The organism is Anabaena sp. FACHB-1237 (genome assembly GCF_014696225.1).
Classification (GTDB): Bacteria; Cyanobacteriota; Cyanobacteriia; order Cyanobacteriales; family Nostocaceae; genus FACHB-1237.
On sequence record NZ_JACJPV010000033.1, the window covers coordinates 1 to 43,083 of the forward strand.

25 protein-coding genes are annotated in these 43,083 nt (G+C 34.1%); 15 read left to right on the forward strand and 10 right to left on the reverse strand.

Going from position 1 to position 43,083, the window contains the following annotated elements; genetic code table 11:
* Positions 1–371: 371 nt before the first annotated feature.
* The gene (locus tag H6F32_RS15100; protein ID WP_190370137.1) at positions 372–2,417 is read right to left on the reverse strand and encodes a cation:proton antiporter; all 2,046 of its coding nucleotides are present in this window, start codon (positions 2,415–2,417) and stop codon (positions 372–374) included.
* A 234-nt stretch (positions 2,418–2,651) separates the two neighbouring features.
* On the opposite strand from H6F32_RS15100, the gene H6F32_RS15105 reads away from it, so the two are divergent.
* The 4 genes from H6F32_RS15105 (at position 2,652) to H6F32_RS15120 (ending at position 9,454) form a co-directional block, all read left to right on the forward strand.
* Positions 2,652–3,296, forward strand: coding sequence for a hypothetical protein (locus tag H6F32_RS15105; RefSeq protein WP_190370138.1), 645 nt, complete (start codon positions 2,652–2,654; stop codon positions 3,294–3,296).
* Between the two features lie 106 nt (positions 3,297–3,402).
* Positions 3,403–4,143, forward strand: a complete 741-nt coding sequence (locus H6F32_RS15110) for a pentapeptide repeat-containing protein (protein WP_190370139.1) — start codon at positions 3,403–3,405, stop codon at positions 4,141–4,143.
* 283 nt (positions 4,144–4,426) lie between these two features.
* A complete protein-coding gene (locus tag H6F32_RS15115; protein WP_190370140.1) occupies positions 4,427–8,011 on the forward strand; it encodes a serine/threonine-protein kinase in 3,585 nt (1,194 codons plus the stop codon).
* Positions 8,012–8,023: 12 nt separating this feature from the next.
* Positions 8,024–9,454: a phospholipase D-like domain-containing protein gene (locus H6F32_RS15120; RefSeq protein WP_190370141.1), complete on the forward strand. Its 1,431-nt coding sequence runs from the start codon at positions 8,024–8,026 to the stop codon at positions 9,452–9,454.
* A 136-nt stretch (positions 9,455–9,590) separates the two neighbouring features.
* Here H6F32_RS15120 and chlP read toward each other — a convergent pair whose 3' ends face one another.
* Positions 9,591–10,811: a geranylgeranyl reductase gene (chlP, locus tag H6F32_RS15125; RefSeq protein ID WP_190370142.1), complete on the reverse strand. Its 1,221-nt coding sequence runs from the start codon at positions 10,809–10,811 to the stop codon at positions 9,591–9,593.
* Positions 10,812–11,199: 388 nt separating this feature from the next.
* Here chlP and yidD point away from each other — a divergent pair, with 388 nt between their 5' ends.
* Together yidD and H6F32_RS15135 are read left to right on the forward strand one after the other, a co-directional pair.
* Complete coding sequence (gene yidD / locus H6F32_RS15130; protein WP_395939620.1) at positions 11,200–11,634, forward strand: membrane protein insertion efficiency factor YidD; 435 nt, start codon at positions 11,200–11,202, stop codon at positions 11,632–11,634.
* A 188-nt stretch (positions 11,635–11,822) separates the two neighbouring features.
* The gene (locus H6F32_RS15135; protein WP_190370143.1) at positions 11,823–13,265 is read left to right on the forward strand and encodes an ATP-binding protein; all 1,443 of its coding nucleotides are present in this window, start codon (positions 11,823–11,825) and stop codon (positions 13,263–13,265) included.
* Positions 13,266–13,466: 201 nt separating this feature from the next.
* On the opposite strand, the gene H6F32_RS15140 is transcribed toward H6F32_RS15135, so the two are convergent.
* The 7 genes from H6F32_RS15140 to H6F32_RS15170 all read right to left on the reverse strand — a co-directional run bounded on the left by H6F32_RS15140 (position 13,467) and on the right by H6F32_RS15170 (position 30,142).
* Positions 13,467–14,258, reverse strand: a complete 792-nt coding sequence (locus H6F32_RS15140) for an SDR family oxidoreductase (protein ID WP_190370144.1) — start codon at positions 14,256–14,258, stop codon at positions 13,467–13,469.
* Between the two features lie 117 nt (positions 14,259–14,375).
* Positions 14,376–15,890, reverse strand: a complete 1,515-nt coding sequence (locus H6F32_RS15145; protein ID WP_190370145.1) for a thioester reductase domain-containing protein — start codon at positions 15,888–15,890, stop codon at positions 14,376–14,378.
* A gap of 126 nt (positions 15,891–16,016) precedes the next feature.
* The gene (locus H6F32_RS15150) at positions 16,017–17,657 is read right to left on the reverse strand and encodes a PfaD family polyunsaturated fatty acid/polyketide biosynthesis protein (RefSeq protein WP_199294593.1); all 1,641 of its coding nucleotides are present in this window, start codon (positions 17,655–17,657) and stop codon (positions 16,017–16,019) included.
* Positions 17,658–17,860: 203 nt separating this feature from the next.
* Positions 17,861–21,214 carry a type I polyketide synthase gene (locus tag H6F32_RS15155; protein WP_190370147.1) on the reverse strand — a complete coding sequence of 1,118 codons (3,354 nt, stop codon included), beginning with the start codon at positions 21,212–21,214 and terminating at the stop codon, positions 17,861–17,863.
* A gap of 4 nt (positions 21,215–21,218) precedes the next feature.
* The gene (locus H6F32_RS15160; RefSeq protein WP_190370148.1) at positions 21,219–22,568 is read right to left on the reverse strand and encodes a polyketide synthase; all 1,350 of its coding nucleotides are present in this window, start codon (positions 22,566–22,568) and stop codon (positions 21,219–21,221) included.
* 329 nt (positions 22,569–22,897) lie between these two features.
* Positions 22,898–24,625: an SDR family NAD(P)-dependent oxidoreductase gene (locus H6F32_RS15165; RefSeq protein WP_190370149.1), complete on the reverse strand. Its 1,728-nt coding sequence runs from the start codon at positions 24,623–24,625 to the stop codon at positions 22,898–22,900.
* A gap of 252 nt (positions 24,626–24,877) precedes the next feature.
* Positions 24,878–30,142: a type I polyketide synthase gene (locus H6F32_RS15170; RefSeq protein ID WP_190370159.1), complete on the reverse strand. Its 5,265-nt coding sequence runs from the start codon at positions 30,140–30,142 to the stop codon at positions 24,878–24,880.
* Between the two features lie 1,627 nt (positions 30,143–31,769).
* Between H6F32_RS15170 and H6F32_RS15175 the strand changes: the two genes are divergently transcribed.
* From H6F32_RS15175 to H6F32_RS15205, 7 genes are all read left to right on the forward strand, one after another.
* On the forward strand, positions 31,770–32,984 hold the full coding sequence (locus tag H6F32_RS15175) for an ABC exporter membrane fusion protein (protein WP_190370150.1): 1,215 nt from the start codon (positions 31,770–31,772) through the stop codon (positions 32,982–32,984).
* Between the two features lie 159 nt (positions 32,985–33,143).
* Complete coding sequence (gene devC, locus H6F32_RS15180) at positions 33,144–34,322, forward strand: ABC transporter permease DevC (RefSeq protein ID WP_190370151.1); 1,179 nt, start codon at positions 33,144–33,146, stop codon at positions 34,320–34,322.
* A 147-nt stretch (positions 34,323–34,469) separates the two neighbouring features.
* Positions 34,470–35,687, forward strand: coding sequence for an MGDG synthase family glycosyltransferase (locus H6F32_RS15185; protein ID WP_190370152.1), 1,218 nt, complete (start codon positions 34,470–34,472; stop codon positions 35,685–35,687).
* A 167-nt stretch (positions 35,688–35,854) separates the two neighbouring features.
* Positions 35,855–36,856 carry an NAD(P)-dependent oxidoreductase gene (locus H6F32_RS15190; protein WP_190370153.1) on the forward strand — a complete coding sequence of 334 codons (1,002 nt, stop codon included), beginning with the start codon at positions 35,855–35,857 and terminating at the stop codon, positions 36,854–36,856.
* A 15-nt stretch (positions 36,857–36,871) separates the two neighbouring features.
* The gene (locus H6F32_RS15195) at positions 36,872–37,339 is read left to right on the forward strand and encodes a DUF2141 domain-containing protein (RefSeq protein ID WP_190370154.1); all 468 of its coding nucleotides are present in this window, start codon (positions 36,872–36,874) and stop codon (positions 37,337–37,339) included.
* Between the two features lie 131 nt (positions 37,340–37,470).
* Complete coding sequence (locus H6F32_RS15200) at positions 37,471–38,730, forward strand: glycosyltransferase family 2 protein (protein ID WP_190370160.1); 1,260 nt, start codon at positions 37,471–37,473, stop codon at positions 38,728–38,730.
* A 24-nt stretch (positions 38,731–38,754) separates the two neighbouring features.
* Positions 38,755–39,996: a glycosyltransferase gene (locus tag H6F32_RS15205; protein ID WP_190370155.1), complete on the forward strand. Its 1,242-nt coding sequence runs from the start codon at positions 38,755–38,757 to the stop codon at positions 39,994–39,996.
* 556 nt (positions 39,997–40,552) lie between these two features.
* On the opposite strand, the gene H6F32_RS15210 is transcribed toward H6F32_RS15205, so the two are convergent.
* A complete protein-coding gene (locus tag H6F32_RS15210) occupies positions 40,553–40,867 on the reverse strand; it encodes a TRADD-N-associated membrane domain-containing protein (protein ID WP_190370156.1) in 315 nt (104 codons plus the stop codon).
* A 213-nt stretch (positions 40,868–41,080) separates the two neighbouring features.
* Between H6F32_RS15210 and H6F32_RS15215 the strand changes: the two genes are divergently transcribed.
* Entirely contained in the window at positions 41,081–42,481 is a 1,401-nt protein-coding gene (locus tag H6F32_RS15215) for a hypothetical protein (protein WP_199294591.1), read from the forward strand.
* On the forward strand, positions 42,478–43,083 hold a 606-nt coding region (locus H6F32_RS15220), incomplete at its 3' end, for a WD40 repeat domain-containing protein (RefSeq protein ID WP_395939619.1). The genes H6F32_RS15215 and H6F32_RS15220, both read left to right, overlap by 4 nt.

A 43,083-nucleotide genomic window follows, 5' to 3' on the forward strand; every position in this document is an offset into this window, starting at 1 on the left:
CATATTGGGGGATGCCAGCAAGATGCTTGTGCTACATATTGGGGGATGCCAGCAAGATGCTTGTGCTACATATTGGGGGATGCCAGCAAGATGCTTGTGCTACATATTGGGGGATGCAAGCAAGATGCTTGTGCTACATATTGGGGGATGCAAGCAAGATGCTTGTGCTACATATTGGGGATGCCAGCAAGATGCTTGTGCTACATATTGGGGGATGCCAGCAAGATGCTTGTGCTACATATTGGGGATGCAAGCAAGATGCTTGTGCTACATATTGGGGGATGCAAGCAAGATGCTTGTGCTACATATTGGGGATGCAAGCAAGATGCTTGTGCTACATATTGGGGGATGCAAGCAAGATGCTTGCGCTACTATTGGGAAGAAGATGATTCTTGTTCTATTTCTGAAGTAAGATGAATTTTACCTTCGGCAAATTCTACTAATGCGTTGAGTTCATCTATTGATCCTACTACTAATAAGCGATCGCCTGTTAATAATTTAGTTTGACTATCAGGATAATTAATTTCTCCCCCATCAGCACGACGAATGGCCATTAAACTCACTCCGGTAAAATAACGCATATCAATTTCTGCTAAAGTCATACCAATTAAAGGAGAATTAACTGGTAAATCATACCACCGATGATTAAGATCCTGGGTCACTTTTGCCAAATATTCGGCAATTTCTGCCTCAGTTCTTTCTGGACGTAAATCTAAATAATGATCTTGTCTAATTTTCTGCATTTTCTGTTGGACAATTTCCGGTAATAACCCCACACTAGTTAATAAATGATTGGCCATTTCTAAACTAGCTTCAAATTCCGGTTGTACCACTTCTCGCGCTCCTAATTGATATAATAATTCAATGTTTTTATCTTTAGTAGCACGTACCACTAAATCCAATTCTGGACATAATTCTAAGGAGCGTTTCACACATAATCTAATACTAGCAGGATCAGGTAAAGCGATCGCCATTACTTGAGCATTATTTACTCCCGCCGTTTCTAAAACATGAAGACTTACACCATTACCATATACGTAAGGGATACCTTTGTCTCGTAATTGTTGAATTTTACTTTCTGACTGATCAATTACTACTACGGGTAAATCATATTCCTGCAATAATTTCACTACATTTTGCCCAATTTTCCCATAACCACAAACTACAATATGATTTTGTACAGGTAATTCATCAGCCACATCCCGCACTCGATCTTCTTCTAAATACGGTTTTAACCAAGGCATAGATTCGGCTAAACTAAATAAAAATGGCACTAATCTTAACACAAAAGGAGTTAAAATTAATGTTACTGCTGTAGTTCCCAAAATTAATAAATATATCCTGCGGGAAACTAACCCTAAACTTTGTCCTTCACTGGCTAATACAAAGGAAAATTCCCCAATTTGTGCTAAACCTAAACCCGTAATTATTGCTGTTTTCCAAGAGTAATTAAATAACTTTACTAAGGGAGTAATAATCAAAAATTTACCCACAAATACTAAAGCTACTAATCCCAATATCAAATCTAAATTCTGCCACAAAAATACAGGATCAATCAACATTCCAATGGACGCAAAAAACAAACTAGCAAATATATCTCTTAATGGTTCAACAATTGTTAAAGTTTCATCCGCATATTCCACTTCTGAAATCATTAAACCTGCTACAAATGCCCCCATTTCAATGGATAATCCTAAATATTCTGTAAATAGGGCAATTCCTAAGCAAATAGTCACTACTCCTAATAAAAATAACTCTTTGCTTTCTGTTTTTGCTAATAATCTCAATAAAGGCGGAATTAACCAAATACCAGCAACTACCGCACCCGCAGCAAATAAACTAATTCTCAATAAAGCTGTAAAAACAGCTACACCAATTACTTCTGGTGGCTGATGTAAAGCTGGTAATATAGCTAACATTAATCCTAATGCCAAATCTTGAACGACTAAGATACCTAACATGACTTGGCCTTGAGGAGTTTCGGTTTCATTCCTTTCCATCAAGGATTTCAGAACTACTGCGGTGGAAGATAAAGATAATATAGAACCTAAGAAAACTCCCTTAGCTGGTAAGGTGTCCCAAGCACCAATCAACCCACAGAGGATCACGGTAATGACAATGGTAAGGATAATTTGTAAACTACCACCTCCAAGAGCGATCGCTTTCACTTTTTTTAATTCCGCTAGGGAAAACTCTACACCCAAAGCAAATAATAGGAAAGCTACCCCAAACTGGGCAAGGGTTTCCACTTGTATTATTTCTTTGATTAGTTTCAGTCCTCCAGGACCTACTACCATTCCTCCAAGTAAATATCCCAGTAATACAGGTTGTTTTAATAGTGCTGCTAAGAGTCCTCCACCAGCAGCTACAGCAAAAACCAAGACTAAATCAATTATTAGGCGAAAATCTTCTTGCACGGATTTTTAGTTAAGAAATGTAAACAACTCATTTATTTAGATGATATAGGAATTTTATATATTTATCTGATCACCTTTATTCTATATTAGTAGGGTGCGTCAGACATCAGAAATGTACTTATTAGCAGGATGTATTCAATCTGACGCACCCTACAACTATCTAGCTGTTAATGTTGTCAACTTATAATGTAAAATACTCAAACATTACCACAATAGTAACGGGAGACTACCATCTTGGGTATAGAACTACGCAGTTTCGTATTTCTGGACAACCTACAACCTCAACACGCTGCATATATGGGAACAGTCGCCCAAGGCTTCTTACCCCTACCAGGAGACACCTCCCTCTGGATTGAAATATCACCAGGTATAGAAATTAACAAAATTACTGATGTTGCTCTAAAATCTGCCTCTGTGCGTCCCGGAATACAAATAGTAGAAAGACTTTATGGGCTTTTAGAAGTACATTCTGGTTCTCAAGGCGAAACCCGTGCGGCGGGAGAGGCTATATTAGCTCTTTTAGGCGTAAAGAAAAACGAATGTATTAAACCTCGTGTAATTTCTAGTCAAATTATTCGCAACATAGACGCATATCAAACCCAATTAATTAACCGTACCCGTCGCGGCCAGCTTTTACTAGCAGGACAAACTCTCTATGTGTTAGAAGTAGAACCTGCTGCTTATGCTGCCTTAGCCGCTAATGAAGCCGAAAAAGCCGCCCAAATCAACATTTTAGAAGTACAAGCTGTGGGTAGTTTTGGGAGATTATACTTAGGTGGAGAAGAAAGAGATATACTCGCAGGTGCAGCGGGCGCGTTAGCAGCTATTGAAAACTCACCAGGAAGAGTACCAGCAAATCAAAATAAACGTAATGAGTAATTGACAATGGATAATTGACAATTGATAATTAGTAATATTCATATTTATTAATGGTTTATTAATCCTTTTAGATAGAATTTTTCACTATTACCTATTCCCTAAAAAAATGGCTAATATAGAACATCTCAAATTATTAAAATCTGGTGCAGTTAACTGGATAGAATGGAGAAATCAAAATCCACATATAGAAATTGATTTAACATCAGCTAATTTACACCTTGAAAATTTACGCGGCGCAAATCTTCAAGGTGTAAACTTCAATAAAGTAGATTTAGTAGCAGCTATTTTAGTCAGAAGTAACCTAAGTAAAGCTAATTTAACTAATGCTAATCTTGCCCAAGCTAAATTAATAGAAGCAAATTTACAAAATGCTAATTTGAGTATTGCTAATTTAACTGAAGCAATTTTAACTCAAGCTGATTTGAGTTATGTAAATTTAATTGGTGCTAATTTGAGTCATGCAAATTTAGAAAATGCTATGATGACAGATGCTAATTTAATTGGTACAGATTTTTATAATGCTAATTTAAAATATGCTGATTTAGTTAATGCTCAATTAATTCGTAGTAATTTGAGTTTTGCTAATTTGATGGGGGCAAATTTAATTACCGCAAATTTGAGTGAAGCTAATTTATATGAAGCTGAATTAATGACGGTGCAGTTGTATAAGGCTAATTTACATAAGGCTAATTTAACTAAGGCTCATTTAGGTGGTGCTTATTTATATAAAGCTGATTTAAGTCAAGCAAATTTAATGAATGCTGATTTAAGTTGGGCAAACTTAAAAGGGGCTAATTTGCAAGGTGCTAATTTGCAAGGCGCGAATTTGAGAGGGGCAATTATGTAATTATATGCAATTATGTAATTATATGATGTAGGGTGTATTAGAGCTTTAGCTCGTAACGCACCGAAGGTTTTATCGTTAAGATGTCAAGATGAGACAGTTATCAGACTGGATTATACTTGGTACTTTTACGTTTGGGGTTGGTATAGCTTAGTTGTTTGATACTCCAAAGACTTATGAGTTGTTTGAGTTGGCAGTATGCTAAAATTATACTTGTAGTGTAACATAGCTTATAGTAAGTTTTTTAGTGGTTCATTTTCATTATTGCAATCATAAAATAATCAGTATGTCTAATTTAATCGGTGAAATTATTGGCAGTAAATATGATATCCTTTCCAAACTTGGACAAGGTGGTAGCGGTGTTGTGTACCTGGCGAAGAAATTAGGTACTACTGAGCGTTATGCTATTAAAACTCTTTCTACCGATGAAGATAATGCAATTAAACTTTTAGAAAGAGAAACAGAGACCTTAAAAAGGTTTAATCATCCTAATATAGTTAAATTTATTGAACAGGGTTATGAAACCCGTCATCAACTGGTTTATTTAGTATTAGAATATTTAGATGGTCAAGATATAAAAACTTATTTTGATAGTGGCATTGATTTAAAAACAAAATTAAATATACTTAAACAAATTATTGATGCCATTAGTCATGCTCATTCTAAAAATATTATTCACCGAGATATTAAGCCAGATAATATTAAAGTTGTGGATACTGATGAACAACCTCAAGCAAAGGTTTTAGATTTTGGTATAGCCATTATTACAACTACTATTTTAACAAATACAATTAGAAGTTATCATACACCTTTATTTTCTGCTCCTGAACAAATTACTTTAGAGAAAGTTTCCAGAGATTCTGACGTTTATTCTCTAGGAATGACATTTTTATACTTATTGTCAACTCAAAATGATAGAATTATTTTTCAAGATGAGAGAGATAAAAACGTACTGTATCAATCTACTCAATTATCCTTAAATGGTTGCGGTAATTTTAGTAATTTAGTAGAAATTTTAAAAAAAGCTACAGATAAAGATCGTGAAAATCGTCCTAAGCTAGATGAACTTAGAAAAGTTATTGCTAATTTTCAAGAAGAACTAACAGAATCATTTAAAGTTATTTTTAATATAACTCGCAGAGCAGAACAAGAAATTAATGATCAACATAACTTTCAAAATAACATTTTAGCAATTAAAAATTACCTTGAGTCTTTATTCAGAGAAAATTCTAATACTTTATATATTAAAAAAAGCCGTGATCAGCAGCAGCGTGATGAAAATAAACTAACAATTGATATTGGTTTAGAAAGTTCATCTAAATTCTATCGTGCATTTATTAATTTAGATAATCATAACTCTACCCACATAACTGTACTACATGAAATTACCTTACCTCCTAATATACAAGAACAAATATTTGAAAATGGGTTGAATATAAAAGTAAATCCTATAATTGAGGTAGGTGCAGGTTTAAAAAGAAAATCAGATTTATCAGAACTGATTAAACAAATTTACCAAAAAGAACAGCAAATTAAAAACGAAATAGCAAATAATAAAGATTTAGCTGCTACTTTCGAGCAATGGCAATCAGTAATTGATCTTGAAAAACAAATAATCACTGATAAAAAATCAGTGTTTGAATACAGAGAGAAATATTATGATCAACAAAAACAAATTTTGATTTTATCATTGATAAAACCTATTTCCACTGAACAATTTGATCAAATTACATCTCCACCATTACCTGTTACTATTTCTATTAGAAATAACTCACCTTCAATTAAACAAAAAGAAAAGCAATGTGGAATTGGAGATATTATTGATGGTGATAAATCTAGTAATGGAGAATTAGTTGAAAAGATACATATTAGTATAGGAGATTTTTGTCCTCCTGAAATTATAGAATCTATTTTAGATAAAGGAAAAATAGAAACTAATTTTAAAGCACAAGAATCTGAAATTGATAAACGGCGTAAAGCTTTACGAGAAATTAGATATGGAGATTGTGAGAATACAACTTTATCCAAGGTAATAGCTGATCCAGCCAATGTTCAACCAATAGAAGCTAGTTTAATTCATAATTTTTTTAATCAAGAAATAGATAATTCACAACAACAAGCAGTATCTAAAGCCTTAGCTACTGAAGATATTTTTTTAATTCAAGGACCACCAGGTACAGGTAAAACATCTGTTATTACAGAAATAATTTTGCAAATTTTAGATAAATATCCAAATGATAAAATTTTAATTTCTTCCCAGTCTAATGTAGCCGTAGATAACGTTTTAACTAGGCTATCTCGTGTTGAAGAAAAAGAAATCATGTGTATTAGAATTGGTAGAGAAGAAAAAATCGAAGAAGATGCTAAACAATTTGAAGTTGAAAAAGCTATTATTACCTGGCAAAATTCAATAAGAACTAAATCATTAACTTATTGGCAAGAGTATCAAGAAAATAATCAACAAGTTCTCTCTGGAGTGAAAAAAATTGCTCACTTAGAAGATGTCAAAAGTAAATATCAACAATTACAATCAATATCTCAAAAACTAACTCAAACCATAGCTAGATTTAATTCTGAGTTGATTATACAAAAAGATAATTTAGCATCTATAGAGTTTTCTGATATTGCGTTAGAGCTAATATCTGAAAAACTGGAATTAGAACAAAAAATATTACAATCACTAGAAAAATATACTGAAAAGTTTGGGATAGAGTATCCTGAGCAAAAATATCTTTCCAAATGGATTAATGAAGAATATAAACTATTGCAAAGTATATTAGGTGAAAACCAAGCCAACTATGAGAATTTTATTCGACTGCAAAAACTAAACAAAGAATGGAATGAAAAATTAAAAAGAAAACAGGAAGATTTAGAATCTATTTTTATAGATAAAATTAATGTTGTTGGTGCAACCTGTTTAGGAGTAGCAAGATTTAAAGATCGTAATTTTGATTGGGTAATTGTGGATGAAGCTGGTAGATCCACTGCACCTGAAACATTTGTACCCATGTCTAAAGGTAAAAAAATTATTTTAGTAGGTGATCATAAACAACTACCTCCTATCATTGATCAAGAATTACAGGAAAAAGCCTTAAGTGAAAAGGAAATTCACAAGAGAGTTTTGGAAACAAGTTTATTTGAATATCTCTATGAAGAACTTCCTACAACCAATAAAATAACACTGAATAATCAATATCGGATGCACCCTCATATTGGTAATTTAGTTAGTACATTATTTTATGATAATCAAGTTGCTAGTAATCTGGTGAATGTTCAAGAAAAAGAACATAATCTAACACTTGATAAGTTCCATAAAAATATTTATTGGATATCTACTAGCGATGCTGGGGAAAAATCGCAAGAAAGAGAAAATGGAAAAAGTCGTAGTAATCCTTATGAAGCAAAAGTTATCAAAGCAGTTTTATCAAGGATTCAAGAAAATTGTGAATTAAATCAGTTACAAAAGCAAGTGGGTGTTATTTCAGCTTATCGTTCACAAATTGGTATTTTAGAATCTGCGATTGCACCTAATAATAAACAATTGTGGACAAATCTACATATCATTATTCATACAGTTGATGCTTTTCAAGGAGGTGAATGTGATATTATAATTTATGATTTAGTGAGAAGCAATAAAAATAAAAAATTAGGTTTCACTTCTGATGATCGTCGTTTAAATGTCGCTTTATCTCGTGCCAAACAACTATTAATTATAGTTGGTGATGATAACATGGCTTATCAGGGTAGAACTCCTAAAAATATTTCTAATCCTTTTAAACCATTAATAGAATATATAGAATATATTGATAATAGTAATTATTGTTCACGACTCGAATCTAGTGATTTTATTGAATTCACAATTAATTCATAATGGAGTAATATCATGGTTAGTCAAACCAAAGACTTTGAAGAAAAAATTCGTAAACGTCACTCACTTCCTGAAGCTATAGTAATTGATTGTCAACCTATTGGCTATCCTTTTTATGTTCTAAATCTCGATCTAACATATTTGGCAAATAGAAATTTAGAATTATTAGAAGAATATATTATGAAGTGTATTGTCAATAATTTGAATAAATTAGAAGAAATTGCTGGTTTTTTAGGTATAGATAATGATATACTTGAGAGAGTATTATCAAAATTAATTTCTGATGATATAGTTATTAGAAATAATGGTTTTCAGCTAACAGAAAAAGGACAAGATGCTTTACAGCAACAAACTATCTTATCACCACTTTCAGATAGTAGAACTTTCTATTTAGATGGTTTAAGTGGAAAGTTGATAGACAACTTTTCCCTAAATAAATTTGATGTTAAAAAATACCCAAATAACTGTATTAGTAAAGTCATCAAAAAACCTAGAAAAGATAATATAGAAGATATTATTGACTATTATCAAGATATTGAGAGATATTTACAAAATTCAGTCTCTAATAAGAATGTTGAACTGATTCAGGTAAATAAAATAGAAAAAGTATATCCTGAATGGCATGAAGTATTGTTAGTTTTGTATAAAAGTAATCCAAATGATAGTGAAATAGAATATGAAATATTTTCTAGAAATTCTATTCAAAAAGATTATCGAGAAACCATAGAAAAATTATATGGAGAGGGAAAGAAAATACTTGATCCTATTTTTCAGGATATGAAACAAGATAATACTTGTAATCAATCATTTACTGAGATTGTTAGTAGTATTAAAGATGAGGATGTTAAAAATGTAGAACAAATCAGTGCAAAAATTAGTTCTCTTAATGATCCTGATTCCTTCACAGATAAAAATACATCTGTCAAGGAAGAAAAGCAAAAACTGGAAAAACAACTAGAACAAATCAAAACTCAAACTAGAATCTCAGAAGTTATTCATACTACTGAACTAAGGGAATATCTTTTTAAAGCTTTAAAAGAAGCAAAAAATAGAGTAATGATTGTTTCCCCCTGGATCAAAAGTAATGTAGTTAACCGAGAATTTTTATCAACTTTAGAGGAAACATTAAAACGAAAAGTGCAAATTCATATCATATATGGTTATAAAGAAACTCCGGGAAGTATGAAAAATGATACCTGGTCAATTAATCAGTTGGAGAATTTAGCGCACAATTATAAAAACTTAAATTTTCAAAAAACTACAAACAGTCATCGCAAGCAAATAGTTTGTGATGATAAATTTGCGATAGTAACTAGCTTTAATTTCCTCTCCTTTAGAGCAGATCCCAACTTAACTTACAGAGATGAATTAGGAGTAGTTTTAAAGGATAAACAAACAATTGAGGATTTATTTAATAGTGCTATAAATTTAGTTAAATTAAAATGATTTCTAAATTCTATTAAAAAATCAGATTAAATAATATTAATAATTGTTGGTAATTGGTAATGGGTAATTGGTGATTGGTAAAATAATAAATCACTTATTACCAATTTTCCAATTTCCTATTACCTATGGCCAATATTTAGGGAGCAAGAGCATTACCGCGTATTAAACTACCAATGGTTTTAGCGGTAATTTTTAATTGTGTGAAGGGGTTCGCAGGAACTACTGTTTTATACAGGTAACTGTCAAAAGTAAGTTTCTGTACATCCAAATCATCACACATTTCTACAAATGCTTCCCTGGTAGCATCTGAACGATAGAAAACAGTTTGTAAAATGTCTAATACTTTGTAAGTCAGTCCGTATTTATTATCCCAACGTTTTAAGTAAATTTTCAGGTCTTTTTCGCTGGGGATACGCGCACCATAGTTAGAGGTTTCTACAATGGTTTCAGCACACATACGACCAGACTTAGCAGCAAAATAAATGCCTTCACCTGATGATTTTGTTACATAACCTGCGGCATCACCGACTAAGGCAATACGTCCTACAACACGACGGGGACGGGGATGTTCGGGAATGGGGTGAGCTTCAACTTTGATGATTTTGCCACCTTCTAATTTTGCGGCTGCACGGGCGCGAATACCTGCTTGTAATTGTTTGATGCTGGCTTTATTTACTTGCATTGTGCCAGTACCAACAGCTACGTGATCGTATTTGGGGAATACCCAAGCGTAGAAATCTGTGGATACATCATCACCGACATACATTTCTGCCATGTCGTTGTAATATTCCATTTTGTCTTGGGGAAGACGAATACGTTCTTGGAAAGCGATCGCATAATTGTAATCACCTGCGTCCATATCCTTAGCAATACGTGAATTTGCACCATCAGCACCGATGATTAAATCCACCTTGAGACTTTTAGTAACGCCTTGTGCCTGTCCTCCAGTATGATCAACATAATGGATGGTGTAGGGGTCACTATTATTGCCAGGTATATCAACTTTATGAACAGTGGCATTAATTAAATTCGCGCCTAGTTTAGCTGCTCTGTTCCGTAAGAAACTATCTAGCACTTCGCGGCGACACATTCCTATATATTCATCTTGATTTATTAAATTGATATCAACTTCACGGTTAGAAGGTGAAATCATTTTCATCTTCCGCACGCGACGATCAATAATTTCAGGAGGTAAGTCAAATTCGCTCACCATACACAGAGGAATAGCACCACCACAAGGTTTAGCGTTATCTAGCTTACGCTCAAATAAATAGGTTTCAATGCCAGCTTTAGCTAGTGTTTCAGCAGCACAAGAACCGGCAGGACCAGAACCAACAACAGCAACCCTAAGTGTCAAAGTCTTTCTCCCAATCTTAATATTTACCCAATGTATCCTATCATGTACTTCTATTGGAGGTGAGGGTTAGGCTCAGGTTTTGTCAGAAATGCAATATTCCTTAACATTTCGACATGAAAAATTATAGAAAGTTGGCGAAAATTATCAAAAATTAAATTTTCCTATCTTATCAGTAAATGTGAGTCAATGATGTGTAGGATCAGATAATGTAATAAATCTCGTAAGTAATTTTGCACATAAAATAGCTGCACTACATCACGGTTGAACACAGGATAACTGCACTACATTAACAATAAATAAGACTATAACTAAAACTATTGAAATTTCTTTATTTGATCATATTTCTCGTCAAATTAGTATCAATGCAATTACCAGATATCAACGGTATATTTCGCCCCATAAAGGGTTTCGCTGCGCTCATCGTGTGTTACATGGTGGGGAATCTTGTTCTCAGTATGTGAAAAGACAGGTTGCTGAAAATGGTTTAAAGATGGCATTTTTTCAGGCTAGAAAAAGGTTTGAAGAATGTAAACAAGCGAATCAAACTTTACGAGAAATGCGATTTTTGAGACAACATCAGTTAGCAATGGAAACTCCAGAAATACCGGAGGAAATGGAAGTTCCAGAAACAGAAGAAAATTTACCAGTACCAATAGAAAAACCTGCAAAATCTTCACGTTTTAATGAGAGAGATTGTACTACCTGCGCTGATTTAGGATGTTCTTCTCTGGAAATTCTTGATTGTAGTGCTTTAGATTGCGCTGCTATAGATACTAGTAGTTTGGATTGTGGTGGTTTAGATTGTGGAGGGTGTAGTTTTTAAATAATAGAGAATTAAATGTATTGATATAGTACAACATCGTGTAAATGCAATAACCATCTCAAGCACTAAAAAGCTGATGATTTATTACTTTTGACTTTACTACGGTACTAGAAAATTAAGATTAATTCATTGACCTTAATACTATTTTTCGCTAAATTAAGATTAATGTACTAATCTTATATATCCCTATGTTGGAAATTGCCAAGAACGATATCATATCCCGTCTTCAATTTGATAACCCCTGGTGGGAAACAGGAAAGAAAGGGAAAGTCGCTTTTGAAGATACTCCTCGGCGAAAGTATTTTGAGGCTTTTCATCAGAAAATATTGGATGTAAGTGTTCGTCGTGCAATCGTGTTGATGGGACCAAGGCGCGTCGGTAAGACTGTTATGGTGTATCATAGTGTACGCGAACTCTTAAACTCTGGTATTGATGAGAAAAATATCTTATATCTTTCTCTGGAAACCCCGATTTATACAGGACTTCCATTAGAAAAAATACTTAGTTATTTTCAAGAACTATTCCATCATCAACGTGATACAAAACTGTTTATATTCTTTGATGAAATTCAATACCTGCGTAATTGGGAAATACACCTGAAATCTCTCGTTGATTCCTTTGCTGACTACCGCTTTATTGCCACTGGTTCTGCTGCTGCTGCGCTACGATTAAAAAGTGTTGAATCTGGGGCAGGTCGGTTTAGTGATTATATTCTTCCGCCACTAACTTTTGCTGAATACTTAATGTTTATTGGTCGAGAAGATGAACTTATAAATATAATATCAACTCAAGATCCTCTGCATCCATATAAATATTCTGCTACCAATATTGAAGAACTAAATAAAGAATTTGTGAACTACCTGAATTTTGGGGGATATCCAGAAGCAGTATTTTCTGAAAGTATTCGGCAAGATCCGGGTCAGTATATTAAAAGTGATATTATTGAAAAAGTATTACTTCGTGATCTGCCTAGTCTTTACGGTATCAATGATATTCAAGAATTAAATAGACTTTTTACTACATTGGCTTACAACTCTGGTAATGAAGTAAATTTAGAAGGCTTATCTCAATCTTCTGGTGTCGCCAAGAACACTATTAAGCGTTATATTGAATATCTTGAGGCTGCGTTCTTAATTCGGCGTGTTGAGAGAATTGACCAAAATGCAAAGAGATTTAAGAGAGCAATGTACTTTAAAGTGTATTTAACTAATCCATCCATGCGAGCAGCACTGTTTGGACAGCTTAATGCGGATTCTGAAGCTATGGGAGCGATGACGGAAACTGCTATTTTTAGTCAATGGCAACATAGTATGACTATTGAGCTTTATTATGCACGCTGGAATTCAGGAGAAATTGATATTGTACATTTGAAACCTGCAAATCAGTCACCTTCTTGGGCTGTGGAAGTTAAGTGGAGTGACCACCCCTATAGGTCAAATTCAGAACTTGATAACTGTGTAGAATTTGTGAGAAAAAACCCTACTATATCTCATCTTTTGGTAACAAGTCGCACTATTACAGATGAAGACTTTATGTATAAAGATGTACATTTTCAATTTGAGCCATCTAGTTTCTACACTTACATAATTGGCGCTAATATTTTGCGTCGTATTAATAAGTTTTCGCAGTAGGATACATTCAAGATTATTGTATTTGTATGAGGGGCGATCGCTCCTAATTATTTCTTTTATTTTTGTTAGGGTAGCGATCGCTTTTAATTGTCATTTAATAAACTTAATAAACGGCAAAATCAGTGATTTTACGACGTTCAGGATTTTTAAAAGCTAAAACAATCAAACTATTTTCTAAATTTAAAAAATAAGCGTTGATTTCTACTTATCTTCCTGCATATTCCTAACTATCTTAGTGACAATTTTTCTGGGAATAAACCGCACACATTTTGACATCAATTTATTCACAAAACCAGGAATTATAATTGTTTTCCCCTTCATTAAAGCATCATATCCCATTTGTGCCACCGTTTGGGCATCCATCATTTTTTTACCTTTTAACAGTTTAGAATCTGCCATACCTGTTCTTTCATGAAATGCCGAAATAGTAGAGCCAGGACAAAGTACAGTCACAGTAACTCCTGTACCTTCTAACTCATTAGCGATCGCTTCTGAAAACGATAAAACATAGGCTTTAGTGGCAAAATAAACCGCCATTAAAGGACCTGGTTGAAAAGCAGCAGCCGAGGAAACATTTAATATTTTACCTTGACCTTCTTTAACCATTTCTTTCAGAAATAATTTAGTTAAATGAGTCAAACAAACTAAATTTACTTGCAACATTTCTAGTTCAGTATTCAGGTTAGTTTCATTAAATAAACCATAGGTTCCAAACCCGGCATTATTGACTAAAATATCAACCTTAATACCTGCTTGTTGCAATTCTGTGAAAATTTCTTGAGGAGATGTGGATATCGCCAAATCTTTAATAATTGGTTTAACAGAAATTCCAAATTCTTTTTCAAATTCAATAGCTATTTGTGTGAGTTTTTGTCCCACTCTATCTACTAATACAAGATGATAATTATTACTAGCAAAAATCCGGGCTAACTGATAACCAATACCATTGGCAGCACCTGTAATTAAAACTGTTCCCTGACATTTTATGTTCATTTTTAAAAAGGGTGAAATCACCTAATATGTGTCATGTGATAATTATTGAATGATAATTTGTTGGGTTATGCTCTTGCAGGAAACCCAACATTTATCACTTAGAAACCCAACATTCCTCTAACCTAAACTTAAGAAACCAGTTTGAATTAAATATGATGTGTAAGTCATTAATAATTGAGAATCAATTACTGGACAACTAACACCACTACCTTTTAACGCTGCTAATGTTTCTTCACAACTAATTACAGGCCTTCTGGCTTGCAAATACAAATCAGGAATTGTTAATTGTTCATCTGACCATCTTTCTAATAAAAATGGACGTAAAGTATATAAAGGATTTTCAGGAGAAGTGACATTATTAACTAAATAATTTTGCCATTCTTCATAAGAAATCATCTTAATATCAAATCCAAAAGAACGTACCCACTCAACTAAGGATTTTAATGATGCTGGTTGTGGATGTTGCAGGTGGAATGCTTTACCAATGGATTTTTCTTGTCTGGATAAATAAACCACTGCTTTACTAACATAATCCACTGGAGACATATCCAAATTATAATCTACATCGGGAAAATATCCCATTTGTAAACAACCTTTAATCATTAAATTGATAAAATCATGGGTGTTACAAACTCCAGTTTGGCTATCTCCAGCAATTAAAGGAGGACGATGAATAGTAATAGGTAATCCTCTTGTACCTGCAATTTTTACTAATTTCTCTGATACCCATTTTGTTTGGGAATAACCTAAAAAGATTCCTTCCCAATGATTAAATTCATCCTGTTCTTTAACTACTTTTCCAGCATAAACGGGAGATTCAAAAACAGCCACACTAGAAACATAATGAAACGCTTTAACTTTAGTTTCACAAGCTAAACGTAAAACTTCTTGAGTTCCTAAAACGTTGGCGGTTTTTAATGCTGAATAAGGAAATACATAATTCAACAATGCAGCACTATGATAAATGGTGTCAATATTAGCTGCTAAATTAGCAAATTCTGGTGATGAAATTCCTAAAAACGGTTCTGATAAATCACCAATTACCGGAATAATTCTCTGTTGGTATTTATCATCCCAAATTCCGTATTGTTCTAAATTTTTGACTAATTTATTTTTACCTTCTGAGATATTTTCAGCCCGAACTAAGCAATAAATAACCCCTTGAGTTGCTGATAATAATTCTTTGATAATAAATGCACCTAAATAACCTGTTCCTCCAGTTAAAAAGATATTTTTAGGATTAGCAATGTCACCAGTATAACTACCAATAGGTTGAATTGTGGGGTCAAGAACTGCTTCTGCACCTAAGTCTAAAAAAGGTGCTGTATTTAGACTATTGCTGGTGGTTTTTACACCATCTTTAATATCTAGATTATTTTGGGATTCTTCTGCTAAACGTTGGGATAAAGCTGCAATGTTAGGATAATGCCATAATAAAATGGGAGAAGGTTTAAAGCCTAATAATAGTTCTAATTTACTAATAATAATCATGGCTTGGGCTGAATCTAAACCATAATTTTCTAAATGTTCATTAACGTCTATATCTTCGGGGGAAACTTCAATAACTTTAGCTAGATTAGATACTAGAAATTTTTGAATGTCTGCCGCAGTATAGGACTGTGTTAAATTCATTATTTGTTACTCCTGTGGTGTTTTGAGGATGTTTTGATTATTTGTTTGATGCACCATCATCAATTAATATGGTGCGTCAAATTTACAAGTTGATCATCTATTCATTAATTATTTTTTTGACGCACCCTACTGTTTTGGTGAATAATTTGTTAATTCGTTTGGTATTTGTAAACCCTGAATTTTTAAGTTTTGAATGCGATATAAATAGGCTGTTCCGATCATAATTTGGTTAGCAATATCAACGACATGGCGGTTTTCAGGTAATGCCAAATAAGTACCTTTAACCCAGTTATTGAAACTACCCATTACCGGACCGCACCAAATTTGATAATCTACTTCCCGACCTTTTTCACCACTGCTAGACCATCGAGAAGATAAACCTAAATACCAACGGAAAATTAAAGCCATTTTTAGTTTAGGATTATTAACAGCTTTACCTAATTTTTCAGGACTTTTTTGTGATAAATAAGCGGCTGTTCCTTCCCAAACTTCAGCGATACTTTTACGGAATATTTGTTTTTCTAGTTTTTCTTTTTCTGCGGAGGGAATTTGTTCAATAGAGTCATAAGTGCGATATAATTCATACAATTTTTGCGCCCGCATGGGAAACATTGTTCCTCGTTTTAAGACTTGTAATTTTACTCCCATTTCAAACATATCGGCCGCTGGTGCCATGATCATATCAGCCATTTCTGCTTGTGCTAATAATTTTTTTGTATGTTCACAAGCACCTGATTCTACACAGGATTGATTAATTGAACCTGTTACTATATAAGCAGCACCCATCATAAAACTAGCTAGGGCAGATTCGGGTGTACCAATGCCTCCAGCTACGCCTATTCTAATAGGAATTGTGTAATTATATTGTGCCTGAATTTCATCTCTAAGGGCAATAATTGAAGGTAATAAACATACCAAAGGACGATTATCTGTATGACCTCCTGAATCAGCTTCAACGGTAATATCATCAGCCATTGGTACTTTACTTGCTAGGTTAGCTTGTAATTCTGTGATTAGTCCTTGTGCTAATAATTCTTTAATGATTCTATCCGGTGCTGGTTGTAAAAATTTGGTGGCAACTTCTCGACGAGAAATTTTAGCAATTACTTTATTTTTGATTTCAATTTGATTGGTTGAGTTTAAACTTAATCCGGCAATGCGATAATAAACTATGTTCGGTGTTAAGTCTAAAAATGCTGATGCTTCTACAATTCTTACACCATATTTTAAATATAAATCTACTGTCCGACGTTCTATATTTGGTTCGTTAGGACTGTGAATTAAATTGAAGGCATAAGGTCCATAAGGTAGGGCTTTTTGGATGTTTTGAATGGCAGTTTCTAATCTTTCTGGAGGTAAACCACCTGCACCAAAGGAACTTAATATTTGTTCTTTTCCTAATGTAATTACCATTTCTTCTGATGCAATTCCTCCGGCCATTGCCCCTGTCATATAAGCATATTTCACACCATAAGTATTAAGAAATTTAGGGTCGCCAAATTGTTGTAAATGAATTGGTGGCAGTGTTGCTAAAAGTTCGGGTACATTTGATGAATGATGATCTATATTGACTAAATAACCATCATTTGTAATGCCAATTTTTCCTGATAATCTAATTATATGACAGGGTTGATCTAAGGTTAATAATTTTTGTTTAATGGCGTTTTTTTCAAAGGTTACGCAGTCTAGTGAACCTTTCCAAGTTTGATTTTGCTGATAATTCCAAGTACAAAAGTCTAAGCCATTTTCTTGTGGATTTAATACCATGTTTATTGTTGTCACTGTAGGGATTCCTCTAGTTATTTATGATGTTTAATTTGGTGATAAAATACAACTACTTACTAATTCAATGGTGCGTTACGCTATTTTTGATTAATTCAATGGTGCGTTACGCTATCGCTAACACACCCTACGGTTAATCCTTTTGATTTAAGTTGGGTAGAATTAAGTGAAACCCAACCTCCGATTAATTAATCTTTGTCTGTTTTGAGGATGTTTTTCGCGCAAGCTAGTTGTAGTTTAATTATTTCACTCATTTGCTGACTGAAATCTTGTCTAGCTTGTAAAAATTCTGTGTGGGTTTGAGTTAATTTGCTATTGTTGCTACTCAGTTTTTGATACTGAGACAGTTTTAAATCATTCATGCTAATTATTTTCTTGGGTTGTGAATTTGTTGGTAATTTGGTTGGTAATTTGGTCGCTAAATTTATAATTTCTGTGTTTGGTTTAGGAGTTTCTGTTATCTCAGAGAATTTTAGGTTTTCTCTACTTTCCAAACCGTTCTCTATGATAGTTTTTGGAATGTTTTTTAGTGGTTTTCCATAAATTTCTTGCGGTGATATTTTCTCAACTGTCTGTAAGGAGTTGGTAATTTGATACTGTTGAATTTTTTCCAGATTTTGCTGTTTATTTTGCACAAATTTATCAAAAATATGCCGATTTTCTGGGTTTAAAATTCCTTGTGTAAATGATTTACATCCCAGGGTAATTTTTCTTTGAGTAATGCTATTTTTACTGGGTTGTACATCTACGTTATATAGTGGTGTTAGGTTCATTTCTACTTGATGACTGAGGAGTTTTGCTAGGGCTTTAACTAGGGAATTATGATCATCCATTCCTCTTCTATTTAGTGATACGGTGGTATGTTCTTTATTACCAAGATTTTTACTGATCCAACGTGAACAAATACCTCCAGCACCAGCTTCTATAAATAGTTTTGCCCCGTCTTGATAAACTCTATTTACTAGTTTGGGAAAGTCTAATTCTTGACATAGACCAGTGGCGATATTTTTGGCGATGGTTTCACTTTCTAAAGTCATGGGTTTATAGCCAGCAGCTGAGTAAAATGTTATTCCAGGAATGGGGGTAGCTGGTAGATTATTTAATCTGGCTATTTCACTAAATTCTGATTGCATTGCTGGCGCATGAATTACATGATCAAATGGTGCAGGAAAGGCGTTACATCCTAATGTTTTGATAATGCGATCGCACGCTTTAGGATCACCTGCAATTAATACTTCTTCTGGTGTATTAATCTGGGTTAAATAAACTTTTTTCTCGGTTTTTAAATATTCTCTGATTTGGGAAGGTGTGGTCATGAGAACATAATTAGCCCACAGTTGATCATCTTTATTAGTGTTTTTTGGGATGCCCCAATATTCTCTAACTGCGTTCTTTTCTCCAGATAATCTATCACCAAATAATGAGGAAGAATTGAAGGTATTACTACCTTGATAAAAGTTACTCCAAACTCCTTGGGCAACCATCATACTAGTTTCCCCCAAACTGTAACCAAAGACGTATTTAGGTTTAATTTGGAAGTCTTCACTAATAATAGTGGTAATCAGTCTAGTAAATAGCATTTCTGCTTCAAACATTGCCAAGGAATCATCTAGTAATTTGTTTTCTAGTGTCTCTAATTCTCTAGTAGAAAGTTTATGTAAACTTCTAGGGAATACTAGTTTTTCCACATCAGCAGCACGTTTATATAAACTCTTGACAATGACATCATCAAAGGATTTAGGAAATAGTCTAAATAATGTTCTACCTATGCCAACATAAGAGTTTACAGCCGCAGGATAAACAAAGGCAATTTCGCCAGTTTTACCTAGTGGTTTAGGTGTGAAATAACTACCTATTGGTGTTTGCCAATCTTTACCAGTTGTCAAGGAATTATTAATACCTTTTTTGGCAGATTCTATTTCTTTAATAATTTCTTGCTGGTTACGTCCAGTAATGGAGACTGTATATTTTTTGTGGTGATTTTTTCGGAAGTTAATAAAGTTTTGACTAGCGGTATTTTGTAGATTTTCGCTATTTTCAATACTTTGTTTTAACTGTTCTAATACTGTCAATAAACTAGAATTATCGTCAGCAGTTAAGGGGAAAAGATGGAAAGATTTGGATTGTAAATAACGGCTAGGTCTTTCTATTTGCTGGGTTTCTTCTGATAGAATAATATGGGCAAATGTGCCATCACAACCAATACTATTAACTGCGGATATTCTCGATTTTACTTCTTTTTGTAAAAACCAAGGACGTGATTCCGTAGTTACGTAAAAAGGACTACCATCCCATACCTGCGGAGTTTTTACTCCTGTCCAATTGGGAGTACCTGGTATATATTTATAGTATAAACTCAGGGCGGTTTTAATTAAACTGGCCATGCCTGACGCGCTGAAAGTATTACCAATATTGGCTTTTACGCTGCCGATAGCACAATGTAATCCGTTACCTACTGAGGGATAGGCTTGTAATATGCCATTAATTTCTGCTTCGTCTTCTCCGGGAATACCACTACCACAGACTTCTAAATAATTGACTTCTATGGGTTTAATACCCGCTTGTTGCTGTGCTTGTTTGCAAACTTGGGCTATGGTTTGACTATCTATAGCCATAGATACAGACTGACCAATACTTATAGCGTCAATTACTGCATAAATACGATCTTTATTTTGTAAGGCGACATCATGGCGTTTTAAAACTATTGCACCTGCACCTTCTCCAATGTTCCAACCATTGGCATTTTGATCAAAACTTAAGGTATTTGTACCTGTATTAATGTTACCAAATTGATTTCTTAATAGTACATTTTCAATGCCTCCAGCTAAGTCAACCGCACCAATAATTACTGCTTCCACTTCATTAGTTTCTAACAGCATTTGGGCAATTTCTAAGGCTTTAAAAGTACCAGTTTCTACCGCACTAATGGTAAAAGATGGACCAGTAAAATTCCATAAAGAAGACACACGACTCGCCATAATATTAGTAACATAACTGAGATATTCACTAATATCAACTTGGTGATGAATGCTATCTTTAACTATGTTTTCTAGTTGGGTAACTTGTGGTGCTGGTAAAGCTATTTCTGCTGTATGCAAACCATCTTTTATTTGCCATGCGGTGTTCCATCTTTGTTGTAATTGATGTACAGATAATTCTGTATCTGCCGCAATAATTACAGCCACATTACTATTAGGAGAAATTTTACTATCTTTGAGGGCGCGATCGCACACTTTTAATAATAACAATTGTTGCGGATTGAGTTTTTCTACCTCATTGGGCGGAATTTTATAAGCTAAGGTATCAACTTCAAAATCTTTGATATACGCGCCTTGGGGTGCTGTTCCTGCTGCTAAACCGTAATTTTTGAGTAAATTTTCATCCGCATTAATACCATGCCATCTTTTTTCAGGTAGGGGGATAAAATGTTGTTTACCATCATAAATGCTACCTTCAAAAGCATCTAAAGTATCGCATTCTCCAAAGAAAGCATCCATGCCAATAATTGCGATCTTATTATTCATTTCTGGTTGAAAATTCATCTGCTTACTTCCCTTTTTCCAAAATAATGTGAGAGTTAGTACCACCAAAACCAAAAGCACTTAAAGCTACTCTTTTTATGTCTTTATCTGGCCATTTCGTAATAGTTCTGACAATGTTTTGAGGGGAAATAACATGATTTTCAGAACCCATAGGCTGAGTAATTTTAATAGTAGGAGGAATGATACCATTATTCATACTCAAAATGGTTTTAGTAATTCCTACCATGCCCGCAGCTACTAATAAATGACCGACATTTGTTTTAGTAGAACCTACCAATGGTGCAGCTTTATTTTGACCAAAAAAGTCTTGAACCGAGTTACTTTCAGTGGTGTCTCCTAATAGAGTTCCCGTAGCGTGACACTCTAAATAATCAATATTTTGGGGGTGAAGTTGTGCTTCAGAATAAGCCCTTTGATATGCTAACTTTTGACCTTGAGTATTAGGGCTTAAAAAATGTTTTCCTTTGCCATCATTTGATAGTCCATTACCACAAACTAAGGCTAAGATATTATCGCCATCTTTAACAGCATCACTATAGCGTTTTAACATTACCATCCCTATACCTTCGGAGGTAATTAAACCACGAGATGCTTGATCAAAAGGACGACTAATACCATTATCTGGATATCCTTGAATCCCAGAAAATAGCATTCTTAAAAATAGCGGATCAGTACAACTAATTGCCCCCGCTAACATTAAATCTGCTTTACCAGAACGTAAATAATGAGATGCTAATTTAATAGCATAAAAAGAAGACGAACAAGCAGCATCTAAAGATAAATAATTAGCAGATAATCCAAAACTTTTGGCAATTATAGCAGCAGGTAAACCGGAAATCATAGCGTTATATGGTGATGTTTTTACGCCGTGATTTGTACCTGCTAACTGAAAATCATCATTTTGCAAAAGTTCGGCAATTGCTGGGGTAACATTTTGTTGATAAATAGGGGCAAATAGGCGATTAGATGCTTTAGTTGGTAAGCCTAAAGTTCCTAAAATTACGCCACATTTTGACAGTTGAGAAGTTCCCCAATAGCCACTATTAATAATTGCCTGTTTAGCAGCATAAAGTGACCATTTAAAGGTGTTATCTAAACTTTGGGTAAATGATTCTGGTAAGTTATACTCACTAGGATCAAATTCAAAATTACGGATAAAACCACCTTTTAAAAAGTAAAATTTTTCTGGTGTTCCTTTTTCCGGATGATAAAATATGCCAGGATCTATGCCTAAGTCAGCAATATTAATATCATCAGTTGAATCTTTTTCCGATATGAGATTTTGCCAAAATTGTTCCGGGTTTTTGGCATCAGGAAATAGACAGGATAGTCCAATAATAGCGATTTTTTCCACTTCTTAAATCCTCATTGGGGTGAGGGAAATTTGAGAATTTAATTCTGTTTTCCCTGGTTTTTTAGGATTTACGAGATTCCCCAATAAGGCATTTGAAAAATTGCAGCAGTGATTAATAATTTTAAGAATGATACGATTAAAAATCGTGAAATGTATCTGTTTCGATTAAACCATGCGATTAGAAATCACAGCTATACAGGTAAAACCCACCTGCGTGGGTTAAATAACCCTTTGTTTCTTGATTAGTCTGTGTAGGCGGACTTTGTTTGTGTAGATGCGATTTATAATCGCCCTTTAATCACCGTTAATTATCACCATTTAATATTTTATTATTTGGCGATTTGTTTAGGCCAAATTACTGCTTTCGCGCCTAAAATTTGCGAGTAAATTTGTCCATCTACACTGTGAATTATGATATCTGCTGTTACTCCCGTGTTAGTTTTTGCTTTGACTTCGCAAGAAACATAATAGGCCTGATCACATGGAATTGGTGCAAATTGTTCTGAGTGAGTTAGTTGTCCTGGTAAACATATTTCTTCATGAAAATGATTTAACCAAACCCATAAAGGTTGGGTACTTAAATCTGTAGCATAAGGGTTATACCATCTAATGGGAAATTGTCCTTGTTTTTCATAACTGATACTTTCCCAAAAACATTCAGTGGTAATTTTTTCCCGGTTAATATTAATAACTCTAGTGATTTTTTGGAATACTGGACCATGAAATAATGCCGTTTCACTAGTTTGATAAAAGTCCGTTCCTCTGGTAGTAATAATGTTGTCTTCTGTCAAATCTAAAGATGAATAAATTGGTTGTGTGGGAGTTTTTCCCACAACTTTAATTATAGCACGAAAGTGAAATAGAGGATTACCTTTAGGGTTTTTACTAGAAATTGTGGTTTGAAATTGTACATATTCACCATCTTTCTTTTCCAGTTCTTGTATTTCTAAAAGGTATTCATCAGCTAAAGTATGATTGAAAGTAATTCCCTTTAAAACTTGGAAATTACGACAACTTAAATAACGATATCCTGGATATACTTCCTCACAAGCATGAATCATCCAAGACATGGCACAAGTGGCAGGTAATACAGGAGTTCCCGCAATTACATGATCATGCAAAAATGGATTTTCTGCTAAGGTCATTTTGCGACGAATGCGATATTTTTGCAGTTGAGAATTGAGAGAAGACGGCGGTAAAAACATCGGACTACCAATGACCACTTGAGAATCATTAGTATATAAAGGATGGAGTTCATTAACTAACATTTGTGTACCGATGGGAACAGGAATAATATCAATTCCTCTTTCTGCAAATGCCTTTTTTAATTGTGGAGTTACCATCCCACTATCCCAACCACCCCAGTTAATTGCTACCACATGACATTGAGGATGATATTGTTTAAAAAGATGGGCTGACTTATTGAGAATTTCATTAGCGATCGCATAATCACTTTGACCGATATTCCCATAAAATCCCGTCACAGAAGAAAACAATACTAAATGTTCTAACTTATTAACATCCACACAATTTAGTAAATTTTCTAAACCCTGAACTTTAGCGGTATAAACCTTTTCAAAATCATCCTCCGTCTTCTTTTCAATTAACTTATCTGCCAAATTTCCCGCACCATGAATAATACCCGTAATTTGTCCAAACCTTTGAGAAACCTCCTGTAATTTCTGTTGTAAAGCCACCCTATCAGTAACATCAACACTAATATATTCTACCTTTGCCCCCGTCGCTGTAATTGTTGCTAATGTTTTCTTAATTTCTCGACTAGAACTAACTTGATTAAAAATCTTTTGTACCATCATTGGTGTTGGTTTTTCACCTTGAGAAAGCAGATTTTCCATAATCCGTTTTTTCAAAGCAGCATCATCAAAACAATCACGTAAATACTCAGGTTCATCTATCAACAACTCTGAACGACCAACCAATATAAACTTACAAGGTTGATGCTGTGCCAACTTAATGGTACATTCCGCCGTAATACCCTTAGCACCACCACTTACCACAAACACAGATGATGGAGAAACTTCAACAATTGCAGTCATAAAACCTCATAAAAAATAGTATTCAGGAGTAGGGGCAAACCCCCTGTAGTTGCCCTAGAATTAACCACGAAGGAAGCGAAAGAAGAGAAGAAAGTTTAAGAGATACTTGGTGTAACTCCTGATAAAAAGAAACTGATATTATTTACCGAAAAATGAATAAATTATCTTCTCTTTCTTTGTACCTTTGCCCCTTTGCGCCTTTGCGCGAAAAAATTATTTAATGGGTAGGAATTTCACCTACCCTAACAACTATTAAGCGATTAAAGTCACCCTACCATAAACACCATAACCAACTTCCCCAATATAGCGATTAGAATCATGTAATTCTGATACAATATATTCTGCTGATTGATGAGGATCTAAATTTGGACTCAAATCAATTCCTCTTAAAAATACTTGTGGCCATTCCCAACGGAGGCTTTTTGTTAACCCAAGTAAACCACCACCAATAACACCAAAATCTTCTTTCCGTTCTAACCCAAACGCCCCATCCAGATGCACAATTGTACAGAAACTTGTTCTTCCTTCTAAACTAGCTGCATGAGTCAAATTAACTTTCAAATGTTTAGCCATTAAGAAAATATGTTTGACAATTGCTTTCTCTATTTCTGAATAGGAAATATTACCAATTTTGTGATTAGAAAATTGCGGATGTAGGTGAATAAATGCCCCAATTTGTCCATGTTGAGTGATGATACTTTGTAATAGTAATTGCAGGTTTTGTTCACTCATATTTGCCAATTTTACTCGGCTGACTCCTTGGGGTAATGGCATTTGTTCACTTACTACGCTTTGGGGAAAACTTAAAACTACTATTTTCCATCCCTTTTCGCTGAGTAAATGCGCTAATTTACTTGTTATCAGCGAACCATCATCCGTAATTAATGCTATATGTCCCTCTGGTAGTTGTGTTTCCCAGTAGTCAGGTCTGGGTAAGGTTTTTAGCTGGACGGGACGACGAGGAAGGTGAGGATCTACCAAAGGAGGCGGTGTTAAGCTGCTTGTTACCTGGATAACATTAGTACGGGGCTTTTTTTTTTCACCTCCCACCAAGGTTTGGAGGTAGTTCACTATTTGTCCAATTGTTCGTAAATCGCCTAATTCTTCTACATTTGGTTTAGGTAAATTAGGATATGCTTCCTGCATTGCCCCTAGTATCTCTACCCGTTTAATTGAGTCTATCCCTAAGTCCGCTTCCATATCCATGTCCAGTTCTAGCATTTCTACGGGATAACCAGTTTTTTCGCTAGTGATATGTAGTAGGGTTTGGGCTAAATCTGCATAATCACTACTATCTTGTGCCGTTGATTCATCTATGGTAGGTTTAACCTTTTCTAATAATTCTGGTACAAAATCAGGAATATTAGGAATTACTGCAATTGGTTGTACTTCTTTTACTACTTCTTTAACATTTATTGGTGCTGATACCGCAGTTTGTCTTTGCAGATATTCAACAACTTGGCCAATGGTGCGCTTTTCGCTGAGTTCCTCTAAATTGGGTTTAGGTAAATTAGGATACATTTCTTGTAATGCTCCTAATATTTCTACTCGCTTAATGGAGTCTATGCCTAAATCCGCTTCCATGTCCATGTCCATCTCTAACATTTCGATGGGATAACCAGTTTTTTCGCTGGTAATGTTGAGAAGGTTGTTACCAATGTCGTCTAAATTGACTGTTTCAGGTTCAACAATTGTCAAGGTTGCAATCTTTTCTTCAACCTTTTCAGCAGCTTTTTCAACTATAGAAGTTGATGTTACCATAACCAGATTTTCTATTACTGGCTTGGCGATAATTTCCGGTTTAGTTTCAGCTGGTTTACTTTCAACAATTGCTTGAGGTTCGACAATATTATTGGATAAGTTCACTAATGTTGGAACTGGTGCTTTAATGGGTTCTTTCACTGTGGAAATTTCCGCAATAAAGTCCTCTCCAGATATTAGTTGAGAATATTCTTGTTGAATTAATTGAAAGAAGTTTTTGGTATATTCTACCTGTTCTTGCAAATATTGTTCATGGATACGTAATGTTTCCCCTTGTTGGGCGTGAAACTGCATCATGCTACGTTCTAAACTTTCCATTACCACTTCTTTAATTTGGGCAAGTTCTTCGGAAGATTTAGCATTAGCAAATAATGAATTTTGTTGCTGCATTAATTGGAAAAATGTTTTGGCATATTCCATTTGATGATTCAAGTATGTACCGTGAACTTGTAAATTCTCACTTTGGTTTTCTTGGAATTTATTCAGTAATTTTTCTAGGCTGCTGAGAATTTTTGCGGGGGTTTGGTTATCTGGTGTTTGCATATTTAATTCTGCAATTTCTGATTTTTTAATAGTGCAAATAGTCTGATAATTTCCATTACCATTACCATTTCCGTTACTTTGATGTCCGTTACTGTGAGAAATTGGTTGAGATTTTTCACTTATTAATGTAGTTAAGTCCATGTTTACTATGGCTTTTTGTTCCTCAATTACTGGGGTAATTTCCTGTAGTGTACTACCTATTTTATGACCATCATTTAATGCTTCAACAAAGGCATTTTTAGTTTTTTCAGATACATAATTAATGCCTTTTAATTTCACGCTGAGAGTCTTTTTCTCAGGAGTTTTAGCAATTACAGAAGGTAATTTATAGGGATCAATGGAAGAAAGTTGCATTCCTAAAACTCGCAGTTGTACCACTGCTTCGCGCAGGGAGCGATCGCTGTTTTTACTACTACTAGGATTAAGTGATATGGTAACATGAGGGCGATGGCCTAAAGTATCTTTCACCAAATTACTTAAAATGCGTTTGGGTCCAAATTCCACAAAGCAATAACCACCAGCACCATAGATATTTTCAATCTCTTGTTTAAACAAAACTGAACTAGCTAAATGACTTTCTAAAGTCCTTTGAATAGTAATAGTATCAGTGCCATATTGCCTACTAGTGACATTACTAAATACAGGAATTTTCGGACTTTGGAAAATAACAGACTTAGTAGCAATAGCAAAAGATTTTTGGGCAAAGGCAATTAAAGGAGTATGAAAAGCCGCAGAAACTGGTAAAGGTACAGCACCATAACCCAATTTTGTTAAGGCTTCTGCTAATTTTTTAATCTCCACCGTTGGACCTGCCAAAACCACTTGAGAAGGAGAATTATAATTAGCAATACTGACTTTAGGAAACTGCTTTAAAACAGGTTCAATTTTACTCACATCTTCCTTCACAGCTAACATTGTTCCCGCATCATATTGAGGATCTTTTGGTGCGGCCATGGCTTGTCCTCTAGCTTTTACTAGGAACAAATAATCCTCTTCACTGAGCACTCCCGCAGCCCACAAAGCAGTTAATTCACCAAAACTATGTCCAGCGACAAAATCAGATTTAAAGCCCGCATTTTGCAAAATAGAATAGAGTCCAGCACTAAATACACCTATAGCTGGTTGGGCGTATTCTGTTCTTTGTAAAGTCGCAATTTGTGCTTTTTTCTCATCAGCATCAAAGGTAGGATGAGGGAACACAATTTCAGAAATTGGCCGTAAATTATCCTGCTTTAATAAATGATCCATTTGACCATAAAAGCGGCGGAGAAGGGGGAAATTCATCACCGCTTCTCGTCCCATTTCTAAATATTGAGAACCTTGGCCAGAGAACAAAGAAACTACTTTTCCAGCTAATTCCATACCCGCAGCACGATAATAAATACCTTGGGGATGTTCCCAACTAGTAGAAGCAGGTTTATTTTTCAATAAATCAATACTAACTTGCAATAATTTACAAGTTTCTGCTAAATTCTCGGAAACAAAACCAATTCTGGCGGCATTTTGGGGAATGGTTAAAGATTGACATTCCTGGACTAATTGAGAATAATATCTTTCACCATCATTAGCCTGCAAATTATGAAAAGTTGCTTCTAATTTAGTGATTAATTCTGCTTGAGTAGAACCAAATAACAGCACTTCGTTAGGTGTATGATGTAAACGATAAGGACTTGTTTGATCTGAAGAATATTCTTCTAAAACCACATGATAATTAGTGCCACCAAATCCAAAAGAACTCACTCCAGCGCGACGAGGATTATCACCTTCAGCCTTTAACCAAGGACGAGTTTCAGTATTTAGATAAAAAGAGGAATCTTCAATCTTTAATTTAGGATTTGGTTCGGTAATATTGATAGTTGGTGGGAGAATTTTGTGGTGTAAAGCCAAGGCAGTTTTGATTAAACTAGCAGCACCAGCAGCAGCTTTTGTATGACCAATTTGGGACTTAACACTACCCAAAGCAATATGCTGTTTTTGCTGATCAAATTGATTAACAAACTCCCGTAAAGAGGCAAACTCTGTAGGATCTCCAGCCATTGTTCCTGTACCATGTGCCTCCATTAAACCCACAGTAGCAGGAGAGAAACCGGCATCATCATAAGCCCTTTCTAAAGCCTTAATTTGTCCTTCTTTTCTAGGGGCGTAAATACTTTTATAACGTCCATCACTAGAAGTACCAATTCCCTTAATTACGGCATAGATTTTATCACCATCTTTCACGGCATCCTCTAGGCGTTTTAACACCAACATAGCGATACCTTCACCTAACATCATCCCATCAGATTTAGCATCAAATGGTTTAACATTTTCGCTAGGACTAACTGCTGGAGTTTTGCTAAAAGAAATGTAAGCCATAATGGTGTTATCTGTATCTACACCACCAGTTAACATCATATCACTACGATATTCTACTAATTCACTAATGGCCATTTTTAAAGCACCAAAAGAACTAGCACAAGCTGCATCAACTACACAATTCATACCCCCAAAATTGAGACGGTTAGCAATACGCCCAGCTACCACATTTGCTAACATTCCAGGGAACGCATTTTCATCCCATTTCACATAAGCACTTTTGATTTTTTCGACAATTTTCTGAGTATCTTCTTCAGAAACACCACTACTTCTTAACACTTTTTCCCATACAGGATATTCTAATCTGGCAGATAATGGCATTCCTAATTGTTTGGCCATTGCTACCCCTAAAATTACCCCCACATTATCGCGGATAAATTCACGAGATTCTCCATAACCAGCATCTTCCATTGCTTCTTTTGCAACTACTAAACTTAATAGTTGAGAAACATCTGTAACTTCTAAAATGCTAGGAGGAATACCAAATTCCATCGGGTTAAAATCAACTTCAGGAATGAAACCACCTCGTTTACAATAGGTTTTATCTGCTGATGTTCTAGGATTAGGATCGTAATAATCTTTAACACTCCAATGACTATCAGGAATATCGGTAATACAGTCAACTTTATTAATAATATTCTGCCAGTATTGCTGTAAATTTCTCGCTTCAGGTAATAGTGAAGCCATACCAATAATAGCAATGGGATTTTGTTGCAATTTTCTGTTAATTTTAGTGGTAGACATGGTATTTTCTGGCTTCATCTTTTTTTCCTCTATAAACTTCAGTAAATCCTTTTCACAACTGTTAATAAGATTCTCTAACTCTGCCAAGGCAGTATTAATTGAATTAGCAGGCATCATGGCATAAACTAATTTTAGTTACTGTGAATTATCTAGTTATCATTTTCTGGATAGCAGGAAATACTTAAGATAGTGACAGGTACAGAACTTACACAAATGTCATCATCAATATCTATCCTAGGGTGTGTCAGACTTCATAAAGTAAGCAAATAAATAGATGATTGATATCTGATGCACCCTACAAATGTTCTGCATCTAATTGAGAATAGGTATAAGCTAATGTGCAGCACTCACTGTATAATTAAAAAACCTGAAGTTACAGTAGCACAAGCATCTTGCTTGTATTAATTATTCAAGTTAAAAGCACAACAGCTTAGTAAGTGTTGCAGTGAGTATTTTGTTTGAAGGTGCAGGAATCATACAACCTTATCTGGTGCATTTCTCTGATAACATTTTTGACTATTTAGGATCAGGACATACGCAACTGGCACATTCGTAGGGTGCGTCAGATATTAACAATTTGGTTATTTACATGACTTATACTGTCTTACGCACCCTACAACAGATTTTTTAGTGTGACACTTGCGTAAGTCCTAAGGATAATCTATTTTAGTTGATACAACTTATAAAAGCTGCTAAAATAGTTACCGAAACATTATTGATAGTCAAAAATTATCAATTAATTTCCTCATTTTTAAATTGTATAATTCCAGTCTTTATAGATAATCAAATTCGTAATTCCTTATTGATTGAGAAATGTTTAATTAATAAAAAGACTAGCACAATGGAGGAAATATAAATAGTTCATTTTTGCTAATTTTGGGAGAAAAATCTGGCTATAATTAACTCCTTTTTTGATTTTTTTGAGTAGGTTTGTATAATCAAGAACGATAGACAGAGAAAATATCTTCCTGATAATTACAGTTTGAAGACTGCTAAGAACTGAGAAAGTGATGATTTCAGAAATGTGGTACTAGCAGTTACTAATTAAGAAAGATACAGCAGAAGATTTGAACATAATAGAGTTGTTTATCAGGAAAGTTTCATAATTGATGTTCCGTTTTTGATGAATTTATAAGATAACCCAGCTTTTACAGAGAATCGGTTATTTATAAACCAATTGTTAATTTTCTCCATGTTGATATTTAACTTACATCTTACAGAAATATAGTTTAATTGTGATGAAATCTCTATAGATATCAGTGCTAAAATTCATATTTGCTAAGAAAAATACAGATTTATCAATCAATCCATGAGTTAATGAAGTTAAATAAAACTCCAGAAAGTAGCAACACCAAACATTTAGTTAATAATTAGTAATTGGTTGACAAAATCAAAAGTTTTAGAGAAAATCAAAAAGAATTATTAGGGTTGATTCAGGTGAAAGCAAGAGAGATTCTATTAAAATTATGATGTTGGTTTCACGTAGCTAGAATGTTAGATAATTTTAGGATCAGGTCCTTAAATTTGACAGTTAATGCTAGTAAATATTGAACATTTATAAGCAGTCAGCTAAAACTGCTTCTTGTACTAAGTTTAAAGGATTTTTTCAGGGAGACTTATATCAAAATCAATTTGTGAGTTTTCCACTTAAAATCCTCATAAATTCCAAGTTTTGCTGATTACTGATTGCTGAATGCTTACAAATATTTAAAAAATATTCTGTACCTTACACATTAAAAATATGGCAATAAATAAAGAACGCCAAGTATTTCAATTGAAAGAAATTGGGTTAAAGTGGAAAATTATTATTGCAACTTCCTTAACTTTAGTTGCAGGTTTAGTATCTTTATACAGTGTTTCTCAAATCAAGGATGTAAAAAATAATCAATCTTTGGTTACTCCTGTTACTAAACCTAAAAATTTACCTGTTAAACTTGCGGTAACTGCATTAGGAAGATTACAACCACAAGATAAAATTACCTATTTATCTGCACCTAATTCTATTAATGGTGTGCGGGTAGAAAAGTTATTAGTTACAGAAGGAGATCCAGTTAAAACTGGACAAATATTAGCTTATTTAGAGAACTATAACCGTTCCCAAGCAGCAATAGAACAAGCATTTGATAAATTATTAGTAGCTAAGGCTAAATTAGCACAAATTAAAGCTGGGGCAAAAACCGGTGATATTAATGCCCAAAAAGCAAATATGACCCAATTACAATCACAATTAAAAGGAGAAATTGCGGTACAAAATGCCACAATAAAAAGGATTCAAGCAGAAGTAGAAAATGCCCAAAAAGAGAGCGATCGCTATCAAAAATTATACAAAGATGGTGCTATTTCTGCCTCAATTGCTGATAGTAAAGCCTTAGCTTTAAAAACTAGCCAACAACAATTACAAGAAGCAAAATCTGCCTTAAAACGTACTCAAGAAACCTTAGCAGATCAACTCAAACAGGCCCAATCTAAACTTAACAGTATTCAAGAAGTACGTTTAGTGGATGTAGAAGTAGCAAAAAGTGAAGTCAAAAGTGCAGAAACTGCCATTAAACAAGCAAAAGCTGACCATGATTTAACCTATATTAAATCACCAATAGACGGTACAATTTTGAAAATTCATGCGAGAAACGGAGAAGTAATAGGCACATCAGGATTTGCGGAAATTGGCAATACATCAAAGATGGAAGTATTAGCAGAAGTGTATCAAACCGATATAGAAAAAGTAAAAGTTGGGCAAAAAGTTTTGATTACCAGTACAGCATTTCCAGAAAAAATACAGGGAAAAGTGAAAGAAATAGGTTGGCAAGTTGATAAACAAAGCATCTTTAGTATTAACCCAAATTCTGACACAGATCGCCGAGTAATTGAAGTAAAAATATCAATTGATAACCCCAAAGATAGCGAAAAAGTTTCACGTTTAACTAACTTACAAGTGGATGTATCAATTGAAATTTAACTGTAAATTCTCAATATTGTAGGTTGGGTAGAACTAAGTGAAACCCAACCCAACAAATTGATAAAAATGTTAGGTTTATCAACCAAGGAAATGAAACCCAACAAATTGATAAAAATGTTAGGTTTATCAACCCAACCTACTTAAAAAGCTACCAAATATATGAATATCAAAATTCCTTTAGCATGGCTACAATTAGCACAGCAAAAAATCCGTTTTGTTGTCGCTGTAGCTGGAATTGGCTTTATTGTCTTGTTAATGTTTATTCAACTAGGATTTCAAGATGCCTTATATTCCAGCGCCACCGCAGTACATCAAAGATTACGCGGAGATTTATTTTTAGTCAGTTCTCAATATAAATCATTAACCGCAATTCAAAGTTTTTCCCGTACCCGTTTATATCAAGCATTAGGTTTTGAAGGAGTTGATTCAGTTAGTTCTATTTATCTGCAATTTGCTAAATTAAAAAACCCTGTTAGTGGTGAAAAATATTCAATTTATGTCATTGGTTTTGATCCAGGAAAACCTGTTATGGATATTCCTGAAGTAGAACAACATTTAGACCAATTAAAAATGCCCGATGTTATGCTTTTTGATCGAGATTCTCGCCCCGAATTTGGACCAATAGCCGAACTATTTAACCAGGGAAATACTCAACAAGCAATTGAAATTTTCCCCTTTGATGCTGTTAAAGGTTATCGTGTGAGAGTAGGAGGTTTATTCAGTTTAGGACCTTCCTTTGGGGTAGATGGAAACTTAATTGTGAGTGATTCCACCTTTTTAAGAATTAACCCTAATACTCGTCCTGTAGAAAAAATAGATGTGGGCATCATTAAACTCAAACCCGATGCAGATCCGCAAAAAGTTTTAGAAATTTTAGAAGCTAATTTACCCAAAGATGTAACAATTTTCACCCGTCAAGGTTTTATTGACTTTGAAAAACAATATTGGTCAGTGAGAACTCCCATAGGTTTTATTCTTAACTTGATGTTAACTATGGCTTCTGTGGTTGGTGTGGTCATTGTTTATCAAATTCTTTATAGCAATATTGCCACTCAATTTATTGCTTATGCTACTTTAAAAGCGATCGGTTATCCCAACAGTTATTTATTAAATGTGGTATTTCAACAAGCATTAATTTTAGCAATATTAGGCTATATTCCTGGCTTTATTATTTCCATTGGTTTATATGATTTCGCCATGAAAGCTACTAAATTACCCATTGTCATGACTACTAATAATGCTTTATTAGTGCTAGTTTCCACCGGATTAATTTGTACTACTTCTGGTGCTTTAGCTATTAATAAATTACGTTCGGCTGATCCAGCAGACATTTTTTAATTCATTCAGGATTCAGGATGACGATAAATATCTATTCTACGGTGTGTCAGACTCCATAAATCAAGTAAATAAATCCCCTCTTGATATCTGACGCATCCTATCAATGTTCCAGTTTTATGAATCCTATAATTAACGAGGTAATTAAATATGCAACAAATAGAAACACACCAAACTCCTCTACCTTCTGCAAAAAAATTAGCTGTTAATGTCCTTACTATTAAAATTGGTGGAGGACATTATGCTGCATTAAAAGCCCTTAGTGAAGTCATTAAACGGCAAAACTTACCTTGGGAAATTCGGGTTACAGATGTGGATGAAATCCTTGAAGAAACCTTAGCTAAAACTAATAAAATAGTTGATCCGTTTAACAAACTTTTCGGTATTCCTGGTTATGAATTATGGAATAAAATACTACAAAAAGGTTGGACAGGATTACAATTGATTATGATGTTTCTTGGTAAATTAGTTATTAAAATTTATCATGAAACTTCTGTAGAAATATTTCAAGAATACTGGGAAAAACAACAACCAGATTTAGTAATTTCCTTAGTTCCTTTATATAATCGTTCCTTGTGCGATACCTTAAAAAAAGTTAAACCAGAAACACCAATAGTTATAATTCTCACAGATTTTGCTGATTGTCCTCCCCATTTTTGGATAGAACCAACCACAGGAAGTTATGTAATTTGTGGTACAGATAAAGCCGTGCAACAAGCCCATGATTTAGGAGTAGCTAAAGAGAGAATTTTACAAACTTCTGGGATGATCATTCATCCACATTTTTATGAACCAATTAATTGCGATCGCCCTACAGGAAGACAAAAATTAAACTTAGATCCTCACAAATTAACAGGACTAGTTTTATTTGGTGGTCAAGGTTCAATGGTTATGTTAGAAATTGCCAAACGTTTAGAACATCTTCATCCACAAATGCAATTAATCTTTATTTGTGGAAAAAATGAAAAATTAGCCTCTTTACTACAACAAAGAAACAGCAAACTTAGCCAATATATTACTACCTTTACCAGTGATATTCCTTATTATATGTACTTATCTGACTTCTTCATTGGTAAACCAGGACCTGGTAGTATTAGTGAAGCCTTAGCCATGCAATTACCAGTAATAGTAGAACGCAATGCCAGTACATTAATTCCTGAAAAATACAATACAGAATGGATACAAGAAAAACAGGTAGGCTTAGTAATTTCTAGTTTTAGAAAAATTGCCCAAGCTGTTAATGAATTTCTTGATCCTGTATCCCTTAACCATTATCGTTACCACGTTGCTGCTATTAATAACCAGGCAGTTTTTGAAATTCCCCAAATGCTACAAAAAATTGTAGAAAGTAATAGTAACCTACGATAGAAGTAGATATTAAGCTGTTGTGCCTTTAACTTGAATAATTAATACAAGCAAGATGCTTGTGCTACTGTAACTTCAGGTTTTTTAATTATACAGTGAGTGCTGCACATTAGCTTAATTGACCTCTAGTACACTGAAACTATCCTCTCTAATTACTGAAATATTTACCCATGACATTACAAAATAAAACCTTACTAATTACAGGCATTGATGAATTTATCGGTTTACGTACAGCCGAATTAGCCATATCTCAAGGTATGAAAGTTAGAGGTTTTCAAACTTCTCCAGTTAAGGAGAAAATACTGCAAAATTTAGGCGTAGAAATCCTGGTTGGCAATATTACCGATCCGGCAATTGCTAAACAAGCCTGTCAAGGAGTAGATATCGTATTACACACTGCCCAAATGGCCGAAGAAGCAGGAGATATTAAACATTTTCGCCAGATAAATGTAGAAGGTACTTTAAACTTTGCTAAAGCTGCTAAAGAAGCAGGAGTTAAAACCTTTGTACATCTTTCTACAGCCTTAGTTTATGGCTTTAACTATGTTGATAAAATTACAGAATTGGGGGTACTTGCTGATGAAAATAACCCCTATTGTCAAACAAAAATTGAAGCAGAAAGAGAAGTTTTAAAACTTAATTCATTAGACTTTGGAGTAATTATAATTCGCGCTGGAGATGTCTATGGACCTGGTTCTATGCCTTGGATAGTGCGGCCAGTACAAATGATGCAACAAAAATTATTTGCCTATGCCAATGATGGTAAAGGAGTCATGAATCATTTATATGTGGACAATTTAGTAGATGCCATATTTTTATCAGTAGAAAAAGCTGTTTATGGCGAAATATTTAATATTACCGATGGACAAGAAACTTCTTGGAAAGAGTATTTTAATAGTTTGGCAAATATCGCTGGTTGTGCTGCACCAATGTCCTTACCTAAGGAGGAAATGAAATTATTTTTGAAGGTACGTATGCAAGGACAAAAATTATTTAGAAAAAAAGCCGATATTCTGCCCGAATCAGTTGATTTTATGAGTCGGCCTTACGCTTATTCTATTGCTAAAGCCCAAAAATTTTTAAATTATCAAGCCAAAATTAATTTAACAGAAGGAATGCGTCTTACTCAACAATGGTTACAAAAAACTGACCTGCAAAAATTAGCTAAATAAGGAAATTATCCACAAATGTTAAAAACGTTAAAACTTACTAACTTCTTAATTGCTACTTTATTAACTGTAAGTTTTACCAAAGTAGCTTATGCTGAAGAAACTACATCTTTAACTGTAGTTGTGAATGGTATTACTAACAAAACTGGGGAAATTTGTATGCGAGTTTATAACTCAGAAACAGGATTTCCTTTCAATAATAAAAGTGAAGTCAAAAGTGGCTGTAGTAAAATTACAGGTTCTTCTATCACTCAGGTATTTACTGATTTAAAACCCGGTAATTATGCTGTAGCCGTAATTGATGATCAAAATGGCGATCATAAACTGAATAAAGACTTTTTTGGCATTCCTCAAGAGGGTTTTGGAATTTCTCGTAACCCCACAGTTTCTATTGCCACTGGTACACCAACTTTTGAAAAATCCAGTTTTAAATTGAAGAAAAACCGCACTATTCAGATTTTTATTAAATATTCACTTGATCCTTAATTAATAGGAGAATAAATACCAATATCCCCTACTTACCGGGATCAAATTTAGATCAAAAGTGGGGGATATAAAAGTATCAATATAGGAAGATAAATATGCTGTCACAGACTGTAGAATTAACACCAAATATTATGATAGATATGATGATATTTTTATCTAAGTCTTTATTTGGTTGGCTGATAATTCAAATGTGTTTAACATTAATATTTTTATGGCATTTACGTTTTAATAAATCACCATTATTACCCGATGATCAACTACCAAAAACCGCAGTAATTTTGTGTTTACGAGGTGCTGATCCATTTTTACCTAGTTGTTTGCGATCGCTATTACAACAAAATTACCCCGACTATGATTTAAAAATTATCATTGATAGTCCCCAAGATCCCGCTTTTAAAATTACCAAAGAAACTATCAACGAACTACAAGCAAAAAACGCTCAAATTACCACATTAACAGAAATTCGTCATAATTGTAGCCTCAAATGTACGGCCTTATTACAAGCAGTTTCTAACTTAGATAGTGAATATAAAATCATCGCTTTTGTTGATGCTGATACCATTATTCATCCTACCTGGTTACGAGAATTAGTAAGTCCTTTAATGGATGATAAAATTGGTGTAACTACTGGTAATCGTTGGTATCTTGTTACTAATAATTACTGGGGTTCATTAGTGCGTTATGCGGGTAATGTTTCTAGCGTTATACAAATGTTTTTATTTCAAATTCCTTGGGGTGGAACTTTAGCCATAAAAACAGAAGTATTACATCAAATTGAACTTACAAAAGATTGGCAAGAAGTCTTTAATGATGATTTCATTATCCATAAACTTATCAAAAAACATAAACTTAAAATTAAATTTGTTCCTTCATTATTAATCTTAAATAGAGACGAAATTAACTTAAATAATATCCTAGAACCTATTACCAGATTAATCATTAATTGTAAATTATATCATCCCCAATGGTTAGCAATTATTAGCGAATCATTTTCTAGTATTCTTGTTCCTAATTTAACGATTATTACCATCATAAAATTAATAATTGATGGTCAATTTTATCCAGCATTTCTCCTCACTAGTATCTATATTTCCTATACCATTGGTTTACTGATCATCATCTTATTAGCAGAATTTATTAGTCAACCAGTTATTTATCATCAAAATCAAGAAAAACCCAAATTATCAACAATAAATATTATAAAACTGTTACTATCAATTCCTTTAACTCAATGGGTTTATGGTTTAGTAATATTATCTGCCATTTGGACATCTACTATAAAATGGCGGGGACTTACTTATCGCATTAAAGGTAAGAAAAATATCCATCTTCTTGAATATCAACCTTATGAATGGCTAGATCAACCAATAGATCCAAAAACATCACTTTAAATATTAGAATTAACTTTCATTATCATGACTAAAAAACCTCTGAGGATCGCCTTATTTACGGGCTTATATGCTCCATTTTTAACCGGAGTTTCTGTGGCAGTACATCAACGAGTACGTTGGCTATTAGAACAAGGACACGAAGTTTTTCTCATCCATCCTGCTATTAATAATAAATATCCTGCACAGGTAGGAAAACGCCCCATGTCAGGACTACAAGAACTACAGATTTTTCCCAAATTTTCTTCCTTTGCATTTCCCACAGAACCACTAATTTTTTATAAATCTTTACCCCAACCATTAAGTTATCGTCATTGGAGTGATACCAGATTACTTAATAACTTCAAACCCGATATTATCGTAGTAGAAGAAGCTGCCCAAATGCGCGGTTTATATTCTATATTTTTACAAGGTTATGGTCGTTCTATAGGTGTAGAATATGCTAGGAAAACCCGTACTCCAATTATTTCGATTTTCCATACAGATATCATTGCTTATATTCAATATTATTTGGGTAATGTTATCTTTAATTTCGTTCGTCCACTATTACCAATCATTGTAAAACAATTCAGTGAAACCTATAATTTAAGTTTGTTTTCATCCCGTGAACAATTAACTAAATATCAAAAGTTAAAATGTCAGCGTAGTGAATATTTACCCTATCAAGGAATAGACTGTAATAAATTTCATCCTCGCAATATTTGTTATGATCCCATTCCTGAAAATAAAAGACCGACTTTATTATTTGTAGGGCGTATTACTGCGGAGAAAAATGTTGGCCAACTTTTAGATATTTATCCTCTAGTTGCTGCGAAAATTCCCGATGTTCATCTAGTAATTGTGGGTAGTGGTCCATTAGATAAAGAAATTCGCCAACGCGCCCAAAAATTTGGTAATGGGGTGACAATTTGGGGTGAATCTCATGGATTAGAATTATTAGGTTGGTTTGCTAAAGCCGATATATTTGTGAACCCTTCCATTACCGAAAATTTCTGTACTACCAATAATGAAGCCTTAGCTTCTGGCACTCCTGTAATTGCAGCGATCGCTCCTTCCACAGCAGAACAAGTATTACCAGGAACAAATGGCTTTTTAGCAGAACCAAATAATCCTAAAAGTTTTGCTGAAAAAATAATTACCATTCTCAGTGATCCGCAACTTAAACATCAATTAAGTGAACAAGCAAGACCTTCTATATTGCCATTTGATTGGTCAGCTTGTAGCCAAAAGTTTGAAGATAAACTCTATCAACTAGTAAATTCTCAATAATTTAGATCCCGGACTTCTTAAAGAAGTCCGGGATCTGATAGCTGACTACTTAAAAAACGCCAACTTGGCTAGTAAATTTCATCTATCCTTGCTACATTATGTAAGTAGTTGACCTGTGGGCTTTTAGGTTTTTAGTTTGAGATACTGACAATTATCGCTATGACATTATCAGGATGAAAATTGCCTACTCCACCTGATAATTTAATTGCTATTGTCCTCAATAGTACCTAAAAATCCTTATACCTCAGAAGTTTTTTGCTTCTGGGGTTTTTATTATTAGTATTTTCCTTTGTCACACAGGCATACTTCGACAAGCTCAGTACAAGTCTTGCTGTGTTGATAGTGTACCTCATTTACCTCAAATCTACTGTAAAACATTTGTTATGGGAATATCCTACTTTTGAGGAATCTATCGCAAGTGTTAAAAGTATAATTACCAGATTACAATTAGTTTTTGATTAGTTTATCAAGTGGACAGGGAATTTATTCCCTGTCTAAAAACCTGTCTAAAAAAGTTGGTTAAAACCGACTGTTTTTAGATAGATTTTAATGTAATTTAGCTAGTCTTGTTACTCACAATATCAGAGTTTTCTAAAAACTCTCTTAACTCTTTTTTGCTATCATTAGCAGACTTAAAACCTACTAGACTAGAAATTACACCAATACCGATGTTAAGATGGGTTTGTTCAATTCTGCCAGTGTAAAATAAGATAATACTGACAAATGTGAACATTACGGAGGTTGTACCAATGGCAATTTTGACGTTATATTCTAGCTGATGTTGCCTAATTAACTCATTGAAAGCTTGCTTTTGTTGTTCTGGAGTTAGTTTTGGCTGGTGGGATTGATTGAATAGGTTAAACTTAAACATAGTTGCTATCTCCTTTGATCAACTTGACAATTCGTTTAGCTATTGATATCCTATTGATATTTCTCACAATGAACCAGAGAAAAAAAGGGTTTTATTCGTGAAAACTTTTCCCTAAATTTTAGGGAGTTTGGGGAAATAAAAATACCCTAATTTCCCTAGACGGTAATAATCCAGATTTGCTATAGTTATAAAAATTAATCAAAAGTGGAATCTATGAACAAAGTTCAAGTTAGTGAAAGAGGAAAAAACAAACTTAAAGAAAAATATAAACAAGCTGGTTATACTATCGCAACTCTACAGGAAGCAGCACCAGCAAGTGAAGATCAAATTAAATATTTAATAGGACAACAAAACAAAAAAGTAACAGCAGTTGATAGATTTGTAATTGAAAATGTAGTCAATGCTATCAATGCAGGACTGAAAACAAATGGTATAGATGAAAAACTCGAACCTTCAGATATTGTTGATAACTGGTATCCTGACACCATTCCCACAGAATTTATAACTGTCATTGATGATAAAACAAAACTATTTCGCGGTCGCCAATTTGTATTTGATGCTATTACCGAATTTATCCAAAATAACAAAAGTGGCTATTTTACCATTCTCGGTGATGCGGGAATGGGCAAGAGTGCCATAGCTGCCAAATATATAGTAGATAATCCTGGAACAATTTGCTTTTTTAATATTCGCGCTGAAGGTAAAAACCGTCCTGATGTATTTCTGAGATTAATTCGTGAACAATTAACCAAAAGATTTGATTTGCAGAATGTAGAAAATGATTATTTATCTACTTTATTAACTAAAGCTAGTGGAAAATTAGCTAATTATGAAAATTTAGTCATTGTTATTGATGCTTTAGATGAAGTTGATCAGGATGATCATGGTAATTTGTTAAATTTACCGATGTATTTACCAGATCATGTTTACCTGATACTCACTAGAAGACCTTATAATTCAGATGATAAAAGACTAAATCTTTCCCCTGATACTAAATATCAAGAATTAGATTTGAGGGAATATCAGGATAATAGTAAAGATGATGTAAAAGGATATATTTTAGAATTTCTCGGGTTAGAAAAAAATAAACCACGTTTAGAAAAGTGGATTAATCAACAACATGACTTGAGTAAATCAAAATTTGTAGATACTATCGCTGCTAAAAGTGAAAATAATTTCATGTATTTACGCTATGTGTTAGAAGCAATTGCAGAAGGATTTTATCAGGATGAAAAACTAGAACAATTACCCGCAGGTTTACAGGGATATTATGAGAGTCATTGGCGCATTATGGGAATGACAACTAAACCCTTACCCAAGGATAAAATTAAAATTATTTATGTAATGTGTGCTTTAAAAAGTGCCGTGTCCCGTGAGATGATTGTGAAATATTCCCAGCAAGATGATCTCACAGTCCAGGAAGTTCTGAAAGGTTGGACACAGTTTTTACAGGAACAAAAAACCTATCAACCGCCTTGTTTTCGTTTTCGCTTTTATCATGAGAGTTTCCGCGATTTTTTACAACGTCAGGATATTGTGGAAGCTGCTGGGGTGAGTTTACCACAAATTAGCGCGGAAGTTGCTCAAAATATGGCTGAGGGATTAACACTATGAGCAACTTTCAGACTTGGTTTAATGAACAGTCGGAGGAACCAAAAGAACAGTTTTTAGGTGAATATCACCGATTGTTATTAGAGGGTAAAAAATATCCAGAACTGTTTAAATTATTATCCAACTACTACTTTATTGAAGCAAAAATCAATCATCCGTCATTTGGAGTACAAGCACTGATTGAAGATTATGATTTACTCCAGGATGAAACAAAAACTCCTGTAGAGACGTTCCATGGAACGTCTCTACATTCAAACAGCAACACCACAATATCATCATTAAAAAAAATTCAAGGTGCTTTGCGACTCTCTGCACATATTATCAATCAAGATAGTCAACAACTACCAGCACAACTGACAGGGAGATTACTACATTTTGACACACCAGAAATTAACAACCTTCTGCAACAAATACCCACAAATCAAGGTTTACTTTGTTTAACTCCTAGTCTCACCCCTCCCGGTAGTCCCCTGATTCGCACTCTCTCAGGTCATAGTGACTCGGTAAATGCGATCGCAGTCACACCCGATGGAAAAACGGTGATTTCTGGTTCTGATGACAAGACTATCAAAATCTGGGATTTGGGAACAGGAACAGAAAAATTC

Excerpts from the sequence above, each read along its gene's own strand:
- H6F32_RS15210 (WP_190370156.1), bottom strand. The coding sequence starts at position 40,867 with ATGTTTAAGTTTAACCTATTCAATCAATCCCACCAGCCAAAACTAACT.
- H6F32_RS15215 (WP_199294591.1), top strand. The coding sequence starts at position 41,081 with ATGAACAAAGTTCAAGTTAGTGAAAGAGGAAAAAACAAACTTAAAGAA.
- H6F32_RS15195 (WP_190370154.1), top strand. The coding sequence starts at position 36,872 with ATGTTAAAAACGTTAAAACTTACTAACTTCTTAATTGCTACTTTATTA.
- H6F32_RS15155 (WP_190370147.1), bottom strand. The coding sequence starts at position 21,214 with ATGAATTTTCAACCAGAAATGAATAATAAGATCGCAATTATTGGCATG.
- H6F32_RS15145 (WP_190370145.1), bottom strand. The coding sequence starts at position 15,890 with ATGAATTTAACACAGTCCTATACTGCGGCAGACATTCAAAAATTTCTA.
- H6F32_RS15165 (WP_190370149.1), bottom strand. The coding sequence starts at position 24,625 with ATGACTGCAATTGTTGAAGTTTCTCCATCATCTGTGTTTGTGGTAAGT.
- H6F32_RS15115 (WP_190370140.1), top strand. The coding sequence starts at position 4,427 with ATGTCTAATTTAATCGGTGAAATTATTGGCAGTAAATATGATATCCTT.
- devC (WP_190370151.1), top strand. The coding sequence starts at position 33,144 with ATGAATATCAAAATTCCTTTAGCATGGCTACAATTAGCACAGCAAAAA.
- H6F32_RS15175 (WP_190370150.1), top strand. The coding sequence starts at position 31,770 with ATGGCAATAAATAAAGAACGCCAAGTATTTCAATTGAAAGAAATTGGG.
- H6F32_RS15200 (WP_190370160.1), top strand. The coding sequence starts at position 37,471 with ATGATAGATATGATGATATTTTTATCTAAGTCTTTATTTGGTTGGCTG.
- H6F32_RS15185 (WP_190370152.1), top strand. The coding sequence starts at position 34,470 with ATGCAACAAATAGAAACACACCAAACTCCTCTACCTTCTGCAAAAAAA.
- H6F32_RS15205 (WP_190370155.1), top strand. The coding sequence starts at position 38,755 with ATGACTAAAAAACCTCTGAGGATCGCCTTATTTACGGGCTTATATGCT.
- H6F32_RS15135 (WP_190370143.1), top strand. The coding sequence starts at position 11,823 with ATGTTGGAAATTGCCAAGAACGATATCATATCCCGTCTTCAATTTGAT.
- H6F32_RS15110 (WP_190370139.1), top strand. The coding sequence starts at position 3,403 with ATGGCTAATATAGAACATCTCAAATTATTAAAATCTGGTGCAGTTAAC.
- H6F32_RS15140 (WP_190370144.1), bottom strand. The coding sequence starts at position 14,258 with ATGAACATAAAATGTCAGGGAACAGTTTTAATTACAGGTGCTGCCAAT.
- H6F32_RS15190 (WP_190370153.1), top strand. The coding sequence starts at position 35,855 with ATGACATTACAAAATAAAACCTTACTAATTACAGGCATTGATGAATTT.
- H6F32_RS15120 (WP_190370141.1), top strand. The coding sequence starts at position 8,024 with ATGGTTAGTCAAACCAAAGACTTTGAAGAAAAAATTCGTAAACGTCAC.
- H6F32_RS15150 (WP_199294593.1), bottom strand. The coding sequence starts at position 17,657 with ATGGTATTAAATCCACAAGAAAATGGCTTAGACTTTTGTACTTGGAAT.
- H6F32_RS15170 (WP_190370159.1), bottom strand. The coding sequence starts at position 30,142 with ATGCCTGCTAATTCAATTAATACTGCCTTGGCAGAGTTAGAGAATCTT.